The following is a 57,671-nucleotide window of genomic DNA, read 5'->3' on the forward strand; positions in this document are numbered from 1 at the left end:
GCCTTTTTCTAAGCTAACACAAGCCCATTGGATTTGTGAAGTTTTTTTTATAGACCCAATTGACATAAGTCGTGATTCAGGTTCTGGGTTCATTGTTGTAAACAATTCCATCTGACTGCTGAAAGATTGATTGTCCAAATGAGAGATGCAACAAGCCCCAAAAAAATAAATTCATTTTTTTTATGGGTTGGATTCAGTGAATTAATGGGACATGGTTTGATGGCTTAAATGACCATATATCATCTTTTCAAGCCTCTTTTCACGGGGTGGGACTTGTGACCGGCCTGTGCTGTAAGGGCCGATAACTTTTTAACATAAGGGTTGACATCCGATTTTATTTGCGGAAACATACGCCGAAACGGAGCCAAAGTTTTGGCCTATTATTTAACCAATTGAACACATAAACTGAACTGAAAAATCCAAATATGAACTTTATTGCCAACCTCATCAACAACGTCGTCGTGGTCATTCTAGTGATTATCGGCCCACGTGTGTGGTGAGTTCGGCAAACAATTGGTAACCCCAAAAAAAGCCCTTCTCACCAAGAAGGGCTTTTTTTTTACTTTAAATTTTACCACCAGGATAACTGCAAAAAAGAGCGAACCATGTACTACGATGACAACACAGTGATTTACCACAACGGCCAATGGTTACCAGCCACTGAAGCACGCACCGGCTTGTATCAGCAATCTTTTCACTACGGCAACGGCGTGTTCGAAGGCATTCGGGCATACGCCACCAGGCAAGGCAGTCAGATTCTGCGTGCCAGGGCCCATTATGAGCGGCTGCTGTACTCTGCCAAAACCATGTATCTGGAAGTCAGTCATACGGTGGATGAACTGATTGCCCTGAGTGAACAATTACTGGAAAAAAATCAATTGCGCAATGCTTACATCCGACCACTGATCTACAGTGATGAGAACATGGGACTGCAGCCCGAAAGTCGCTCCAATTTATTCATTTGTGCCTGGGACTGGGCACAGTACTTTGACACCGGACAATTGCGTGTCATGACTTCTCCATACCGACGACCGGATCCCCGTTCCTGTCATGTGGATGCCAAGGTCACCGGTCATTACGCGAATTCGATCCTGGCCATGAAGGACGCCAAAGTCAAAGGCTTTGACGATGCCTTGTTGCAGGATCAGCAAGGCTATGTGGCGGAAGCCACTGGTGCCAACTTTTTTGTGCAGCGTGATGGGGTGCTATACACCCCGCCCAAAGGAAATATCTTACCGGGCATCACCCGCACCATCGTCATGGAACTGGCAGCAGCCAATGGCATACGGGTGGAAGAAAAACACTTTACCCCAGAATGGATCTACGGTGCTCAGGGGGCTTTTCTGACCGGTACAGCAGTCGAAGTCAAGGCCATAGCCACCGTCGATGAACAGCCATTTTCGCTGCCCTGGAAAGACACCTTCGGGGCCTTGCTGCAACAGCAATTTCAACAAAAAGTACGGGCTGCCTGATGAATGAGTTGAACCCCTATTCGAAAGCAGTCACCCAGGATGACTCACAACCGGCGGCCAAAGCCATGCTGCATGCCATAGGTCTGACGGCTGATCAATTAAAACAACCTTTTGTGGGCATTGCCTCAACCGGCTACGATGGCAACCCCTGTAACATGCACCTCAATGACCTGGCCGGGCACATCAAACAAGCCGTTAATCAACGGCCCCTGAATGGTTTGATTTTCAACACCATTGGTATTTCTGATGGCATTTCCATGGGCACTTCAGGCATGCATTACTCATTGCCTTCACGTGATTTGATTGCCGATTCGATGGAGACGGTGGTGGCGGGTATGCACTACGATGCCTTGATCACGGTGGTCGGTTGCGACAAAAACATGCCGGGAGCGATGATGGCCATGTTGCGTTTGAACCGTCCATCGGTGCTGGTCTACGGTGGGACCATAGCTTCAGGCTGTCATGCCGGCAAAAAACTGGATGTGGTGTCTGCTTTTGAAGCCTGGGGTGAAAAAGTCAGTGGTCGCATCGGTGATGACGAATATCAGCAAGTGATCCAGAAGGCCTGTCCCGGGGCCGGAGCCTGCGGTGGTATGTACACTGCCAATACCATGGCATCGGCCATCGAGGCGATGGGGATGAGTTTACCGTATTCCTCCTCCAACCCGGCCATCAGTGAAGACAAAGCCGCAGAAATGCATGGTTTGGGAGCGGTCATTGAGGGACTGATTACACACAACATCAAACCCCGGGACATCGTCACCCGTGAAGCGTTGGAGAATGCCTTTAAGCTGATCACCGTGCTGGGTGGCTCAACCAATGCGGTGTTGCATTTGTTGGCCATAGCCGATGCCGCGCGGGTTGATTTCACGCTCGATGACATGCAGGCGATCAGTGACCAGACTCCATTTCTGGCTGACCTCAAACCCAGTGGCCAATACCTCATGGAAGACCTGCATCGGGTCGGCGGAGTGCCGGCGGTGATGAAATACATGTTGAAACTGGGTTGGCTGGCTGGCGACTGCCTGACGGTGACCGGCCGTACGCTGGCTGAAAACCTGGCTGAAGTTCAGTCGCTGGCAGCCGGACAAAGCGTGATCCGGCCGGTTGGTGAACCCATCAAAAAGACTGGTCACATCCAGATCCTCAAAGGCAATCTGGCCAGCGATGGTGCGGTGGCTAAGATCACCGGTAAAGAAGGTGAATATTTTCAAGGCCCGGCCCGGACATTTGACAGTGAACAGCAGTTGAATGATGGCCTGGCCAACGGTCAGGTGAAAGCTGGGGATGTGGTGGTGATTCGTTACGTTGGTCCCAAAGGTGGTCCGGGTATGCCGGAGATGCTCAAACCCACTTCAGCCATCATCGGTGCCGGACTGGGAGATCAGGTGGCATTGATCACCGATGGCCGCTTTTCCGGTGGTACCCATGGCTTTGTGGTTGGTCATGTAACACCTGAAGCACAGGTGGGTGGTGCCATTGCCCTGCTGGAAGACGGTGATGTGATCACCATTGATGCCCGCAGCAGACAATTGAATGTCTCCCTTTCACAAGCTGAATTGCTGGAAAGACAGGCCCGATGGCGGGCACCAGCCAGCCCATTTGACCGTGGTTATCTGGCCAAATACGCCCGTCAGGTGTCATCGGCATCAACCGGTTGTCTGACTGATTTACCGCTCAGCAACCAGCCTGATGGTAAAGAAAAACCAGCGGCCATCACCCTGAATCTGGTGTCAGCCGAAGTGATCAACAATGAACAGACTAACGGAGGTGTGTCATGAAAAATGCGTCCATCACCACCTGTAATCGAGTGGCTGAAATCAAGGATCACCAACCCTCTTCAGATCACATCCCCGGATCAGAAGCGATCATTCGTTGTTTGCTTGCCGAAGGTGTCAGGCATGTTTTTGGGTATCCGGGAGGAGCGATCATGCCAACCTACGATGCCCTCTTGGATCATGAACATGAAATGCAGCACATTCTGGTGCGTCACGAACAAGGTGCGGTCCACGCCGCACAAGGATATGCCCGGGCCAGTGGTGAGGTGGGGGTGTGCATTGCTACATCCGGGCCAGGAGCCACCAATCTCATCACAGGTATTGCTGATGCATACCTGGATTCCACGCCACTGGTGTGCATCACCGGACAGGTTTTTGCTCATTTGCTGGGCAGTGATGCATTTCAGGAAATCGATATTCTGGACATTTCGATGCCGGTGACCAAGTGGAATTTCAAAGTCACCAGGGCCAGCGAAATTCCGGCAGCTCTGGCCAAGGCATTTTACCTGGCACGCAGTGGCCGACCCGGCCCGGTTTTGGTTGACATCACCAAAAACGCCCAGGTGGATGATTTTGATTTCTGTTATCAGCCTTGCCGTGAAGTGGCCAGTTATGAACCCAGCCCAACGCCCAGTCAATGGTCCATGGCCCAGGCTGCCAACCTGATCAATACAGCAAAAAAACCACTGGTGGTTTTCGGTCAGGGGGTGGTGCTTGGAGGCGCTGAGGAGGCTTTTATCGAATTTGCCAGTCGTACCGGAGCGCCATTGGCTTCTACGGTATTGGGCTTATCGGCAATTCCGAGCGATCATCCTCAATATGTGGGCATGTTGGGTATGCATGGAAACTATGCGCCCAACAAGCTGACCAATGAGTGTGATGTGTTGATTGCCATCGGGATGCGCTTTGATGATCGTGTGACCAGCAATCTGGCGCATTACGCCAAACAGGCACAGGTGGTGCATTTTGAAATCGATCCCAGTGAAGTGAATAAAAATGTCACCGCCGATGTGGCGGTGATGGGGGATGTGAAAGAGACCCTGCCGCAGGTGCTTAAGTTGATTGAACAGCGAGCACATCCTCATTGGCTGAGTCGGTTCAGACAACTGCATGAGATTGAACATGAGCGCATCATCCGCCATGACCTCAATCCGGCAGGAGAAGACATCAACATGGCCGAAGTGCTGGCCGCCATCAATCACCGCAGTCAGTCAGCCATCCTGGTTACTGATGTAGGCCAGCATCAGATGGTCACTTGCCGGTATGCGCATTTTCAGCAAACCCGCAGTCTGATCACATCCGGTGGTCTTGGCACCATGGGCTTTTGTCTGCCAGCGGCCATTGGCGCTCAGCTGGCTTGTCCTGAACGTCAGGTGATCGGTATCGTTGGCGATGGTGGGGTGCAGATGACCATTCAGGAACTGGGCGTACTCATGCAACATCAGTTGCCAGTCAAGCTGGTGATTCTGAATAATCAATTTCTGGGCATGGTACGTCAATGGCAGGAATTGTATTTTGATAAACGCTATGCGTCGACTGAACTGAGCAACCCAGATTTTGGTTTACTGGCTGATGGCTATGGCATCGTCAATCAACGGGTCACGGACCGTGATCAACTTGATCAGGCGGTACAGGACATGCTCATTCATCCCGGCGCTTATGTGCTCGAGGTGCGGGTGGCCAAACAGGACAATGTGTTTCCCATCATTACTCCGGGTGCTGCTGTTGCGGATATGTGCCTGGGTGTGGCAACTGATAACGAACAACAAGCAGATCAAAACCAGGAGCAGAAGGGATGAAAAGAACCCATCATTTTGCCATTGATTCCAATGATCAGGCGGGCATTCTCAACCGCATCACCGCGGTGTTTTCACGGGTCAATCTGAACATTGAATCATTGTCGGTGTGTGAAACCGCTGAACGCGGTGTCTTTCGTCACAGTGTGCAGGTGTTTTGTGATCAGGCCATGGCCAAACGCCTGAGTAAACAGCTGGAACGTCAGATTGAAGTCATCCGGGCAGGGTTTTTACCTGCAGATGAATTGATTCAGCAGGAAGTGGCTTTATACAAGATAGCTTCCAGCTCGATGCTGGAGCAAACCCTGGCTGAGCAGATCATCCATCGCCACCATGCGCGGGTTTTGAGTATGAACAGTGAGTACACCGTGATTGAAAAAACCGGTAGCCGGGTTGAGAGTCAGGCTTTGCTGGATGACTTAGCACCCATTGGGGTACTCGAATTTGTGCGCTCAGGACCGGTCAGCATCAGTAAACCCATGACTGCAGGTACATCGGCGGCAGACATGTCTTTTTTTAAACAAAGTGCCACCTGCGACACCCATCAGGGTGACGGGGTGGAGCCCAACAATCATTGATAAAGAGGAATCAAATATGGCACAACTGAATTTTGGCGGTACCCTGGAAGAAGTGGTCACCCGTGAAGAATATCCATTAACCAAGGCCCAACAGTTTATGGCCGGTAAAACCATCGCCGTGCTGGGTTACGGGGTGCAGGGTCCTGGTCAGGCGCTGAACCTGAAGGACAATGGCTTTCAGGTCATTGTCGGACAACGCAAGGGCTCGGCATCCTGGGACAAAGCGCTGGCCGATGGCTGGCAGGAAGGCGAAGACCTGTTTGAGTTGGCTGAAGCTGCCAAACGGGCCGATGTGGTGATGAACCTGTTGTCAGACGCCGGCCAGATCGAAGCCTGGCCAACCATCAAAGCCAACCTGCAAGCCGGCGATACACTGTACTTTTCCCATGGTTTTGGAGTTACTTTCAATCAACAAACAGGTATTGTTCCACCAAAAGATGTGGATGTGGTGCTGGTGGCACCGAAAGGCTCCGGTCGGTCGCTGCGTACACTATTTCAACAGGGTAAAGGGCTGAATTCAAGTTATGCAATTTTTCAGGACGTCACCGGTCATGCCAAAGAAACCGCCACGGCATTGGGTATTGGGGTGGGTTCCGGTTACCTGTTTGAAACGGACTTTAAAAAGGAAGTATATTCTGATCTCACCGGTGAACGGGGCATTCTGATGGGTGCGATTGCCGGCTTGTTTGAAGCACAATACAATGTATTGAGAAAAAATGGTCATTCACCGTCCGAAGCGTTCAATGAAACCGTAGAAGAGCTGACTCAGAGTTTGATGCCCCTGGTGGCTGATAATGGCATGGACTGGATGTACGCCAATACTTCAACCACCGCTCAGCGGGGGGCACTGGATTGGCGACACCGTTTTCGCGAAGCCAATACGCCCCTGTTTGAAGAATTGTATGCCAGCGTTGCCAGTGGCGAGGAAGCACGGGTTGTGATTGCGGCCAATCAACAGGCGGATTATCGACAGAAGCTGAATCAGGAATTAGAAGCCCTGCGTAACTCAGAATTGTGGCAAACTGGTCAGCAGGTCAGAAAACTGCGTCCGGAAAACGGTTGAGCCTGATGACTTCAGTCGCCCGCAATTTTTCTCAATCAGTGCCCACAGTCGATGTTGCTGCAGCCAGCCGGCGGCTTGACGGTGTGGTGAACCAGACACCATTGATGGCCAATCAGACTTACAGTGAATTGTTGGGCGCTGAGGTTTTTTTAAAACGCGAGGATCTGCAAATGGTGCGGTCCTATAAAATCCGGGGTGCTTACAACAAAATTGCGGCCTTGCGCGAAGCCCAGCCTGATCTATCCCATGTGGTGTGTGCCAGTGCCGGTAACCACGCTCAGGGTGTGGCTCAGACCTGCCGTCTGCTGGGTGTCCAGGCAGCGGTCTATATGCCAGTCACCACACCTCAACAAAAAATTGAGCAGGTCAGGATGTTTGGCGGCGATCAGGTGGAGTTGGAATTGGTTGGCGACACTTTTGATGAAGCCCAGGACCAGGCGATGGCCTTCAGTGAGGCCAATCACCATCCGTTCATTCATCCATTTGATGACCCCGATATCATTGCCGGTCAGGCGACCATTGGTTGTGAGATTCTGCAACAGACTGACCAGGCCATTGATTATCTGTTTGTGCCCATTGGCGGAGGTGGGCTGGCATCCGGTTTGATAACGATTTTTAAACAACAGTCGCCACAAACCCGCATCATTGGTGTAGAGCCGGCGGGTGCCGCCTCAATGACAGCGGCTTTGCAGACTGGCGAAATCACCCGCCTGACCCACATTGACCGCTTTGTTGACGGTGCAGCGGTTCAGCAAGTGGGTCAACATACTTTTTCCGTTTGCCGGGAAGGGCTGGATGATGTGCTCAGTGTACCGGATGGGTTGATTTGTCAGACTTTGCTGAACTTATACAACAAAGACGCCATCGTGGTGGAACCGGCAGGGGCATTGTCACTGGCCGGGTTGTACAGTTTCCGGGAGCAGATTCGTGGCAAACGGGTGGTTTGTTTGTTATCGGGCAGCAACAATGACATCACCCGGATTGAAGAAATCCGTGAACGGGCCTTATTGTACGGCGGGCTGAAGCACTATTTTCTGGTGCGGTTTCCGCAGCGGGCAGGAGCCCTGAAAGAATTTGTCGCCGACATCCTTGGACCGACCGATGACATCACTTATTTTCAATACCAGAAAAAACACAGCCGTGAACATGGACCGGCAGTGGTGGGGATTGAGCTCAGATCACAGGCGGATTTTGAACCTTTGATGGCACGCATGAAAACCGGTGGGTTTTTCAATGATTACCTGAACAACCAGCCCGAGCTTTTTTCCATGTTGTTGTGAGGGGTAAACACCCGGTCTCTTACTTTCGTCATCCTCGGGCTTGACCCCGGGATCCATTGGTTGTCATTGATGATTAAGTTGCCTCAACGGGTTAGCCTTTTTTATGGAATTTGATTTTAAAAGGTTGACCCTCATATTTTTTTGCAATTTCCGAATAGCATTCTGCGATCGATTTGATTTGTTCAAATTCAAAAATAAAGGTTGCCAGAAAGCCGCTTATAAAACCATTGTTTTTACTGTGGACTTCAACCAGTTCAGCAGCCTGTTCCGGGTGGTATATATGCTGATAATAACTTCTTGCCTGTTTTTCATTGCTGAAAATGAATAACAGCTCTATCCCCACTTCCTTTTGGCAAGGAAAGGTTTGTTTGGCCAGTATGAAACTTTGAGTTAAATCATCCATCACAAAGTATAGTCATCAGATTGAGTTCTTCGGGAAAGATGCCACATCTCTTAGACTGCCACTGGTTATGTCATGGTAAATATCTGATGGGTCTTCAGGCAGTTTCTCATAATCAAATCTGTTGTATATATCCCGAAATCCAGGATGATGTTCTGTTAGGATTTTTTCAAACCATACAGCTTGAACAGGTTCATCGTCCATGTATCTGAGGGCATTAATAAGGGAAATGTAATCAGATTCAGATAAGCTTTCGGCAAAGTTAGGTTCGGGTAAGAGGTCAATACCGACGAATTCCTCTGCGCACATTTCGACGTCAAAATCTCCCAATGAGTGACAACTGGATGTGAGTGCGTTGTATTCGCTCAATACAGATTTTTTATCTGAGCAACATGTATGACCAATCAATTGGTCAGCTAACTCAACAGCCCGTTTGAATGTTTTTCGATCGGGGTTTGGTACATCGAACTTTTGAGGTATTGCAGCCATAAAACACATTATATGTAAATAAGTGTTTGAGAGAGGAGTTGATTGGGAATACCTGGGGCTTATGGTTTGATATTTTTCAAGTTATGGCTTTTAAACCCTCAATAAACTCAAGAACTCAAGGGAGTCAGAAATACATGACTGCTTCACACAAGGGTTTGTTTACCAACCGATAAAGAATGTACGATCACCATAACTTACAATGATCAATATAAAGCCAATAGATTCAGTCGACTTCAATATTCGCCGGTCATTTTGGCCAGGATGCGTCGGGCTTCCTTGAGTTGTTTCATCAACAATGGAATTTTCTGACGGTCGCCACCAAAAGATGCATTCGATAGCTCATTTTCCATGTCCAGAATGGTTTTTTGCAAAAATTGTACGTTGGGATCCTGGTTTTCTGACATGTCTTTGGCTGGCAGCATGGCTTTAATCAATGAATGAGTGCGCGGTATGGTAGCCGAAAGCCTGTTAAAAATCCCGTAGAATTTAAGAAAAATACCAGCAGATGTCAAAATTTGCGGCTCAGTCAACAGTTTTCAAGGTGTTTACCAACGGCATAAGTTGCTCTGCTATAGGGAGCTGTTCATCCATTCCCAGTATCACATGCTGATCACCAAGGTATTGCATGCCCAGATAATCGGCAGACAGTTTAAAGGGCAGGTCAAAACCAGGCGGCTGTCTGTCATTGCTGACACTGAGCGCAGCCAGGCGCATGCCCCGAAATTGCCGTCCCGTGTCTTTTTCAATCCTGAGGCAATCAGAGATCCGGTCAAAGAATCGTTTCATCAGTGCACTCATGGTGTACCAGTACACCGGTGTGGCCATCACCCATTGATCATATCCGCTGACCACCCGACGGATGGTGGGCAGAAAATCATCCTCCAGGTTACGTGACTGGTAGTCATAATCGCTGAATTCAAGTGTGGCCAGATCCAGTACATGAAAGCCGGTGAGTTTGACCAGGCTTCGGACAGCCGCAGCGGTGTCGCCATCGCTGCGTGATGAACCCATGATGATCAAACCTTTCATTGTGTCTTGGGTTTGCTGCGTTCGATGCGTTGCTGCATGGCCTCAGCCGGCAAATAACCGGTCATCGAGCCATCATTCAGCACAACCGCCGGAGTACCGACTTTGTGGATGCCGGCAGCCAGTCCCAGATTGAATTGTGACTCTATGGGGTTGGGACACATCAATGGTTTGAGTGCCACGCCATTTTTTGCATCGGTCATGGCTTTTTGCTGGTCGGTGGCACACCACACATTGACGGCCTTCTGGTGTGAGGCGGTGTTCAGGCCGGACCTGGGGAAAAACAGATAACTTACGCCAATTCCCAAATCATTGTATTGGCTGATTTCCTGATGCAATTTTCGGCAATAGCCACAGTCGATGTCGGTAAAAACAGTGATGTGATCGGTCATTTGCTGCGGTATGAAATCAATGGTTTTATGGGTTTTTTTGAATTCAGCCAACACCTCGAGTCGCAAAGAGTTTTCAGTCATTTCAGTGAGGTTCTCTCTTGATTTAAGGTTCATGAGCTGACCGCTGAATACATGTTCTCCATCTTCACTGAGGTAGACGATTTGTTGGTTTTGTTCACCCTGGATGATCACTTCCCGGATGCCTTTTACGGGGGTGTCATTGATGGCTTTTACCGTAACGGACTGGTTGCTTAGCTGTTCAATGGCCTGTTGTATTTTGGTGGCCTCAGACTGTTGTTCTGCCTGGACCGACCAGGTGGTAGCCAATAATAATGTAGTCGATATTTTCATGTTGTTTCCCTCTGTGTCATGTCATTAAAAGAAGTCAGTTTTCCGGTTGCCAGAAACCCAGGGTATGGTTGACAAATGTGACTGGCCAGGTAATCACCGACGATGTTGTTGTTGAAGATGTGACTGCTGACTAACAGATAGGTTCCCTGCATTTGACAGCGATTCGTAACAGTTGACAGCAAAAGCGGTTGAAAATCATTCGTACATCATCAACAATGTGGGCTGTTTTTATGAATTTCACAGGAGTTGACTTTGACCACTGACATCAATAACCCGCAGGAAAACCCGGAAAACAAAGGTTGGTTTGCGAAATTTCTGGCCACCGTTGAGTGGCTGGGTAATTTATTACCACACCCGATCACCTTGTTTGCCCTGTTCTGTTTATTCATTGTTTTATTCAGTGGCTTTGCCGAATGGATCGGCATGAGCGTACCTGATCCACGCCCGGAAGGATCATCCAAGCGGGAACTCGATGGCCTGATTCAGGTTAATTCGTTGATGTCAGCTGAAGGGTTGCGGTGGATCGTACAAAATCTGGTCACCAATTTCACTGGTTTTACTCCCTTGGGTACGGTGCTGGTGGCACTGCTTGGAGTCTCTGTGGCAGAACATTCAGGGATGTTGTCGGCTTTGATGCGATCTTTGGTCATTGGAGCTTCCAAACGGATGGTCACCGTCATGATTGTGTTTGCCGGCGTGGTGTCCAACACCGCTTCTGAATTAGGTTATGTGGTGTTGATTCCAATGGCAGCATTGATTTTTCATTCACTGGGGCGTCACCCGTTGGCAGGTTTGGCTGCTGCGTTTGCCGGTGTATCTGCTGGCTACAGCGCCAATTTGTTGATCGGTACGGTTGATCCATTGTTGTCAGGAATCACCCAGGAAGCTGCACAAATGTTGGATCCTGGCTACCTGGTGGGCGCTGAAGTCAACTGGTATTTCATGATGGCCAGTACGTTTTTGATCGTCATCATGGGTGCTTTTGTGACTGAAAAAATTGTCGAGCCCAGATTAGGGCCTTACAACAGCGACGAAGCCAGTATTGAATTGGGCCAGCAAACAGTGGACGCAGTCACTGCCGCGGAGAAAAAGGGCTTGCGGATGGCCGGACTGAGTTTTTTAATCATCTGTGCAGTACTGGCACTGACCGTGGTTCCCGAGTGGGGAGTCCTGCGTAACCCAGACACCGGTGGGGTGAAGAATTCGCCCTTCCTGAAAGGCATCGTGGTTTACATCTTTATCACCTTTGCCATTCCGGGTTTTGTTTATGGCAAGGTGGCCGGTACCATGAAAAGTGACCGGGACGTGATTGATGCCATGAGTAAGGGTATGAGCAGTATGGGAATGTATATAGTGCTGGTGTTCTTTGCTGCGCAGTTTGTGGCGTTCTTCAAATGGACCAATCTGGGTACCGTGATGGCGGTCAAAGGGGCTGCTATGTTGCAAATGCTGGGTCTGGATGGCCCCATGATTTTTGTGTTCTTCATCATGGTGTGTGGAATGGTCAACCTTTCTCTGGGCAGTGCTTCGGCTCAGTGGGCGGTGACGGCTCCAATTTTTGTGCCTATGCTGATGCTCATTGGTTATGCCCCGGAAACCATACAAGCGGCCTATCGTATTGGTGATTCGGTCACCAATGTCATCACCCCGATGATGAGTTATTTTGGCTTGATTCTGGCGGTTGCCACTCAGTATAAGAAGAATCTGGGTATAGGTACATTGATCGCAACCATGTTGCCTTACAGCATCATCTTTTTTGTTGGCTGGACACTGTTGTTCTACTTGTGGGTGTTTGTGCTTGGATTTCCTGTCGGACCAGGGGCTGCCACTTACTATAATCCCTGAAGTTCACAACCCGATTGATTCAACCACTTGCCTTGGGCAGGTGGTTGAGTGATCATTGTTTCCAGCGATTGATTTGAATGCCGACGGTTTCGGTGTTGGCCACGGCATTGGGTTTATAGAGGGTCAGTTCAATCTGTTCACAAGCAAATTCGTTGAGCACCACTTCGGTCACAGCTTCTGCCAGGGCCTCAATCAATTCATAGCGGGTTGACGCCACAAAGTGACTGACACGCTCGCAAACTTTGAAGTAGTCCAACGCATCCCTGATGTCATCGCTTTGTGCAGCTGGCAAGCAATCAAAGGATAAATCCATGTCCAGCCAAACGGGTTGTTTTTGCTGTTTTTCATAGTCATGTATGCCAATGATGGCATCTACCTGCAGCTTTCTGATGAGGATCTTATCCATCTGGCAGATTTTATTGGTGGTGAACCAAATCGGGTAAACCGGACATCAGCCACCAACGCTTGGCGTCATCGTCGTATTTCCAGACTTGTTGGTCGACCACCACCCGTTCTCGTTTGGTGTGGATGTTATAGAATTTGATCTGAACATTTTGCAAGATGGTGTCATCGGTTTCACCAGGCAAAATTGGTGAGGCAATATAGGAACTGATGTTGAATTGTCTGAGCCGGTCGATGTCCAGTCTGCTGGGTTGGTCGTCATCATCCATGTCCGGGCTGAAGTAAGACATGGCATTGTCATACTGTGCCCAGCGCATCACTTTCTCATATTGATAAAGGGTGTGGTCAAGCGATTGTTTTTTGCTCATCCGCCCGCCACATGCGCTGATCAGTGAACAAATAATGATGGTGATGATGATTTTTTTCATGTCGCTGACCTGCTGGTTTCAATGCGTCAAGTATGACACAACAGCCATTAAAAAAAAATTAAAAAGTGAAGCCTGCAACTGCCGGATTTTGCACTGACTGCGGACTAAGTGTTTTGTCCCAACACCACAAATCCACCCTGCATGCTTGAACATTTTTCATTGTGTTGGTTATGGACAACACAGTCAACACTGATTTTAACGGGCCTTCTGCTGGTTTTGAGCTGGGCTATGAGCTTGTCCCAGTCATGTTCATCACTGAGCGCAGCGGTGATGTTCAGGTCATCGGTTTGGGCTTTGTGCCATCGGGTCTTGGCCTGATGTATCACCACGTCATTGTGCAAACCATGGTGTTCCAACTGACTTTTGATCAAAGACCAACCACAAATGGTCATCAGCGCTGAGCTGCTACCGCCAAACACTGTTTGCTTGTCATTGATGTTCGGGCCAATCGGAGCCAGGGCTTGGATGGAATGGGTGTTGATTTCACACAACTTGAGTTGCATGTATTCAACCATGGGAATTTCAGCATACAAAAAGGCCTGAAAAGCCTCAACAGAAATGGTCATGAATGATGTTTTTTACTGACGAACAGGATTGCGTAGTTTAGCAGGAATCAGGATGTCAAACATGTTGCCGAGTCCAGATTCTTTTTTGGCTGTTTCAGCAGGTATTTCATCGTTTTCCGATTGGCTGCTTTCCGGCGGCTCTTCTTCGACTTCAGCCTGTAATCGCAAACGCGCTTCTGCCACGGTGATTTGCGCCGGTTTGCTGACTTCATCCTGCAGGGATGTGGCATTCATTTTGGGTTTCAGAACATCTACCTGACATGACACATCACCCGCGTGGCTGATGCCTGCCAATGTCAAACAAATGATGATGATAAATGCCTGTTTCATGTCCCGATGAAAAATAATATCTACTAAAGCTTTAGGATTTTTCTATAAAATAAGTGATAAATCAACAAAAACGATTAATTTTTGAACATTTTTACCCAATTCCAGTTAAATTGATGTGTATGAACCCAAAAACTGCCCAACATTTTGCATGGTTATCAGATTTTTCTCAACCTGAACGCATCTTCACAGTGATCGTGGTGGCAGAGATCATGGTGGTGATCTATTCACTTAGTTTTCTCAATTTAACTTTCAACTACCTCAATGAGTTAGCCATGCTCAGCTTGTTGGCTCAGTTGATCGCCATCAGCGTCATCATATTACTGGCCAAAGTGCAGCAGCCATTAAACCGCCTGCCGGTGATCCCGGGGTTGCTTATGGTGGTGTTGCTGACCGTCTTGTTGGCCGTTATTTATACCCGGTTGATGGTTTGGATGGATGACGTATTGCAATTTGGTTTGTTCAGCGATCCCACGTTAACCACGGTGCGCATAGCGCTGGCAACCACACTCACACTCCTGGCATTGTTGCGCTATTTTTATGTTCAGGATCAGTGGGCCAGCCAGCTACAAGCTTTGTCCAAGGCACAAATGCATGCTTTACAGGCCAGAATCAAGCCGCACTTTCTTTATAATTCTTTGAATTCGATTGCCTCATTGATCGCCTTTGACCCGCCAGCTGCTGAGCGGGCCGTATTGAATTTATCCGGACTGTTCCGCAAAGCCTTTGCCAACAAAAAAGGCAGCATGACCACCTTGGCAGAAGAGTTGGAGTGGGTTGAACAATACCTGGCAATAGAAAAGCTCAGGCTGATGGACCGGCTGTCCTGTCGATGGCAAGTCGATGAGTCACTGTTGAGCCAAAAAATACCCATGCTGACCATTCAGCCATTGGTAGAAAATGCCGTGATACATGGCATTCAGCACTTGTCTGGTGGCGGCGAAATCCATTTACAGGTACAATCGCTGAATGATGGTTTTTTCATTGAAGTCAGCAATCCAGTGAACCCCGGAAAACAACAAGCTGGCACCGGTACCGGACTGGATAACATCCAACAGCGGTTGCATCTGACTTATGCAGACCGCCTGCGTTTTTCAGTCAATCAGGGAGACCGGTTTGTGGTGCGCTGGGAGGTTCGTTGGTGAAGGTACTGATTGTTGATGACGAGCCATTGGCCAGAATGCGACTGAAGCACATGCTTAATCACCTGCAGATGGACGATATCCTGGAGGCCAGCCATGGCCAGGAAGCCATCTCCCTGGCAGCCAGTCAGTTGCCTGAATTGATTTTCATGGACATTGAGATGCCTGAACTCAATGGTGTGGAAGCAGCCAGAACGATTCGTGAAAAACACCCCAGCATACCCATTGTTTTTTCCACAGCCCATGATGACTTTGCTTTGCAGGCTTTTGATCTGGCGGCGGCCGATTATTTGTTGAAGCCCTTATCCATTGAACGGCTCAAACAGGCATTGGAACGGGTTGGGGTGGCAGATTGCGGAGAAAAGCTGACAGTAAAACGGGGCAATGATGTGATAAGGGTTGCAGTTGATGACATCATCTGTATGATTGCCGAGGATAAATATGTAACGGCTCACCTGAGTGACCAGACCCTGATCCTGGATCAGAGCCTGGCTGAACTGGAGGCCATGAGTAACCAGTATCTGCGCATCCATCGAGGTTGCCTGGTGAATGTGAATTACCTGCGGGGAATTCATCTTAATCAGGATCATAAACCGACTGCCTTGCTTGAGCAGTTGGATGTCAGGCCGGTGATTTCCAGAAGACAACTGCCTGCAGTAAAAAAACTGATAAAACAATTATGAAAGACACCATCACCATTGCCACCAGAGAATCCGCTCTGGCGATGTGGCAAAGCGAATTTGTGGCTGCTCAGATCGAAGCCCATACACCCTTCAAAACCCAACTGTTGCCGATGACCACCGAGGGTGATCAACGGCTGGAAGTGACCCTGAATAAGATTGGCGGCAAGGGATTGTTTCTCAAAGAGTTGGAGCAGGCCATGCTGGATGGCCGCGCTGATATTGCAGTCCATTCCATGAAAGATGTACCCGCCGATTTACCGGCCGATTTCCAGATCTGTGCGGTGTTCCCCAGGGCTGATGAAAGTGATGCCTTTGTTTCTAATCAATTCCAGCAACTGGCTGAATTACCTCAGGGTGCGGTGGTCGGCACGTCCAGTCTCCGCCGTCAGGCACAGTTACTGGCCGTCCGTCCGGATTTAACCGTCAAGCCTTTGCGCGGTAATGTCAACAGTCGCTTACAAAAGCTGGATGATGGTCTTTATGACGCCATTATTCTGGCCTCAGCCGGCCTGATAAGGCTGGGCTTTGATGCACGGATTAACAGCCGACTCACTGCACCTGATTGGTTGCCGGCGGTCTCACAAGGGGCGGTTGGCATTGAATGCCTGCACACAGATGCTGAGCTGGCGGCCGCGCTGCAGGTGCTGGCAGACGAGCACACCTGGCAATGTGTCAGGGCTGAGCGGGCGCTTAACCTCAAACTCAATGGTTCCTGTTCCGTGGCGATAGGTGCCCTGGCCAGTTATCAGCCAGATGACACCATTGCCTTGAAAGCCGGGGTGTTCTCACCTGACGGCAGCCGCACCATCACCGCTCGTCAGCAAGGCTATGACCCGGTAAAACTGGGTGGCTATGTGGCAGATGATTTACTCAACCAGGGAGCCGAAGAAATTCTGGCACTGGCTGACTGACGTCATGACCACAGTCATCCTTACCCGTCCTCAGAATCGTGTCAGGCAAACAGCTGCGGTTTACCAGGCGGCGGGGTTTCGGGTTCACCTGTCACCGGTGTTTGACCTCAGGCTCAACCCCATGGTGCGCCCTGAATGGCTGTTCATGGCAGCAAATACCTGGGTCATCCTCAGTGTCCATGCCCTGCGTTTCACTTTGCAAGTTGCTCCAAACTGGCACCCGGATTCAGACACCCGGGTCATTGCCGTGGGTCCTGCGGTACAACAAGCCTGGCAAAAACATTTTGATCACCCGATTGAATACCACCCACTGATGAACTCAGAAGGGGTGATTAAACTGTTGCAACAACAACCGGCAGGGTCCGTTAAAATCCTCACCAATCGTGATGGACGTGGCCTGATCAGAGCGCATTGCATGACAGAAGGCATCAGTTATCAGCAAATCAACATCTATGAGCGCATTTTGCTGCCACTTGATCTGGCGGCTCTGCAGGATTTGTATGCGCTTGAAACACCTGTGCTGACCGCCACCAGTGGCGGAATCTTACAGGCCTGGTTCAGTCAATTGAAAGATGAGTTAAAGTCTCAGGTATTGTCAGCCCCGCTGGTGGTGGGCGCCGGGCGCATTGCTGAGGTGGCCACAGACATGGGTTTTTCTCATCTGGTGGTGGCCAGGAACCCGACGGATGAAGCCATGTGTGCTGCGTTGTCAGACCTTACGGCAAATCATTGAAGTGTTCAGAGAAAGTCAGCCGGGCTGGCTCTGCGCCATTCGGTTTGGCTGACCAGATAGCTGTCACCGACTTTTTCAAAAGTGACCTCAAAACGCACCAGATCACCCCTCAGGGTTGGTAAGTCAGTCAGGCTGAAAGCGGTTCCAGCAACCGCCACCGCCACCGTCACAATGGCTTGTTCATCGCCATCGTTCAGCCAGTTGATGTCTTTGACTGACTGATGGACATGCACATTCTTATTCCGCAACAGACGGATGCGCAATAACCGCTCGGCGTCTTTTTTACCCCACCCCCTGCCGGGGCTGACAAAATCATCACTGACCTGGTCCATGAAATCATCGAGGCGTTTATCTTCAATGGCAGATTCCATGTATTGCAGGGTATTGAGTAAGCGGGTTTGTTTGTCTGCAGGCGGTTTGTCAGCGCACCCTGAGAGCGTCATCAGACCAAAGGCCAAGACACTGAAGGTGAAGGTAATTTTCATGCTTAATCCGGAAAAACAGATGAAATGGAGACAGCGCTCATTGTATCATGTTTGAAAGGGTTCGAAACAACGCTCAGAATTTTGTCAGAAAAGTTGTGTCGCAGGGGTCAGAGTCATTTAGTCAGGCTGTTATTCAGCCTGTATCAACCAAGAGGAGAGCAACCATGAAAACATCACTGATCACTGGCTTGTTGTGTTCGTCTGGCCTGTTATGGGCGCAGGCTGATACCGACCAGTCCAAAACCACTCCCCCACCTCAGGAAACCCTTGGGCAACTCACCCAACCGGTTGAGGATGCCACCAGCATCAAAGTCATTGTTGAAAAAAACCAAACCATTGAAGAGTACCGCCAGAAAGGTGAATTAATTCTGGTCAAAGTCATTCCCAATGATGGGACGCCCTATTTTATCGACCCGCTGGAGCGTGATAAACTGCAAGGTTCAGGTCGTGACCTGATCAACTCCGGGGTCAAACCTGTGCGCTGGGTCATCAAGGAGTTTTGATGTCATGACGGTCAGACAGCAATTTGTGGTGGCACTTGTGGTGGTGCCGGTTCTGGTTGTGCTTTGGGCACAGTACTGGCCGCCTGCATGGTGGGCGTTTGTGGTGATTGGTCCATTGGCGTTGCTGGGCTTGCACGACATGCTGCAAACCAGGAAAACCATCCTCAGGCTGTATCCTGTACTGGGCCATTTTCGCTATATCCTGGAGTCATTCCGCGTAGAGATCCAACAGTATTTCATTGAGTCAGACCTCAATGGTACACCGATACCCAGGGAATTCCGGGCATTGGTTTACCAACGTGCCAAAGGCCAGAAAGACACTCGCCCATTCGGAACCATTATGGATGTGAACCGGGATGGTTATGAATGGATTGATCATTCTGTGGCGCCAAGCCATGTTGATCAGGCGGATTTACTGGTACAGATAGGCGGACCTGATTGTCAGCAACCATATGCCGCCCAACCGATGAATATTTCTGCGATGAGTTTTGGTTCGCTCAGCCGAAATGCCATTGAAGCCCTTAACCTGGGCGCCAGGATCGGAGGCTTTGCACACAACACCGGTGAGGGCGGAATCAGTCCTTATCACACCAAACATGGCGGTGATCTGATTTTTCAGTTTGGTACCGGTTATTTTGGTTGTCGCAATCAGCAGGGTGATTTTGATGGAAAGTTGTTTCAGCAAAAAGCCACTTCAAAGCAGGTTAAAATGATTGAGATCAAGTTGTCTCAGGGTGCCAAACCCGGACATGGTGGTATCCTACCTGCGGTTAAACTGACAGCAGAAATTGCTGAAATCCGGCATGTGCCCATGGGGCAGGATGTGCTCTCACCACCGAACCACAGCGCATTCAATAACCCCAGAGAGTTGTTGTTATTTGTTCAGGAGCTCCGTCAGCTTTCTGGTGGGAAACCCATTGGCTTTAAGATGTGCTTGGGTAAACGCAGTGAATTTCTGGCGATTTGTAAAGCCATGCTGGAAACTGGCATTAAACCCGATTTCATCACCATAGATGGCAGTGAGGGCGGCACCGGGGCGGCACCCATCGAATTCACCAACTCAGTCGGAACGCCCCTCAAGGATGCCCTGATCACAGTGAATAATGCACTGATTGGCACCGGTTTGCGGCAGGACATCACAGTCATAGCTTCAGGTAAAATCCTGTCTGCCTTCCATTTGCTCAAAGCCCTGGCGCTGGGGGCCGATGCAGTGAACTCGGCGCGGGCAATGATGCTGGCCCTGGGGTGTATTCATTCGCGGGCTTGTAACACCGACCATTGTCCCACTGGTATTGCCACCCAGGATCCGGCCAGGGTCAAAGGTCTGGTGGTGAAAGACAAAAGTCAGCGGGTGGCCCGTTACCACCGACAAATGATGAAGAACCTCGCTGAATTATTGGGTGCAGCAGGCTTAAACTCACTGTCTGAATTAAAGCCGGCTCACATCAATCATCGCCTGCAGGGGACACTGGTAAAAAACTATGAAGAGATGTTTCCCACCCTGGAAACTGGCAGCTTATTGGATGCAGAGCAGCGACCACCTGCCTGGGAGGCTGACTGGCAAAGGGCCAGAGCTGATCGCTGGTGAGGGTGCATTGTGTGGCATAATCAGCTATCATAAGAACACTTTTTCCGACTGAACCCCTATGACATTAACCAAAAAAATCATCATCTTCATGGTGGCTGGCGCATTGCTTGGCCTGACCATCAATCTGTCCGGTCTGAATGAAAACCCATGGGTCAGTGAATACCTGATCAATGGTCTGTTTCATGTCATTGGGCAGTTATTTATCCTGTCATTGAAGATGTTGGTCGTGCCACTGGTGTTCGTTTCCCTGTTCTGCGGTACAACGGCTTTGCGGGACCCGGCCATGTTGGGTTCCATCGGTGGGCGAACCCTGGGCTTTTACCTGTTGACCACAGCCCTGGCACTGGGCATAGCCCTGACATTTGCCTTACTGATCGGGGTGGGTGTTGGAGCCGATATTTCAACCAACCCAGGCTACGTGGCCAAAGAAGGTAAAAGCTTCATTGATGTGATTCTCAGCATCATTGATAACCCAATCGCAGCGATGGCCGAAGGTAATTTACTGGCGGTGATTGTATTCTCGATCCTGTTGGGCCTTTCTGCCACCATGGCAGGCAAGGCAGGTGAGCAGGTGATCGATTTCTTCAAAGCCTTCAACGAAGTGATCATGAAACTGGTGATGCTGATCATGCATTTTGCCCCTTATGCGGTGTTTGCCATTCTGGCCAAGGTGCTTTCCGAACTGGGTCTGGATGCCATCCGGGCATTGGCCGGTTATTTTTTCACGGTGCTGGCGTTGTTGATTTTTCATGCCCTGGTGGTTTATCCGCTGCTGCTTAAATTATTGTCAGGACTGAATCCGCTGACATTTCTCAGGAAAATGGAAGCCGCGGTGACATTCGCCTTTGGTACATCCAGTTCCAATGCCACCATACCGGTGACCTTACGCACGGTCACTGAACGACTGGGTGTAAGTAAGTCTGTGGGGTCATTCACCATTCCTTTTGGTGCCACCATCAACATGGATGGCACAGCCATCATGCAGGGTGTGGCCACGGTATTCATTGCCAATGCTTATGGGGTGGATTTGAACTCCACCCAGATACTGATGGTGGTGCTGATGGCAACCCTGGCTTCAATTGGTTCAGCAGGGGTGCCCAGTGCCGGATTGGTGATGTTGCAGGGTGTGCTGTTACAGGCAGGATTACCGATCGAAGGCATTGGTATGATTCTGGGTATAGACCGGTTGCTGGACATGACCCGTACTGCGGTGAACATCACTGGTGATTCTGCAGTGACCTGTATTGTTGCCAAATCCCAGGGGCAACTTGATCAATCGGTATATGACGATCCGAATGCCGGGGTGATTAAAGAATAGAATGGTGTTGACAATCATTCTCATTAGCGTTTAAAATACAGCCATTGCATCAACAAATAATTTATATGTACGTTTGTATTTGTCACGGGGTGACCGATAAAGACATCAAAGCAGCTGCCGGGAAAGGCGCCAGAAGCATTCAGGAATTGCAACAGATGACAGGTTGTGCCACCGGATGCGGCGGTTGTCTGGAAAACGCTGAACAAGTTCTTCAGGCGCAATTAGCGGGTCATACCCCTGATTTTCTGCAGCTGTTTAATCCTGCTTCCAGGGTTGAAGAAGATTGGCAGTTACCTGCTTGAACAAATAAAAACATTGTGCTGACACATTAATTTATCAATCCATTATAATGTGTGCTTTTCAAGCTCATCTGACTATGAAAGGCGACCAAACAGTCATCAAATACCTCAATAAAGTGCTCTACAATGAGCTGACCGCCATCAATCAATATTTCATGCATTACAAAATCCTTGAAGACCAGGGTTTTGTCAAACTGGCTAAAAAGTCCCGTGAAGAGTCCATCGAAGAAATGAATCATGCCGATGAATTGATGTCACGTATTCTGTTTCTTGAAGGCTTGCCTAATTTACAAAGCCTGGGGCAGTTGCGCATCGGCGAATCTGTCAAAGAGATGCTGCAATGTGATCTGGCACTGGAGTATGATGCCGTTCCTGTCCTGCGTGAAGGAATTCAGTATTGTGAGGAAGTCAGGGACTACGTCAGCCGCGATTTACTGCAAAAGATCCTGGACGATGAAGAAGAACACATTGATTGGCTGGAAACACAATTGGGTTTGATCAAGCAAGTGGGCGAACAAAACTACCTGCAGGCACAACTGTAGTCAGCTTCTTTCGATTGGGCGTATCGGCTTTTCAAGTACCCTGAGGAGTGAATCAGGGTACTCTGCTTTGATTCCAGTTATTTTTTGTGTTCGATCACTACGTCGGTATAAATGCCGCCGCGGACATTGAATTTCATGGTGATTTTCATCCACTTCGGATCGACTGCAGCCACCAGGTCATCCAGAATTTCATTGGTCACTGCCTCATGGAATGCGCCTCTTTCACGGAAGGTCCACATATATAATTTCAATGCTTTGAGTTCGACACATTTCTCATCAGGCTGGTATTCCAGTTTGATGGTTGCAAAGTCCGGTTGGCCCGTTTTAGGGCATAAACAAGTGAATTCAGGAATGTCAATAATGATGGTATAATCCCTCTCCTGGTTGGGATTTACGAAGGTTTCCAGATCTTTAGATGGGTGCGTAGACATGTTGTTCTCGGTTAATTTTCAGGTCAATTTCAATCAAGTGCCGAACCATACCCAAAAATGGATGAATGATCAAGCAAAATACACATTAGATGAAACTTTCAAAGATTAAAATAGCGGGCTTTAAATCGTTTGTTGATGCCACAGAAGTGTTGATGCCCAGCAATCTGATTGGGGTGGTTGGCCCCAATGGATGCGGAAAATCCAACATCATTGACGCAGTTCGCTGGGTGATGGGAGAAACCTCTGCGAAGATGCTGCGCGGTGAATCCATGACCGATGTGATATTTTCCGGGTCGGCATCCCGCAAACCAGTGGGCATGGCCACGGTAGAGCTGATCTTTGATAACTCGGATGGTCAGATCACCGGCGAATATGCCAGTTACAATGAAATTTCAGTCAAACGACAAGTCAACCGTGATTCCCAGTCTTTCTATTTTTTGAATGGCAGTAAGTGCCGCAAAAAGGACATCGTTGACCTGTTTCTGGGCACGGGTCTTGGACCCCGCAGTTACTCGATCATTGAACAAGGCATGATTTCCAAAATCGTGGAATCCAAACCTGAGGACTTAAGGGGATACATAGAAGAAGCGGCCGGGGTATCCAAATACCGAGAACGTCGCCGGGAAACCGAGCGTCGCATTGCCCGAACCAAAGAAAATCTTGAGCGCCTGGATGATTTGCGTACCGAGGTGGGCAAGCACATCCAACACTTGCAACGGCAAGCGAAAAATGCCGAGCGCTACACCGACCTGAAAAAACAATTCAAACAAATCAAAGATCAGGTGCTGGCCCTTCGCTGGCAACAATGGCATCAGTTGGCAGAAGAAAAACAGGTGCTGGTACGGCAGTTAAAGACGGCGGTGGAGCAGGTGAAAGCCGCCAGTACCGATGGTGAAAAACAAATTGAAACCCACCGCATCAGCCATCAAACCCTGGTTGACGAAAGCGCTCAGGTACAAGAGCAGCTCTATCAGATCAATGGTGAAACCGGCAAAATTGAACAAGCCATTGCGCATTCAAAATCCTTATCTGAACGGCATCAAAAAGACCTGGCAAACACCGAACACAGTTTGCAACAGGCGGAACAACAGCGGACCACTGATCAACAGGAACTGCAACAACAACAAGCTGTATTAAAAGAATCTACACCTCAGTTGGAAACCTTGTCGTTACAATTGGAAGAAGCTCAGGAAATGAATCAGCACAGTGAGTCTTCACAAGAAGCCTGGCGATTGAAATGGGATGAAAACAACCACAAAGTAGCAGAACAAAACCGCATTGTGGAAGTGGAAAAAACCCGCATCAGTTCGCTTGAATCTCACATGTTGCGACAAAATGAACGCCTCAAATCAGTACAGCCTCATGACAATGAGACGCACATTGCTGCCCTGGAGGAAGAACTGGAAGCGTTGCAGGAACAGCTGGAAACCCAGACCCTTAAACACGAAACCCATGAAGAAAACCTGGTGATTTACAAAGAGCAGGTAGCTGTTCTGACCGATCGCCGTCAACAAGTGCGCAACGGCATCAATCAATTACAGGAATCGTTGCATCAGGCCAAAGGCCGGCGTGGTTCACTGTTGGCTCTTCAACAGGCAGCTCAGGCTGACGATAACCCCGAATTGAAAAAGTGGTTGAGCGATAATCAACACCTGCGCAGCCAACGGCTGGCCGAATTGATCGAAGTGGATGAAGGTTGGGAAGTGGCGGTGGAAACCGTGTTACAGGGCAAATTACAATCATTGGTCACAGCTCATGAAGACTTAATGGCTGTGATGGCAGGTTGGGATTTTGGTGAGGTTACCACAGTTCATGATCATCGTGGCGGGGTCAAAGCCAAAACCGGTACCTTGGCCGAATGTGTCAAAGGTCCGGATGCACTGACGGTCTGGTTTAACCAAATACGCATCAGTGATGATGCCAGTGCCGCACAATCGTTGGCTTCGTCTTTGGCTGCTGGTGAATCAATCATCACCAGAGAGGGTGATTGGTTTGGAACCCACTGGATGCAAGTCAACCGTGGACAACAACAGGAAAACTTTCTGTTGCGTAAAAAAGAACTGGCCAAACTGAACAAACAGATCACTCAACAAGAAACCGAGTTAAGTACTCACCAGGAACTCACTGAGCAGTTGAAGGATGAATTGGTCAGGCACAACCAGATGGTTGAACAGGCTCAGCTGGATGTCAATATGTCTCATCGTAAGCTGTCTGAGTTGAGCTCGCTGGTGATGAATAAACAACAATTGATAGAGCGGGAACAACAACAGAACCAGGAAAAAACCGCAGAATCAGTACAAATCCGACAACAACTTGAAGCCGATGAACAACAAATCAAAGGTTCCAGAGAGGTGTTGGAAAAGGCAATGAATGAGTTGGCTCAGGGCGAACGACTGAAACAAGAATTGTTGCAACAGCAACAACAGCAAAGTAATCAGTATCAGCAAACCAAAGCCCAGTTGAAAGACATATCAGACCGGTATTATCAGTTGAAATTGGGCCTGTCAGCGACCCAGAATAAAGTGGATGCACTGGTCCAAAGCATTGGTCGCAGTGAAGACAACATTCAGTTGCTGATCAGCCGCAAGGAAGATTTACTGAAACAAATGAGTGCAGAGTCTGATCCATTGAGTCATCACCAAAAGTCTCTGGATGAGTTGGTTGCGCGCCGCATTACCACCGAAAAACAACGCGATCAGTTGCGTCAGCAAGTGGCTGCATCACAACAGCAGCTTGATGAATTGGAACGCACCCGGCATCAACACCAAACCCGCATTGATGAAGCCCGGACTGCACTGGAATCAGCCAAGCTTGAATGGCAGTCACATGAATTGAAAGCCAACGCTTTCGCTGATCAGTTACGTGATCAGGGTCACGATGCCGCTGAAATCATGGCTGAACTGGAGTTGGCAGAACATCAGCCCATTGAGCCATTGGTGGCACAAAAAGAAGAACAAATTGAGCGCTTACAGCGCAGCATCGTCAGACTGGAGCCGGTAAACCTGGCAGCCATTGATGAGTTTGAGGAAGAGTCCAGACGGAAGCAATACCTGGATGAACAGAACGATGATCTGGTGCAGGCATTGCAGACCCTGGAAGATGCCATTGCCCGCATTGATAAAGATACCCGGACTCTGTTCAAAGAAACCTTTGAGGCAGTTAACAGCAACATCAAACAAATTTTCCCCCGCTTATTCGGTGGTGGTCATGCTTACCTGGAGCTCACCGGTAATGATTTGCTGACCACCGGGGTGGCCATCATGGCCAGTCCTCCGGGCAAACGGGTGTCCAGTATTCAGTTGTTGTCAGGTGGTGAAAAAGCGTTGACTGCGGTTTCTCTGGTGTTTGCTATCTTTAACCTCAACCCATCTCCATTTTGTATGCTTGATGAAGTGGATGCCCCGTTGGATGATGCCAATGTCGGACGCTTTTCTGCCATGGTCAAAGAAATGTCTGAGAAGGTTCAGTTCCTGTTCGTCTCACACAACAAAGTCACCATGGAAATAGCCCATCAACTGATGGGTGTTACCATGCGCGAGGCAGGAGTCTCACGACTGGTGAGTGTGGATCTGTCAGAGGCGGCTCAATTGGCATCAGAGTAATGCTGCCGGCCAGGAACTTTTGATGTTGCGTTGTGCATTGTGTGAAGCCTCTTCCCGGACAGTTTTGTGTACCGGATGCCGACAACTGATTGTTCCCATTGAGCAACCTTGTGAAGTTTGTGCCAAACCGATGAACGGTGCCGCCTCTGTGTGTGGTGCCTGTCAACAGCATCGACCACCATTCCAGCGCACCCTGTGTGCCACCATCTACCAGTCACCAGCCAGTTTATGGGTTCATGAATTGAAATTCGGTGGCCGCACTGACCGTGCGGCGGTGCTGGCCAGTGCCATGTTGCCCTTGCTGTCTGAAGTGCCGGGGGATGTGCCGATGATTGCCATGCCATTGCATACCAGGCGGCTGCGATCTCGTGGTTATAATCAAGCCCTGGAAGTGGTCCGCCTGATTGCCCGTTGGCAACAACGGCCTTATCTGAATGATGTGCTGATTCGCAGCACATATACCGCCATGCAGGCTGAGTTATCTGAAAAAGAAAGGCGGTCTAATGTACGCGGGGCTTTCACAGTGAGAAAGCCCATTGGTCATCGGCGGATCCTTTTGGTTGATGATGTGATGACCACCGGGCAAACCATGCAAGCCGCCAGTCAGTGTTTACGGGATGCAGGTGTTGAGCAGGTGGATGCATTGGTCTTTGCCCGCTCCGGGTGAGTCTTGTCAAAACTCCCAGTAAGCAGGAATCAGTAAGATGAACAAGGTGAACAATTCCAGGCGGCCAAAAATCATGGCAATGGCCAGAATTGATTTACCGCCATCAGAAACATTGGCATAGTGTGCCCCGGCATCTCCCAAGGCAGGACCCATGTTGGTCAGACTGGCCAGGGAGGCAGAAAACGCAGTGGTCAGATCTTCGCCAAATGCCGCCAGCAACAAGGTGAACACGCACATCAGAAACAAAAATTGCACAAAGAATGCGGAGACAGAATCAAGTACCCGGTAATTCACGGTTTTACCATTGATCTTGACCAGGTACTTCCCATGTGGGTGAATCAGCCGGTGTAATTCGCGCATACTCATTTTAAACAGCAGAATCATGCGAATCACTTTAAACCCGCCACCGGTCGATCCTGCACAGCCACCGATGGTGCTGAACAAGATCAACATCAGTGGTAATGCTCCTGGCCACAAATGAAACGATTCGGTGGTAAACCCGGTGGTGGTACCAATGGAAACAGCCTGAAAAGCACCTTGTCTGATCGATTCATACAATGAATCTGCGGTGTCTGTAACGTATAACTGGAATGAAGTGATGAATGCGGCAATGGCAAGAAAGCCGAGGAACACTTTGACCTCGGTATCCAATAAATAGGTCCGGATAGAAGCGGCTTTCCAGGCCAGGAAGTGAGATGCGAAGTTGATTCCGGCAATCACCATAAAGATCACTGCAATGATTTCAATCAGTGAATTATTAAAATGTCCGATTGAAGCATCATGGGTAGAAAAGCCACCAATGGAAATGGTCGAAAAAGCATGACAGATGGCATCAAACATATTCATGCCGGCCATGTAATAACACAGGGTACACATCACTGTGATACCCAGATAGATGTACCACAGGGCTTTGGCGGTTTCTGTGATCCGCGGAGTGAGTTTCTGGTCTTTCATTGGCCCCGGGGTTTCGGCCCTGAAAATCTGCATGCCCCCAATGCGCAACATCGGTAACACCGCCACTGCCAGTACGATGATGCCCATGCCGCCAAACCATTGCAGTTGTTGGCGGTAGTATTTAATGGAATGAGGCAGTTCATCAATGTTGGTGAGGATGGTGGCTCCGGTGGTGGTCAGTCCGGAGATGGATTCAAACACCGCATCTATCAATGACAGGTTCATGTTTTCTGACAGATACAGTGGCAGAGATCCTGCCAGACCAACGATCAGCCAGGAAGCACCAACCACCAAAAATCCGCTGCGGATTTTTAACTCAGCATCGATGTTTCGGTACATAAAAAAGGGCACAGCACCAATCAATGCCAGGGTGCCGAAGCCTTCCAGAAATGGCAGGATGTCGCCATCCTGGTATATGTAACCTACCAGTGCGGGCGGCAACATCATGAAACTGGAAACCAGCAACAACAGGCCGATGATTTTGGCGATCAGTCTTGGGTTCATGGCATCACAGGAATGAAGGATCTACCTCAAACAGCCGTTTGAGGTCATTGATGTTGCGTTTGTCAGTGACAAACATGATCAGGTGGTCTTTGTTTTCGATCACCACATTGCGATGGGCCATGATCACCTTGTCTTTGCGGATCAGGCCGCCGATGTTACAGCCTGGAGGTAAATTGATGTCCTGAATCATTCGTCCCACCACTTTGGATGAACTGCGGTCCCCGGTCACCTCAATTTCGATGGCTTCAGCAGCCCCCGAACGCAGTGAATGAACCCGTGCTGTGTAATCACCCCTGACATGAGCCAGGATCCCACCCATCGTGATGTGTTGTGGAGAGATGGCTATGTCGATGGTGTCTTTTTCGATCAGTTGGGCATAATTCTGCTTATTGATCAGGGTCAATACCTTCTTGGCCCCCATTTTCTTGGCCATCAGTGCCGACAGCAGATTGGCCTGGTCGTCATTGGTCAAGGCACAAAAAATGTCGGTGTGATTGATGTTTTCCTCATTGAGCAATTCTTCTGATGTGCAGTCGCCACGAATCACCAGGGCTTTGGTCAGTTCTTCAGCAATGAATCGTGATCGGGCCTTGTTGTATTCGATGATTTTGACTGAGTGCTGACGCTCCAGGGCCCGGGCCAGATTGAAACCAATGTTGCCGCCACCGGCGAGGATGATTTTATAGCTGCTTTTATCGGTTTTATGCCAGGACTCCATGATTTTGTGAATGTGTTTTCTGGCCGCCAGCAGAAACACCATGTCTCCGCTTTTCAGAACCGTATCGCCATCGGGAAACACCGATTTGTTGTTGCGGAAAATGGCGGCAACGCGGGCATCCACCCCTTCCGGCAACAGGTGGTTGAATTCCCTTAATTGCTGATCAACCAGGGGGCCTTTGGCCCTGACTTTGATGGTCACCAACTGGGCCAGTCCGCCGGCAAAATCCATGACCTGCAAAGCACCGGCATATTCGATCAATCCTTTGATGTGTCTGGTCACCAACTGTTCCGGTGAAATGTGAAAATCAATCGGTACGTGTTCGTGCTCGAACATCTCAGGGTGTGACGCATATTCTGCTTCCCTGATGCGGGCAATTTTTGTGGGGGTGTTGAATATGCTGTAAGCCACCTGGCAGGCCACCATGTTGACTTCATCTGAATTGGTCAATGCAATGACCATGTCAGCATCATTGGCGCCGGCCCGAATCATCACCGAAGGATGTGAAGCGTGGCCATGGACGGTTCTGATGTCCAGTTTATTCTGCATGTCGGTCAGCCGTTCCATGTCAGTGTCGACCACGGTGATGTCATTGTTCTCGTGTGACAGGTGTTCGGCAATCGACGAACCCACCTGGCCAGCCCCGAGGATGATGATTTTCATGATTTATCCATGTTCTTGGGGTTGATGTTCAATGACCTGAGTTTACGATAGAGATTGGTGCGTTCCATACCGGAAATTTTCGCCAGATCTCCGACTTTGCCTTCGACTGCTTTGAGGTGGTACAGCAGGTAGTCGCGTTCAAAAGCTTCTCTGGCTTCGCGGAGTTCCAGGTCATACCGGGTATTGTGGCCGGCCGGATTGTCGGCTTGTTCGGATTGTTCCAGCAGATCGATCACTTCATCCAGTTGGATCTCAGCATCACCGTCTTGTAACTGTAACTGGCGAACCAGGTTTTTCAGTTCTCTCAGATTTCCAGGCCAATCATAGTTGCGCAGGTGATTCTGAGCGGCAAATGACATTTTCCGATAGGGTGTTTGCTCTTTGTCCGGCAGGTAATTAACGTAAAAGTTAAGCAGTTCCGGCACGTCTTCTGATCGTTCAGACAGGTTACAAACCGGGACCGTGAATTCGGCAATGAAATCGAACAGTTCGCGATTGAACTCGTCGTTGCTGACCAAATACTTGATGTCCTGGTGTGATGTGCACAACAGTTGTACTGTGTTTTGCTGGTGTGGTTTTTGCCATTTCTTCAGGCAAATCAACAGTTGGGTTTGTTGCTCATCAGTCAGGCAATCAATGTTGGTCAGAATCAGTGACCCGCTGCCATGCTCGGTAATTTGTGTGGCGCTGTTTTCCAGAGTCAGTCCAAAATCATGATCTGACAGGCTCAGGCTGTTGATGATCACAGCGGCCTGTTCAGCCAGTTTTCGTTGATGGTGGAGCAGCAAGGCCAGTGTCAGCTTGCCGGTTCCTCCATCTCCGATGAACAAGGTGTTGGTGGTGGTTTTGCTGAGTTTGTTGATGGTACCCCGCAGCTCATTGGCTGCTGCTGAACTGCCAACGGGCTCCAGAACCTGCCATTCGACCGCAACCGGTGCCTGGCCACTTGATTCGTTTTGACTCAGGGTGACTTCAATGGTTTGCAGCAGCTTGGCCAGTGAAATGGGTTTTTCAACGAAATCTTTGGCACCCATTTTGGTTGCTTCTATGGCGGTTTCTATGGTGCCATGCCCCGACATCATGACCACTGCAAAAGGCATGTTTTGTTGTAGATTCCATTCTTTGAGCAAACTGATGCCGTCGATGTCTGGCATCCAGATGTCCAGCAATACCAGGTCAGGACTGATCTCCTTGAGCTGGTCTTTGGCATCATTGCCTCCTTCGGCCACCGAGACCTGATAGCCTTCGTCAGTGAGGATTTCAGAAATCAGGTTGCGGATGTCCGGCTCATCATCAATGATCAGGATGTGGGGTTGGCTCATGACTGGGGTCCTGGTTGTTTACGCATGGGAGTGATGACATTGTCTGTTTTCAATGCACTGATTTTACATGATTTCTTCTGGCTGACCTGTTCTACTTTGATGATCTGCTGAATGGGTACATGTAAGACCTCAACATCTTTGAACTCAGATTTCAGTTGTTCTTCAACAGGATCGATCACCAGGGCATCGCGGTGATCAAACTGAATGTCGGTGATGCTCATGAAACCCAGCAGCTGATCGGTGCTGATCTGTCTCGCGTAGATCTCATACACCTGCTGTTGATTGATGTAGTTTATCCTGAATAGCTTTGGTTGTTTGCTCATGGAGCCTGAAGATAGATGACTGATGGACTTATTTTACAAACCAGGCCAGTAAAAAACCAGTGGCGAAACCAGTGATGTGACTGATCCAGGCGATGTCATAAGATGGTTGTGGTTGAAACTGCAAGATGATTTGTACCACCAGCCACAGTACAATCACCACTGCCAGGGGCATCGATGTTTTTTGCATGTAAAGTCCGATGGGCAGAATGAAGTTGATTTTTTTTTGTGGAAACATCACCAGCCACATGCCAATCAGTCCCGACACCCCACCACTGGCGCCGATTAATAAGTTGTCCTGACCCTGTAAAAACCAGCTGGCCATGAGGTTGCCCATCATGCCTGCAGTGATGAATACAAAAGTAAATTTTTGCCAGCCAATCACCCGTTCAATGGAAAATGCCAGTAACAGAAAGATGGAGCTGTTGATGATCCAGTGCAGCCAGTTGCCATGTAAGAACAAAGCAGTGATCAGGCGCAACAATTCAAAGGGTTGTAGTTGAATCAAGGGCCAGTATGTTTTGGTATGAATGGCATACAAACCCATCAGCCGATCCTGATAGAGGGTGAACTCGGTGATGATCACAAACACCAGAAATGCCAGTGTCAGCACCACTGATGCGTAAGGAAAATAAATCGGTTTGCGGTTGGAGAAGTTGATCACTTAGGCAGCAGAAAGCGGATGTTTTCAAAGGCCAGTACCACCCCTTCTGGAACAATGTCATGCACTGTTAAGATGCCTTCGATGTTATCGCCTATGGCAAACTTCTCTCCACCAATCATCAACATTCTGTTGTCCGGTTCAGGGTCATAAATGTGGATACTGATTTTGACATTCGGGATGTTTTTGCGGATCGAAAAATCAAGCTGGTGGATGTAAAGGTAATCCTGTTTTTGCTGAGGCTGTAAATTGTCAGGATGGTCCATCCCCTCTTTCTCTGATGGTGTTTTGGGGGGCTGTTCAGCTGTGGTGTCTTTGTCTGGCTGGGCTGCTGGTGATCCAGAGTTGTTGCGGTTTTCAATCACCGTCAGGGTGTTATTTTCAGCTGGCTTCGGGGTGTCCTGAGCGGCTGAAAGAGTGTCTGATTCCTGGCTGGTTGCTACGGGTTTTTGTGTTCCGGCCTGGTTGGCCAGTTCGCGCGTTTTTTGTTTGATTTCCTGTTGTTTGGGCGGTGTCAGACGTGGACTTTCGGTCATGTTCCGGGCGGGTTCTGCAGCCCCGGATGCGGTGCTTGGCGTGACACTTTCCCGGGATTGACCGGTGGTACTGGTGATCAGGTTTTTGATTGTATGGTGCCAGCCTTGTTGCCAACCGAACACAGCCAACGCCACCAATAGCAGCACCAGCACCAGCAGCCAGAACCCACGTCGGCTTTTGTGTGCAGGCTGATCACTGAAACTGATGTTGTCCAGGCTGTTGGACTGATCTGTGTTTCTGGATTGGTCAGATTTTTTCAATGCATCGATTATGGAAGACATGATTCTCTCAATGTAATTTGGGTCCCTGATAAGCTTTCAGTGCCAGTGCCATCTGGGTTTCTTTGCCAATGATGCCATCGGCCAGTAATCCGTTGTTTTGCTGAAAACCAATGATCCATTCAGTCAGGTCTGCAGCGTTTAATGACGGGTTGTCATCAATCACTTTGGCCACGTTCAGGGCCCAGGACTCTACCGCCTCGTTTATTGTACCATCAATCAATTCAGTGGCCATTGGCCAAAGCACAAAATAATGACCATACCAGTTCTGGTTGATGCCTGCTGCGGATATGTGTTGCAGGCCAGCTGTGCTCAGATAGGTTATTTGCTGGTCACGGATTTCTGAAATCAAAGCCAGGCGGCCATCATTCATCAGCAACAACACCGGGGTGTTGAGGTTCTTGATTTGAGTGAGGTTGCCTTGTCTGCGCAGGCATCCCATACCAATCACAGCAAGTTCAGGACAGCGGGTTTCGTGCCACAACAGACCGTCATCAGCCCCCCAGAGAGCGAGGTATTTCTGCCAGCTGACCGAGGTGATGGGCAAGGCGTTCATTTCATTGCTCATGACTGTCTGGCTGACCACTTCAGTTGTGGCTTTGCCGGGATTGTCCGGTTGGAACTGCCACCAGAAAAATCCCACCAGGCTGAGGACCACAGCAGCCGTCAGTAAATACCAGCTGGGATTAACTGCATGGCCCTGATCAGGGTATACCTCGGCAATGGCTTGTCTGACGTGTTTGCTGCTCACTTGTTTGTCTTCGGCTGCAAAGGCCACCAGCAATGCCCGGTCGCTGAGCACATTGATTAATCTGGGAATGCCCTGGGTTTGCCGGTAAATCAGCTGACTTGCCCGGTTGCTGAATAGCTGGGGATTTCCGCCACTGACCTGAATGCGGTGTTTGATGTAAGCCAGGGTTTCCGCTTGTGACAATGGTTGTAAATGAAATCTGGAGGTGATTCTTTGGGCCAGTTGACGCAAGTCTTTGCGTTGCATCAATTGTTTCAGTTCTGGTTGTCCAATCAGGATGATTTGTAAGAGCTTTTGCTGGTCAGTTTCCAGGTTGGTCAGTAAGCGCAATTGCTCCAGGGTATCGCGGGGGATGTTTTGTGCTTCATCAATGATCACCAGGGTGTTTTTGCCAGCGGCCCACCATTCAAGCAGTGCCTGATTGAGTTTGTCAACCATGGCATTGAGTTTGCCTTTGATACCGCGGGTAGATAGTTTGAGTTCTTTGAACAGGGTTTCCAGTAACTCCAGCGGGGTGACATTGGGGTTGAGGATCAGTGCAGCTTGTGTGTCCTCAGGTAATTTTTGCAGAAACAATCTGGAAACAGTGGTTTTACCGGTGCCAACTTCACCGGTCAATTGTACAAAACCTGCACCGCCACCGCGGGTCACGCCATATATCAGGTGCGCCAGTGATTCCTGATGTTTTTCACTCAGGTAGACAAACTCCGGATCTGGGGTGATCGAAAAGGGCGCTTGTTGCAGTTCAAAGTACGATAAATACATGGCTTATCTGGCAGGCATGGACACAAAAGGTTCAATTGTAATCGGCTTTGCCTGGTGACGCAAAAGCTAACATGGAGCCAGGCTGGTATATCGAATTGATCTTGGGGCACCGGTCCTGTCTCAGCGATCATATCAAGTGATCATGCGCGAACGACGTCATTCACGCACGCTTTCTTTCGCGTTGTGAAAACCAGCATGCCCTCATTGATCGTTTTCGATCCTCTGACTCACGGATGACGGTATTCACTCTGGCTTTCTTTTGCGATGCAAAAACCAGCAATCGTTCATGGCCTATCCGATCGCTTGCCTGCATGGATGCAGGTATGTCTTGTTCGCAGGACAGAAGTTGCTCCAGGCAATTTTCTGCATTTAACCCATCCTGGGGATTATGCGGAGAGGCCGGGGCCAATCGATCACTGCACCAAGGTTGCTTAGCTGCGTTTAACCGCCTTGTTTCGATGAACGAGCGACGGCACTCACAGAAGTCTTCCTGGCCTGCAGCCAAACCGACATTTGTTCATTACCTGATCTGCTGACCATGCCGGCGGGGCGAGCTGATCATCAGCGGTCCAGGGTTTAACAATGTCTTACATAAGAGTCGTTGCCAGCATCGGCGGAATGTGTGATGATAAGCATTTTTTAACCATTTGATATGATGAAAACGAGTGTTTTATTGTCAGCTTTGCTGATTTCTCTGGGTGCCGTTGCACAGGATTCCGCCGATGTCGTCAAAGTTACCGTCGATGAATCTAAAAGCCGTTTCACCCTGATTTGCCAGCCACTTTTGCCAGTTGGTGAATTACCGGAAAATTGGGTTACTTTGTGTAACGAACAGGCCCATAAATTACTGCAACATGAAAGCAGTTATGGAAATCCGGTGCAAGTCATCAAAGAGCCATTTGGTATGGCTGGCAGTTTGGCTGCTCAGTCTTTTGCCTCTTTGCCTGAAGGTGTGACTCCTGAGCGAATCACCTCAACTGATTTAACCCTCGAGTTGCAGTAAATCTGCAGTTACCCATCACGACCAGCCAGTTTGGCTACTGGCTGGTCGGTTGTTGATCAGGATTTTTTCATTCGTTCTATCATGATTTTGACGCTGGCTTTGAGCCGGTCTATGGATTTAGCCAGTTCGCCAATTTCATCGTTGCGACTGATTTCATTGATTGGTTGAGCCAGGTTTTTGCCATGACTGATTTCATTGGCCACAGCGGTGAGGTTACGGATGGGTTTGGCCATCCGGTCAGAAAATACAAAAGATGCAATCACGGCCAGCACAATGAAAATTGAGGAAACCAGTAGATTGTTGATCATCAGGTCTTGGATTTGCTGATTGATTTCTTCCTGTTTATCCGCCACAGCGGCATCAATGTTGTCAATATAGGCTCCGGAACCAATGATCCAGCCAGTAGGCTCATGCAACCTGACAAATGACATTTTTTCGGTACGCTCAGTCAGCCCGTTGGGTGTGGGTTTGGGCCACAGGTAATCGACAAAGCCTTCACTTTGTTCCTCAGTCACTTCATTAAAAGCAACAAACAGGTTTTTGTCCACGCCTTGGGCGTTGTTGAATTTGGGGTCATCAAGGACCTCGCCATCAAGCTCAGGTACAGTAGGGTGCATCACCATTCTGGGAAAGGGTTTGCTGTTGTCGTTGATCCAGAAGTAACCGGTGCCATCTGCATAGCGCATGGCTTTGACTGAGTCTTTGATCAATTGACGTATGTCTTCTTCAGCATCATCGATGTAAATGCCGGTTCCTAAAATCCAGTCCCAGTCTTCATAACGGCGTACATAGGACAGTTTGGGCACATCTTCAGTCAGGCCTTTGTCTGTGGGTTTGGGCCACAGATAATCGACATAACCATCCCGGCCACCTTCGGTGACTTCAACAAAAGCCACAAACAGGTTTTTATTGATCCCCTGGGCATTGTTGAATCTTGGGTCCTTAAGTTCCTGACCATCCAGGTCAGGCACTGTGGGGTGCATCACCATGGTGGGGTAGGGTTTGGCGGTGTCATTGATCCAGATGTAACCGGTACCACCATCAAAGCGTAAATCTTTGATTTCATTCCTGGCCAGGGTTTTGGCTTGTGTCAGAGAAATCTGTCCCTGACTGTGTAGCCGCTGATACTTGTCGATGATGGATTCACCCGCATTCAGAATGTTATCCAGTTTTTCCCGGTAATATCCGCTCAGATACTCGAGGTCTGAGAGGTTCCGGTGGTTCTGGTCAATCGTTTCATAGGCCACATCCACCAGGTCTTTGAGGTGTGATTTGACCTTTTCAAGTTCTTCAGCGCGGAAATTTTTAATTCTCTGGTCACCTTGCTTTCTGATGTTGCTGACACTGAACAGGGTAATGACAAGTACCACCAGGACCAGAAAAAATGAAGTGAACAGGGTGTTTTTGGTTCTTATTCTCATACCGCAGGCTCCGATTTATATATAAGATTAATCTAAGTACAGTTTCAGCACTTCGATTTCACGAACAGCCGAGATGAATTTAGCCCGGTCCTGTTTGTTCTCAATGTGCTCACTGAGCAATTCAGCAAAATACGGTATGTCTTTGATACCTGCTTTACGGTTTTCTTTACGGAGGTTGCCGACCCATATTTTAATGGTGTCTTCACACAGGAAAGGCGCCACAGGGCCCACTTCTTCAGCCAACAGTTCCTCGATATGACCGAACAACATTTTAGACAGTTTTGAGTGTTGAATACTCATAAAACACACGCGATAAATTGCACACACAATCATCCTAAACCGGCTGGATTCAGGTAAGCAATTGAAATCGACTGGTCTGCGACTAAGGTCTCATTCAATTCTGTCGTTTTGGATGGATGGCCATCCGTATATGGTTGAATGACTGATTTTTTTGCAACTAATTGATACTTGCATACTCTGAAATACCAATGATGGTGATGGGAAAATGATGAAAATCACAGTCTGGATTCTGGTGTTATTGATGATCACGGGCATTTTTTACCCATGTGGCAGGGTCTGGTGGCATCCGCAGTACCTCAAAGTGTTGGGTCAACGCACGGTCAGTGACGTTATTGAGCAGTTTGGTCCACAGGCTGAACAACGGCTGAAACCTCACTTTGCCGCTGCCGGCGTGGCTTACCCGCCGGAACGGGTGAGCTTGCTGGCATTTAAAGACCGTGATTTGCTGGAAGTCTGGGCTCATCAGGGTTCGCAGTCTACGTTGGTACGCAGTTATCGGATACAGGCGGCCAGTGGGGTGCCGGGCCCCAAACTCAGAGAAGGTGATTTTCAGGTGCCGGAGGGCATTTATCAGATCATCGCTTTCAACCCCAACAGCGCATACCATTTATCAATGAAGCTGAACTACCCCAATGCCTTTGATTGGCAACAGGCCAGGGCTGAGGGCAGGGAGCAGCCGGGCAGTGATATTTTTATTCATGGGAAAGCGGTTTCAGTGGGGTGTCTGGCCATGGGTGATTCGGTCATAGAAGAGCTGTTCAGCCTGGTATATGCTGTTGGCCGGATGCATGTTGAGGTGGTGATTGCCCCCCATGATCCGGTGATCCGCGCCTTGAGTGTGCCTGCAGGTTCACCGCCCTGGGTGAGTGATTTATACAGCCAGATCACATCAGCCATTGAGCACATCAGGCAACCCCCAATGCAGATTGATCAGGTGGAGTAAAATAAAAACACAAGCCACCCAAGGAGATGTGATCATGACCACAGTCAAAGCTGTGCTGGATGAATTGGAACAGCACGAATCTGGAGCCTTTGTCCAATTGCTTTCATTTAACCAAACCCATGTGGGTGCCAGTTCGATTTCTGGAGTCAATCCGGTTTGGGAAATGCATCCGGATACCGAAGAACTGTTTTATGTGCTGGAAGGTAAATTGCAACTGACCCAGATATGCCCCCAAGGTACTGAAACCTTTGATGTCTGGCTGGATCTGTTTGTATGATACCCCCGCGCGGTGTCTGGCATAAACCTGCTGCCAGATCAGCTGTTAAGTTTATTTTTCTGACCCCTGGGCAAACATTGCATGCTCAAAAGTCCGGACCTGGTGACTGGCTGTCAGTTGATGCAGCCTCATGATGTGAGGTGATCCATCAGAAATCAGCGATGGTGTTGATCACGGTCAAGATTTTACCGGTAACTATCTGCTAGAATAGCCACTTGTTTTTTTATTGGAGTTAGTATGAAAGTCATCTGTGTACCCGTGGTCAACCGTCCTGAATGTGCGGTGGCCCTGGAAACTGCGTTTAAACTTGCGAAACCCTTATCTGCAGCCATCATGGGATATCATTTAAGGGCACACAGTGACTCTGAGATAAGCCTTCCTGAGGCGGTGTCTTCGCTGGTGAATGGAGAACAGGACGATGTTCATGAGCCCACCGGTGACCAACAAAGTGCCAGTGACCTGTTTGCTCAGGTGGCTGAGTCATTTGGTTATGCCTTCAGCAAAAAAGCCGCACCAGCTCCGGTTGCCTGGTGGCAGGCCCGCACTGGTTCACCTGATAAATTGTTTTCCATCGTCGGTCCGGTCACCGACATGATTGTGGTTTCCAGACCCGGTCAATCAGGTGGTAAAACGGCTCGTCAGTTCATGTTGTCGGCGTTATTGAATTCCGGCAAACCTACCCTGGTATTGCCTCAGCAACCACAGTCTTCGGTTGGGAAAAAAATCTGTATTGCTTGGAACCAGAGCCCGGAAGCGGCGCGTGCTGTGACTGCCGCCATGCCTATGCTGCAGCAAGCTGAACAAGTGACCATCATCACCAATGGCCAGCAAGACAGGGTGGGCCCGAAAGCCCGTCATTTGCAGCACTACCTGACGCTCAATGGGGTGGATTCTACTCATCTGGCCTGCCGGGAAAGTCAGGACATACAGGCGCTGCTGTCAGCCTATGAGCAATCACAGTCGGATTTGATGGTGATGGGAGCGTACAGCCGTTCACGATTGCGCCAGGTTATCTTTGGTGGTGTGACTGAGCACATGTTGTTCAAAGCCGATGTGCCGGTATTGATGATGCACAGCTGAAGACAGCTTGTCAGATCATCAGCAAGCCTTAAATGCCAAACGAGTCAGCATGAATCAGGTCATGGTCAGTTGCTGACTCGATGGCTCCCAGGTCACAGGATGCCTGGCCATCACCATCACCATCGACATCGCGGCTTGCGCCCTGTTGGTCTTCATCCAGATCAATTCCCGGTGGTGTCCAGCAGATCGCGTCGTCTTCGAAATCCAGACCTGCAGAATCGGCAGTGAGTAAAAAACCGGGCAAAACCTGTGGCAGATCTGGATTGATGTTTTCGAATTCAATCAGCCCGCTGAGTTTGGGGTCTGTCACCAGATTGCCATCCTGAGCTGCAAATCCACAACTGCCATCATCATCGATGTTGTCGGTGTGTGCGCCAATGTGACCTGAACAGTTGGATTGATGACTGGCGTATGCCAGAATGCTTTTGTTGAAGCTGATTCCTCCGCCATTGAACTGATGAGCCTGAGCGCCTGCAGTCAATGCGCCATTATGCGCCAGGGTGGTGCTGTATACCTGAATGTTGCCGCCATTGGAAGTAATGGCTCCCCCCTGATCAGCAGTGTTGAATGCCAGGGTGCTGTTGGTGACATTGATTATGAGTTGGCCACCACCACGACCATACAAGGCACCGCCATACTGAGCTGATGCATTGTGCATGAACACATTGCGGGTGACATCATAGGTTTGACCTGTGGCCAGTTCGGTGAGGTACATGGCACCGCCGGAGCTGGCTGCCTGATTGTTATAAAAACGATTTTGGCTGATTGTGATGGTGTCGCCGCCTTCGGATAAATAGACCGCTCCGCCCAGGTCTGCTGAGTTGTTCAGAAATAAATTTTGTTGGATGAGCAAATCGCCGTTGGTGATGTTGTGGCCAAAAAGTGCACCACCTGCACTGTTGGCGCTCGTCTCTATGGCATGATTGCTGATGAATTGATTGCGCATAATTTTCAGGTCATTTACCACCGAGCCTTCGGCATATATGGCTGCACCGTCTTCGGCCTGATTGTTTTCAAAAACATTATCGGCAATTTCAACCTGTTCAGCCGATTCGATCCAAACAGAGCCGCCATCACCAGCGACCTGGCCGTTTTTCAGGTGCATCGAAACGAGTGCAAACTGCCGGTCACCGGGATCCGTCAGGTTCACATGAAAGTGTCGGCTGCCAGGGGCTGCCAGAATTTCAATATTGGGACCGGCGCCAAACCGGCCAATTAAAACTGAGCCGATGACATCAATTTCACTTTGTAATTGTATGGCTGCATCGACATCAATCAGTATGATGTCCAAGGTGTCGTCGTCACCAGCTGCGCAATCTTCCAGGGCGAAGTTCAGATTGGCGGAATTCACCGCTTCACGTAAATCGCAGCCGCCATCGCCACCAGTGACCAGATCGTCAGCACGATTAACGGTGATCACTGCTGCATTGGCAGCGACGCTGCACAGCAGTGTTGCTATCAGAAATGTGGTTTTTTTCATGGGTCCCCTCAGTTGTTGAAATCAGCTTCATCGGATCAATACCGATACATTCCTAACAACTGAGGGGCTGTGATACTGACAATTTTATTCAATCATCAATCGGCATCGTCGGACAGCTCCAGCAAATCGGCATTGCCGCCCACAGCGGAAATGTTGTTGGTGATGGTTTTCTCAGTCATGAACTGGCGCAGGTAGCCTGGTCCACCGGCTTTGGGACCGGTGCCTGATAAGCCCATGCCGCCGAAGGGTTGCACTCCGACCACCGCACCAATCATGTTGCGGTTGATGTAACAGTTGCCAGCCTGAATTCTGGAAATCACATATTCGATGGTGTCATCAATTCGGGAATGAATCCCGGTGGTCAAACCGTAACCGGTGTCATTGATGGCATCGATCACTTGATCCAGTTCATTGGCGCGGAAACGAACCACATGCAAAAAAGGCCCGAATATTTCTTGTTCAAGGATTTCTAAACCTTTGATTTCATAGGCACGTGGTGCAAAAAAGTGGCCATTCATGTCAGGTTCGGCAAGGGTTTTGATGGCTTGAGCTTCAGCCGACATGCGTTGATCGTGGCGTTGCAGAATATTCAGAGCTTTGGCATCAATCACAGGTCCCAGGTCGGTGCTGAACAGGCGGGGATCGCCGATGTTCAATTCATCCATGGCTCCTTTGAGCATGTCGATGACTTTGTCAGCGACATCCTGTTGTATGAACAACACCCGCAGCGCCGAACAGCGTTGACCAGCACTGAGAAATGCTGAATTGATGACGTCCTTGACCAATTGTTCGGGCAGGCAGGACGAATCAGCAATCAAACAGTTCTGGCCGCCGGTTTCGGCAATCAGTGTGGCAATCGCAGCGTTCTTTCGATTGGCCAGGTTGAGGTTGATGATTTGTGCGGTTTGTGTGGAGCCGGTGAAAACCACTCCTGTGATGCGTTGGCTTTGACACAATTGATTTCCTGTCTGGCTACCAGGCCCCAGAACCAGCTGAAACACCGCTTCAGGAATGCCGGCCTGATGGATCAGTTGTGCTGTGTAGTGGCCAATCAGGCTGGTTTGTTCAGCAGGCTTCGCGATCACACAGTTACCAGTCACCAGTGCCGCCACTATTTGCCCGGTATAGATGGCCAGGGGAAAATTCCATGGACTGATGCATACAAATACCCCTTTGCCCTGGTGGTACAGATAATTGCTCTCACCGGTGGGACCGGGCATTTTTTCGCCATGCCCGCACAAACCCCGTGCCTGGTCAGCATAGTACCGGCAGAAGTCAACGGCTTCGCGCAATTCTGCGATGCAATCAGCCAGGGTTTTGCCGGCTTCGTTTTGAAGTAGGTAAATCAGGTTGTCGCGGTGTTGTTCGAGCAAATCTGCCAATTTCAACAAGCAGTCGGCCCGCAGATCGACCCGTGTGTCGCGCCAGCCGGCAAAGGCCTGGTGGGCATTCTCAATGGCCAGGTCTGTGTCTTCACTGCGGGTCAGGTTGTAGCTACCAATACACCGCGTTAAATCCGCTGGTGAGAACACTTGCTGTAATTCACCGGGTGTTCCGGCGCCAGGAATCAAACTGGTGGCATGGTAGGTGGCTTGTTCTTGCGCTGCGATGTTGGTGGTCAACTGATTAACCGTATGAATGTCACCCAGATTGACACCGTTGGAGTTCAGCCTGTTGGCGCCAAAAATATCACGCGGTAATGGCAACATGGGGTGCATGTGGGTTTTGTGTTTGCGCACTTTTTCAATGGGGTCCTGGGTGATGTCATCCAGGTCCAGTGTCAGGTCAGTCAGGCGATTGACAAATGAAGTGTTGGCGCCGTTTTCCAGCAGTCTTCTGACCAGGTATGGCAGCAGGTCCTCGTGCGAACCCACCGGTGCATAGATGCGACATGGGCGTTTGAGCCCTTGATCACTGATGGTTTGAGCATGCAGTGTTTGGCCCATGCCGTGTAAACGCTGAAACTCATAGCCACCGGTTTCACCGGCCATGATTTTGACCGCAGCCACGGTGTTGGCGTTGTGGGTGGCGAACTGCGGATAGAAGCGTTTGCGGTTATCCAGCAGGAAGCGGGAGCAGGCCAGGTAGGAAACATCGGTATTGACCTTGCGGGTAAACACCGGATAATGGCTCAGGCCTTGTTCCTGAGCACGTTTGACTTCTGTGTCCCAGTAAGCCCCTTTGACCAGTCTGATGGGAATCAGTCTTTGGTGCTGATCATACAGGTCGGCCAGCCACTCCAATACTTTGAGGGCTCGTTTCTGGTAAGCCTGAACCACCAAACCAAAGCCCTGGTAATCGGTCAGTTGTTCATACACCCTGGCGAAAATCTTCAGTGATAATTCAAGACGATCGGCTTCTTCGGCATCAATGGTGACGGCGACATTAACGGCTTTGGCCTGGTTGGCTATGGCCAGCACTTTGGGCGCCAATTCAGCCAGTACGCGATCAGCCTGGGCCACTTCGTAACGGGGGTGCAGGGCCGACAATTTGATGGAAATGCTTGAGGCATCATTGATGTGTCGTTTTTTGTTGGCCTCTGCAATGCTGTTGATTGATGACAGATACGCCTCATAATAGCGATCGGCATCCGCCTGAGTGAGTGCTGCTTCGCCAAGCATGTCATAAGAGTAACGGTAATCCCGGAAGCCTTTTTTTCGTGATCGTTTGATCGCCTCATTGATGTTGCGGCCCATGACAAACTGTTTGCCCATCATCTGCATGGCCCTGTGTATGCCTTTTCTGATCACCGGTTCACCGGTTTTGTTGATGAATTTATCCAGGGCCCGTTTCATGCCGCCCTTGCTTTCATCAATGTCAATGATTTTGCCGGTTAACATCAGGCCCCAGGTGGATGCATTGACAAACAATGATTCTGATTTACCCAGGTGGGATTTCCAGTCAGCTTCCAGAATCTTGTCTTTGATCAATTTGTCAGCAGTGTCTTTGTCAGGAATACGCAACAGGGCTTCGGCCAGACACATCAAAAGTATGCCTTCCTTTGAAGACAGATCGTACTCTTTCATGAAGGCATCAATGCCGTCCATGTCATCAATCTTATGGCGTACATTTTGTACCAGATCGGTGGCCAGTTTTTTGATTTGTTGACGTTTATTGGCACCTGGGTTGGCATAATCAAGCAAATGATTGACCCAGACTTCTTCGTCCATCAGATAGTGTTCTGAAAAAGGCAGCGCGCTTTGAGACATGGTGGTTTCCGGTGAAATTTCAAATAACAGCCGGATTATAATGAAACCGGTTGGGTTTAGCCAAGTATTGTTCACACTAAGGCATGATTCCGGCCTCTGGTCCTGACGATGACAGGGCTGGGGGAATTGTCTGTGGTATGCACATGGGGCCTGTGGTTCCGGGTCATCTGCTGAACAGCTTTCTTTTTACCGATTCGGCCAGCTTCAAATGGGGTGTTGTTGGCTAAACCGGCATCGACCTTCGGCTGGCAGGATGGTGGTAGACTTTCGGCTGTTTTTTAACAAAAAAATAATATAGATTGCGGATATTTTGCCTGACAAGTGGTAGAATTGCCGCGTTTGACCTGTGCGACATTTGGTCGCGGTGATTGAAGCTGACCTGGTTCAGTGTGATTTCGCACAAGAGTTGTGTTTATGATTGGTCGATGTCATTGAATTGACAAGTTTTTGTTGGGCGATGTGTGTGTGGCATATCCCTGACAACTCAAATCATCGCCACACGTTCGTTGACAGGTCGTAAGTTTTCAAAAATTCATTAGGGTATTAATTTATGAAAAAAGCGCAAATGAAATTCATGATGCTGATCTCCGGGTTGCTGGCAGCAACCATGGCTTCGGCAGAATATGGATTGAATTTAAGGAAGGGTGTTACTGAATACAGTGAGGCTGCTTATGGGATGCATACATTCACTTTGTGGATCTGTATCGTCATTGGGGTGATCGTGTTTGGCGCGATGATCGTGTCCATTTTTGCCCACCGGAAATCCAAAGGTGTCAAAGCTGAACAGTTTTCACACAGCCTCAAAGCAGAGGTGGTGTGGACCATCATTCCCATCCTGATTCTGGTGGTGATTGCCATTCCGGCCACCAAGGCCCTGATCAAGATGGAAAACCCCACAACTGATGACGGCAAGCCCATGAAAATGGACATGACGATCAAAGTCACCGGCTATCAGTGGAAGTGGCGTTATGATTACCTGGATGAAGGCTTCGGGTTTTTGAGTACCCTGGCCAAAGAAAGTAATCTGGCCAGGCAAAAAGGTTCAGGCATTGATCCTTCAACCGTTGAAAACTATCTGCTGGACGTTGATAAACCATTGGTGTTACCAGCGAATACCAACATCCGTTTTCTGTTGACTGCAGACGATGTGATTCATGCCTGGTGGGTTCCGGATTTTGGCTGGAAGCGTGATGCCATTCCTGGCTATGTGAACGAAGCCTGGACCAACATCAAAACACCGGGAACTTACCGTGGCCAATGTGCTGAATTGTGTGGTAAAGACCATGGATTCATGCCCATCGTGGTCGAGGTGTTGAGTAAAGAAGATTACGCCACCTGGGTTGCTGAGCAAAAAGGTGAGCAGGCGGAAGAAGCCGTATTGGTTGAAACTGAATGGAACAAAGAAAACCTGATGGCCCGTGGAGAAGAAGTCTACAACGCACAATGTGCGGTGTGTCACCAGGCCACTGGTGCAGGCATGCCTCCGGCATTTCCCGCTTTGGCTGGCAGTGAGCTGGTTAACGGCCCGGCAGCAGACCAGATCAACCTGATCCTGAATGGTAAACCAGGCACTGCCATGCAGGCGTTTGGTAACCTGCTGTCTGAAACCGACATCGCAGCTGCCATCACTTACACCCGCAACTCTTTTGGCAACACCGCCGGCGATATTGTTCAGCCAGCTGAAGTCAAAAGCATGAAACAATAATTAAGAGGTTATATTATGAGTCACGATATCACACATGATGGAGTTGCCGATCACCACGACCATGATCATAAGCCCAAAGGATTTGTGAAACGCTGGTTGATGACCACCAACCACAAAGACATTGGTACTTTGTATCTGATTTTTGCTTTTGCCATGTTTATCCTGGGTGGCGCCATGGCGATGATCATTCGTCTGGAGTTGTTTCAGCCAGGTCTGCAATTTGTAGAACCAGATTTCTTTAACCAAATGACCACCATGCACGCCCTGATCATGGTGTTCGGTGCAGTGATGCCGGCCTTCGTGGGTCTGGCCAACTGGATGATACCGATGATGATCGGTGCGCCTGATATGGCCCTGCCAAGAATGAACAACTGGTCATTCTGGATTCTGCCTTTTGCCTTTGCCCTGTTATCCTCTACCTTGTTTATGGAAGGTGGGGCACCTGCCGGTGGCTGGACCATGTATCCTCCGCTGGTGTTACAAGGTGGTCATAACGTGGCATACCTGGTATTTGCGGTTCATTTGATGGGTATTTCGTCCATCATGGGTGCGATCAACGTGATCGCTACCATCATGAATATGCGGGCTCCAAATGTAGGTTACCTGAACATGCCATTGTTTGTCTGGACCTGGCTGATTACCGCTTTCCTGCTGATTGCGGTGATGCCTGTTTTGGCAGGTGCAGTGACCATGTTGCTGACTGACCGTTACTTTGACACCAGTTTCTTCAATGCCGCTGGTGGTGGGGATCCGGTGTTGTTCCAGCATATTTTCTGGTTCTTCGGACATCCTGAAGTGTACATCATGATTTTACCGGCTTTTGGTGTGGTCTCTGAAATCATTCCTACTTTCGCGCGTAAGCCATTGTTTGGTTATGTGTCGATGGTATATGCCACCGCTGCCATTGCATTCCTGTCATTTATTGTATGGGCGCATCACATGTTCTCGGTGGGTATGCCGTTGGGAGCAGAGTTGTACTTCATGTATGCCACCATGATGATTGCCGTACCGACCGGAGTGAAAATCTTCAACTGGGTAGCCACCATGTGGAAAGGCTCGATGACCTTTGAGACACCGATGTTGTTCTCTTTGGCATTCGTGATTCTGTTCACCATTGGCGGTTTCTCTGGCGTGATGATGGCTCTGGCTCCGGTTGATTTACAGTACCATGACACTTATTTCATCGTGGCGCATTTCCACTATGTACTGGTTACTGGTGCCGTCTTTGCGATCATCGCTGGTGTTTATTACTGGATACCAAAATGGTCTGGACACATGTACAACGAGCGTTTGGGCAAGATCCACTTCTGGTGGTCAACCATTTCGGTCAATGTGTTGTTCTTCCCTCAGCATTTCCTTGGTCTGGCAGGAATGCCACGAAGAATCCCGGACTATTCAACACAGTTCGCTGAATTCAATATGTGGTCCTCGATTGGTGGGTTTGCCTTTGGTCTGGCTCAGGTGTTCTTCATCTACATTGTGTGGAAGACCGTCAGAGGCGGCGAAAAAGCCACTGGTCAGGTTTGGGAAGGAGCCAAAGGTTTGGAATGGACTGTTCCTTCACCAGCTCCGCACCATACTTTTGAAGACTTTGGTCCGGTTGATCTGGATAAAATGGCCCACGGTAAAACCCATTGATCTGAATCAAGCCAATGAATCAAGAAGAAAAACGCATTCAGGAACAACGCAAAGCCGCCAGAAAAACAGCTGTGATACTGGCGGTGATTGCAGTGGGCTTTTTTTCCTGGGCGGTTTACATTGTGGTGAAACATGCAACGTGAACAGGAAAACAGGAAAGTACTGAAGATCGGCCTGACCGTTGCTGTGCTGATGGTGGGTTTTGGTTTCGCCCTGGTGCCCCTGTATGACATCATTTGTGACATCACTGGATTGAATGGCAAAACCGGTGTGTTGGCTGCGCAGGATGTCAGGGAAACGGCCGTCGATCACACCGTGGTGGTGCAGTTTGATGGCACGGTCAACAGTGACCTGCCCTGGTCCTTCAGGCCCAAACAGTTTTCCATGGAAGTGGTGCCTGGTAAGTTGTATCACACGGAATACATTGCCAAAAACATTTCCACTGATGATGTCACCGGACAAGCTGTACCGAGTGTGGCTCCCAACGAGGCCTCGATTTATTTCAGTAAAACAGAATGTTTTTGTTTCACTGAACAATTGCTGGCATCAGGCGAGGAAAAAAACATGCCTGTGACATTCATTGTCAGTGCAGACATTCCCAAAGACATCGATGTGTTGACTTTGTCATACACGTTTTTTAATAAAAATCGCATGACCACTGCTGAAAAGCAACAAGCGGGTAATGCCAATCATGAAAAAATTTAAAAATATATAGAGGCAAGAACAATGTCAGAAGCGAGTAAAGATCAATATTACGTACCTCACCTAGCCAAGTGGCCTATTGTTGGATCCGTCGGTCTAACGGTGACTGTATTGGGCGCCATTAATTTATTGAACAGTGAAAATCCAGGTACACCCTGGATGCTTTATCTGGGCTTTGCCATCATCCTGTTGATGATGTTTGGTTGGTTTGGTGAAGTCATCAAAGAGAGTGAAGACAACCTCTACAATACCCAGGTGGACACGTCATTCCGAATGGGTATGATCTGGTTTATTTTCTCAGAAGTGATGTTCTTTGGAGCCTTCTTTGGTGCTTTGTTTTATGCCAGAACTTTCTCCGTGCCCTGGTTGGGTGGAGAAGGCACAGGCCTGTCAACCAATGAAGTGTTGTGGAATGGTTATGAAGGTGTCTGGCCGACCAATGGTCCAGGGGATCTGGGCGGTCGCTTTGAACTGATTGATCCTTATCACCTGCCTTTGATCAACACCTTGTTGTTATTGGCCAGTTCGGTCACCATCACCATTGCTCACCATGCATTAAGAGCCAACAACCGTTCACAAACCATCATCTGGCTGATCGCCACGGTGATTCTGGGTGCAGTGTTCCTGTTTTATCAGGCAGAAGAATACATTGAAGCTTACCGTGATTTGAATCTGACATTGTCTTCAGGCATTTATGGCTCAACATTTTTCATGTTGACCGGGTTCCATGGCATGCATGTGACGTTGGGAGCAATCATGATCACCATCATTACCATCCGGGTAATTCGCGGTCATTTCAGACCGGAGAGTCATTTTGGTTTTGAAGCTGTGGCCTGGTACTGGCACTTTGTAGACGTGGTCTGGCTGGGATTATTTATCTTTGTGTATATCCTCTGATAGACACCTGCCAATCTGTACTTCGAAAACCCATCGCTTTGATGGGTTTTCTACATCAAATCCAGTAAAATACCCGTTCATTTGACACGTCTGCCGTTATGAAAATTGTCATCATTCTTATGTTGTTGTTTATCCTCTTCAGTCTGGGTTCTGCCATGTTCTATCTGGTGAAAGGTCAGGGTAAGAGTCAGAACACTGTACGCTTTCTGACGGTTCGTGTTGTGCTGAGTGTGTTGTTGTTTTTATTCATCATTCTGGCCGCTCACATGGGCTGGATCGAAACCCAGCAACCCGCGTTTCTCAGACCCTGAATTCTGATGAAGCGATTTCCCTGGTTATTCACCCTGCTGTGGTTGTTGATTCTTGTGGTGATGTTGTCTGCCGGCTTTTGGCAACTGAACCGGGCAGAGGAAAAACGCCTGATGGCAAAGCGAATGTCAGCTGGACAAACTGCGGTTCCCACGAGTGCCAAAGACTGGGCACAATTACAGGCATTTGATCAAGTGATGATCACCGGGCACTTTCAGCCACAACAGTTTTTACTCAGTAACCAGATCGTAGATGGGCAAGTAGGCTTTTTTGTCTTCACAGCCTTTACCACAGTCAATCAATTACATTTATTGGTTAACCGGGGCTGGGTGGCAACTGCTGACGCTGAGATACAGGTCACTGATCATGAAGTTCAACTGACGGGTCTGGTGGCAGATTGGCCACGACCAGGTATCCAGTTGGGTGAACAAATACTGACCGAACAGCAACAACAGGTGGTGACTTATTTGCCACCGGACTTGACCCGGCAATGGTTACAAGACCAATTGTGTCAACCAGCCGCATGTGAGGTGTTGTCACAGGTCATGAAATTATCCCCGGAAGCGCCATTGGGATTCGTCAGAAAATGGCAGGCGCCGGTGATGACACCAGCCAAACATCAGGCTTATGCGGTTCAATGGTTCAGCATGTCAGCGGTGTTGTTACTGGTGTGGTTGATATTTATCAGGAAGCATTATGCAGGCAAAGACTAAAAACAGGCTCACCATCTTGTTCACAGTGGTGTTGTTTACCGCACCAGTGGTGGTGGCATACTTATTGAGTTCCGGGTTGATTGAATACAAACCGGATGGCACCAAAAACAATGGGCGGTTCATCTCACCATTGGTTAAAATCGCTGATCATGCCAATGGTCCTTGGGTTGATCAACTGAACGATCACTGGACCTTGATCAGGCGTGTTCCCGGATCTTGTGAACCTGGTTGTGAACAATTGCAGGATGAGTTGCTCAGGTACCGCCTCAGTTTGGGGCATCGGGCTGAAAAGCTGGAATTGATGTTGATGACTGATCAGTCACTGAGCGCCGGTGAAGACCTGTTCCCGCTGGTAAAAAAAGTCAGTTTGGCCGGTAACCAGGCATTGCAAGGCGTTATGGACCAGTTGTCTGTTGAGTCGTTGGGCAACGGTGATGGTTTGTATGTGGTGGCTCCGGAAGGTTTTTTGATGATGGCATTCACTGCACAAAACAGTTCCAGTGAAATCATCAAAGATTTATCATTATTGGTTAAAAGAAAAGGCGATTGATATGAAATACAGACACTTGGCCTGGTTTGCTGTTGGACTGACATTGTGTGTGGTGGTGTTGGGTGCTTATGTGAGGTTGTCAGATGCCGGCCTGGGATGTCCGGACTGGCCGGGTTGTTATGGTCACCTTGCCTGGCCCAATGAGGCCCATGAAATTGAAAAGGCCAACGCCACGTTCACTGAACGAGCGGTTGAAATCGATAAGGCCTGGAAAGAAATGGCTCACCGTTATCTGGCTGGCATCCTGGGATTGGTGGTGTTGGCATTGTTCGTCTGGGCGTTCAGGCGACGTCATCTGGACAGTTATGCCTTGCCTCTGGTCATTGGTGCAGTGATTGTTTTTCAGGCTGCGCTGGGAATGTGGACGGTCACCCTTAAACTTCATCCCAGTATTGTGATGAGCCATTTGCTGGGAGGCTTAACGACTTTGTCGTTGCTGACCTGGTTGGCGTGTTCCAGGACACCTGCGATGACACCTTACCGCTATGCAGGGCATGTCAAGCAATGGATGGTGGTGGTTGGTTTGGTATTATTACTGGTGCAAATTGCATTGGGTGGGTGGACCAGCGCCAATTATGCGGCGCTCGCATGTGTGGGCTTTCCGCAGTGTAATGGTGTGTGGATACCGGAAATGGATTTTGTTCAGGGCTTTGATCTGTTTAAGCAATATGGGCCTAATTATGAGTTCGGTGTGAAGGACGGACCAGCCAGAATTGCCATACAAATGACTCATCGATTTGGTTTTCTGGTGGTGACAGCTTACTTTGCCTGGTTAATTTTTAAACTCACCCGTAATCGTGAATTGATGCCACTGGGGTTGAGCCTGTTGACTTTACTGGTGATACAGATAGCCCTGGGAATCATCAATGTGACATATTCATTGCCATTGGTTGTGGCGACCATGCATAATGGCGTGGCTGCTTTGTTGCTGGTCAACATGGTGGTGCTGTTGTATAAAACCCGAAAAACACCCTGACATCAAACATGAGCCAATTTAAACAATACCTGGAACTGACCAAGCCCAAAGTGGTGTTGCTCATACTGTTCACCGCTTTGGTGGGAATGTTATTGTCCATGCGCAACTTCCCTGAATCCGAATGGTGGTTGATTCTGTGGGGTATGATTGGTATTGGCTTGTCTTCTGGAGCGGCCGCTGCAATCAATCACTGGGCTGATCAGAAAGCCGACGCGATCATGCTCAGAACCCAGCACCGGCCGTTGCCTAGTGGAGAACTCAGTGCCGGTAAGGTGTTGTTGTTTGCAGGAATTTTAACTTTGGTCGGGATGTCTGTTCTGGTGTACTTTGTCAATGTGTTGACCGCCGTTCTGACGTTTCTGTCGCTCATTGGTTATGCATTTGTTTACACCTTTTACCTGAAACGCGCCACGCCACAGAACATTGTTATTGGTGGTGCTGCAGGTGCCACTCCACCGGTTTTGGGTTGGTCGACCATGACCGGCCATGTCACCGCTGATTCACTGATTCTGTTTGGTATCATTTTTGCCTGGACACCTCCGCATTTTTGGGCACTGGCCATTTACCGCAAGGAAGATTATGCCAAAGCCGATATTCCAATGTTGCCCGTGACTCATGGTGTTGAGTTCACCCAGCTGCACATCATGCTGTATACGGTCATTCTGATTCTGGTAACCATTTTTCCTTTCTTGACAGGAATGAGTGGTTTGATCTACCTCACCGGTGCCCTGTTGCTGGGTGGTAAATTCCTGTGGATGACGATTCAATTGAAACGTACCCAGTCGCCATTACTGGCCTGGCAAACATTCAAGTATTCCATCTGGTATCTGATGTTGTTGTTCGCCTTTCTGTTGGTTGATCATTATGTGCACCTTGGTGATGTCATGCCTCGCCTGTTTCAGGAACCCATTTTTTGACCCGTCTGATTGATTCACACATTCACCTGGATGATGACCGCTATGCCAGTGATCGGGCAGAGCTGATTAAGATGGCGCAAATGGCAGGGGTCAGTCAGTTTATTGTGCCAGCGGTCAGCCGGAAAAGATTTGCCACGGTACAACAGTTGGCAATGAAACATGAATCGGTGTTCCACACCCTGGGTCTGCATCCTTATTATATTGACCAACACAGTGCTGAGGATCTGGAAGCCCTGGCGACAGCCCTGTCTCAGCCCGGCGTGATCGGTGTGGGTGAATGTGGCCTGGACCATTTCCTCAAAAACCTTGATCGCAACAAACAACAGCTGGTGTTTGAAGCCCAGGTGGTGCTGGCCAAACACTTTAAACTGCCTTTGATTTTACATGTCAGGGGTGCTGTGGATGATGTTTTTAATGTGCTGAAAAAACACGATTATTATCATGCCGTCATGCACAGTTTCAATGGATCGGCAGAACAAGCACGACAGATCACCGCTGCCGGGGTCTATTTGGGTTTCGGGCCGGCAGTCTGTAATCCCCAGGCACGCAAACTACAAACCATGGTTCAATCCGTACCGCTTGATCGCATCATGCTGGAAACTGATGGGCCGGACCAGCCATTTTATGACCGTTACGGTAAACGCAATTTGCCGATTGATTTACTCAGGGTCAATCAAGAGCTGGCAACCATTTTGAACGTCGACGCCATGACATTGGCTGAGCAGACAGCGGCAAACGCCAGGGCATTGTTTCGCATATGAAGGAGCGGTTTGGTGGCATAGAACGGCTGTTTGGCACGGATGGCGCAAAGCAATTGGCCCAGGCCCATGTGGCCATTATTGGTATGGGTGGTGTTGGGTGTTGGGCTGCTGAAATGCTGGCCCGTTGTGGTGTGGGTCAGCTCACCCTGATCGATGCCGATGAATTATGCGTGACCAACATCAATCGCCAGATTCATGCCCTGGACAGCACCGTGGGGCAACCCAAAGTTGGGGCGATGGCAGCCCGTATCAAAGACATCAATGGCGATTGTCAGGTCAGCACACACGAAACATTTTATCTGGGCAAGAACGCCGATGAATTGCTTGATGGGGGGTTCGATTACCTGATCGATGCCATTGATTCGGTGAAACACAAAGTGGATTTATTGGCCCAATGCCTGCAACGTAAGATCCCGGTGCTGACTTGTGGGGGAGCTGGTGGCAAAACCGATCCATCGAGGATTCAGACTGCCGACCTGGCCAAAACCAATGGTGATCGCTTGTTGAAAAAAATTCGCTATGAACTGCGCAAACATCATGGTCTGGGCAAAGGCAAAAAATTCAACATCAGGGCGGTGTTTTCCGATCAGCCAATGATCCTGCCTTTTTGTGAAACCGACACTCAACAATCATTCAAGCTCGATTGCGATTCAGGATATGGCACCAGCCCGATGGTGATCAGTTCATTCGGCATCCGGGCTGCGGATGAAGTCATTCAGGCGCTGTTCAAAAAAAAGGCCACCTGATGGTTAAACCACCAGGCAGCCGTTTCACACCCTGATATAACCGTAATTTATTCAGGTATTCTCAGAACCTGGCCCGGATAGATTTTGTCCGGATCAGACAACATGGGTTTATTGGCTTCGAAGATTTTTGGATATTCCATGGCATTGCCATAAAACTCTTTGGCGATCTTGCCCAGGGTGTCACCTGATTTAACGGTGTAAGTTCTTGATTCCCAGGCTTCCTCACCGGCTTTGTCAGCTTCAGCGGCTTCGGCTTCGGCTACGGCTTTTTCGGCTTCAGCGGCATCGGCTGGCGGTGCACCCAGAATCAGGTTGTCCTGAACCCGTGATACCCCGGCGATGTTGCCGGCTGTCAGCACCGCTTTTTCTTTTTGTTCCTGGTTAGGTACGTAACCAGACAATGTGACCAGACCGGCTGAAAAACCGGTTTTCATGTGGCTCACATCCACGCCACTGTTTTCGATGTGCTTGATCACCGGCATGGTGACTTCAGGTTCTTTTTCGTCGTCCTTAAAGATTCGTGAACCGGCATCGGCAATAAAATCAAAAAATCCCATAATGTCCTCTTTTGTGTGTTTGAATACAATCAGCATATCAATCATTTAACAACAAATCAATCGGCATTCGGTTGATTTAACAATCTGTGACAAGCCTGCCATCAGACGAACTTTGTCAGTCTGTTCTGCTGGGTTGTTTTTTGGCTCACTGGCGATAAAAAACTCCGCATCTGTGGTGCTAAAAATTGACATCAAAGGGTGTTATTGATCATAATGAATGATTTACTGTTCTTTGGGGAAATTCATGAGAAAACTGATGGCGCTGTCTTTGGGCTTATCAATGGGTGTGCAAGCGGGTGGTCCGGTGTGTTTGCCAGATGCATCCACCACATTTACTGACGTAGTGAACAAAGCCTATACCGTTACCCATGACAGTTTGGGGAACAATGCCTTGTATTCTCAATGTACCAATATGTCGGACCAGCAATTCATCAGTGATCTTGATTTGTGCGGCATACTGGCCAATCCAATCAATGGCCTGGGTATGAGCCCGGTTGATCAGTTTTTGTATGGTTTGATGCCCACCGATGACCTCGGTATTGGCACCCATCTTGAATTGACCATTCCTTTTCCATCCCCCGGCAAACCTGGTGACATGATGAAAGCCGACCCAGTTGATATTTACCGGATCGGTAACGACGGTGGATATGAGCGCATCGGTGAAGTTTTACCGCCGACTGAGGATAGCCCCCTGCCACCCGATACCGATCAGGTGATTCCACTGGTTCATTCGGCGGCGTCATTCAATGAATTGGGTGATTTGTTTGTGTTGGGTTATAAGACCAATTACACCTCAAGTGCTGACGTGATGGCTGGTACAGGCCAGGTAATCTATCAAACCCCCAGAATCATGATTGGACAGATCATGAGTGCTTCATTAACGGCCGCTGCCGGTGGAACCATTCCGGCGGTTTGGTTTGAAGCAGACACCTCCACAGACCCCGTGTGTTCGGATGTGATGAATGCATTCCGTGATCGTACCAATGTGTTTTCTGATTGTGTGGTGGCGGATTTCATCACCAATGGCGACCCTGATGCGGCGTTGCAAAGCTGTCTGAACAGCACCAATGTGTTGGGCTACGGCATCCATGATTTCGCTGTCAGTCCATTGAATGGTAATTATTATGCTTTGGATTCTCAGACCTATGACGACAGAGACGTGTTGATTGAAGTTGATTCAGCCACCATGATTGCCAGTTGTACCGAATATGCCGATGCAGGAAATGCCACCGGCCTGCTGACCAGTCTGATGTTCAGTCAGCAAAATAAATTGGTGGCGGTGTTTGCCAATGAAAACACCGGTCGCTGGATTGACGTCAATACCGGCGTGATTACCACCTTGGCAGACACCATTGTGGCCTCACCATTCGGTGATGGCAGCAGCATGCCATTTGTGGTGCCACGGGTGATGAGATTTTTAGGTATCGTCGGTGAAATCATTTTTAAAAACGGATTCGAGCCAGATTTAATTTTCTACAATGGATTTGAGGGCACGCCACCAACATGTCCGGTGTTCTGATCACCACCAATACCTGATGAAAAAGCCAGTGTCAAACATTGGCTTTTTTTTTGGCCTGCCATAAATTCGCCATAATTGATCACATCTGATCATTTGGATGACGTCACTTGGTCTGTATTGAACGCTTTAATGGTACCCATGTTTAATCACAGAGGTACACATGAAAAGCACAGGCAAAAAGTCAATCCGCCAGGAACTGGAACAGCTGGCTCAAAAGCAAACACCCCAGGCAGCCCCCAAGACCAGCAGTCCCAAAGCGCACGAAAAACTTGGGCTGAATTGGAAGGACGTGGTGATTTTTTCCATGGTGATGTTTTACACGGCACTGTACAACATCAACGTTCAGGCCCAAAGCATGACTGAGTCTGCAGTCAGTTTTGATGACATCACCAGTGGCATGATGATGTCATTCAACAAAAACACCGGTGAATACCACAGCTTGCAACTGGTGGAGACAGCTTACGATGTTGAGGTGTACGGCTTGTTGGCTACCATCAGTTTAAAGCAGTCTTTTTACAACGCCAAAGACGATTGGATTACCGAAGGGGTGTATGCCTTTCCGATGGCCGACAAATCAGCGGTATATCGCCTGAAGATGACGGTTGGTGACCGGGAGATCGAAGGTGAAATTCATGAAAAAAAACAAGCTGAGCAGATTTATCAGCAGGCCAAAGCAGCAGGGCTGACAGCCACCATGGTCAAACAACACCGGCCTAATATCTTTACTTCGGATATTGCCAACATTGGTCCTGGGGAAGTGGTGAGTGTGGAAATCACCTATCAACTGGCACTGCGCTACGATCAGTTGTTTTATGAGTTGCGCTTGCCAATGGCCATCAAGCCCCGGTACATTCCTGCTGGCTTTGATGCTGATCTGCCGTTGACAGGTGGGGTGATTGATCACAATCAGCGCACCATAGAAGTCAGCCTGGATGCGGGATTTGACTTGCAGGAACTTAAATCCATGCATCACAATGTGAACATTGAACAGCAATTTGACCTGCACCAGATTGAGTTGGCTGATTCACAGTTGTACGATACCAATGACTTTGTATTGCGTTGGTATCCCAGGCGCGAACAAACACCCAAAGCGGCTTATTTTTCAGAAATCAAAGATGGTTTTGAATATTCATTGTTGATGGTGCTACCACCTGCCAGCTCAGAAAAGTCAGCCAAACCACGCAACATGACCTTTGTGATGGACACCTCGGGATCGATGCATGGCATGGCACTGGAGCAGTCAAAAGATGCCTTGTTGTTTGCTTTGTCGGAACTGGATGAGACCACTTGGTTTAATGTCATCGATTTTGATTCCAATGCCAAGGTATTGTTCCCTGCTTCCCAACAAGCCACTCCAGATAACATTTCCAAAGCATTGGATTTTGTTGACGGCTTCAG

The 57,671-nt window shown here is 49.1% G+C and carries 59 protein-coding genes (1 of these 59 cut by a window edge); 36 read left to right on the forward strand and 23 right to left on the reverse strand.

Features of this window, described 5'->3' with window-relative positions; translation table 11 throughout:
• Positions 1–605 precede the first annotated feature (605 nt).
• Genes ilvE through ilvA form a run of 6 tightly spaced genes read left to right on the forward strand, consistent with a single transcriptional unit; the run spans position 606 to position 7,967 of the window.
• Positions 606–1,472, forward strand: coding sequence for a branched-chain-amino-acid transaminase (ilvE, locus tag B0475_RS01115; protein ID WP_077409569.1), 867 nt, complete (start codon positions 606–608; stop codon positions 1,470–1,472).
• On the forward strand, positions 1,472–3,253 hold the full coding sequence (gene ilvD / locus B0475_RS01120) for a dihydroxy-acid dehydratase (RefSeq protein ID WP_077409570.1): 1,782 nt from the start codon (positions 1,472–1,474) through the stop codon (positions 3,251–3,253). Before ilvE ends, ilvD begins: the two co-directional genes overlap by 1 nt.
• Positions 3,250–5,049, forward strand: a complete 1,800-nt coding sequence (ilvB, locus tag B0475_RS01125) for a biosynthetic-type acetolactate synthase large subunit (RefSeq protein WP_077409571.1) — start codon at positions 3,250–3,252, stop codon at positions 5,047–5,049. The genes ilvD and ilvB overlap by 4 nt, the downstream gene beginning before the upstream one ends.
• Positions 5,046–5,624 carry an acetolactate synthase small subunit gene (gene ilvN / locus B0475_RS01130; protein ID WP_077409572.1) on the forward strand — a complete coding sequence of 193 codons (579 nt, stop codon included), beginning with the start codon at positions 5,046–5,048 and terminating at the stop codon, positions 5,622–5,624. Before ilvB ends, ilvN begins: the two co-directional genes overlap by 4 nt.
• A 16-nt stretch (positions 5,625–5,640) precedes the next feature.
• Positions 5,641–6,687 (forward strand): ketol-acid reductoisomerase, encoded by a 1,047-nt coding sequence (gene ilvC, locus B0475_RS01135; protein WP_077409573.1) that lies wholly within the window; start codon positions 5,641–5,643, stop codon positions 6,685–6,687.
• Between the two features lie 5 nt (positions 6,688–6,692).
• A complete protein-coding gene (gene ilvA, locus B0475_RS01140) occupies positions 6,693–7,967 on the forward strand; it encodes a threonine ammonia-lyase IlvA (RefSeq protein ID WP_077409858.1) in 1,275 nt (424 codons plus the stop codon).
• 91 nt (positions 7,968–8,058) lie between these two features.
• On the opposite strand, the gene B0475_RS17770 is transcribed toward ilvA, so the two are convergent.
• The 5 genes from B0475_RS17770 to B0475_RS01165 all read right to left on the reverse strand — a co-directional run bounded on the left by B0475_RS17770 (position 8,059) and on the right by B0475_RS01165 (position 10,625).
• Complete coding sequence (locus B0475_RS17770; RefSeq protein WP_077409574.1) at positions 8,059–8,370, reverse strand: hypothetical protein; 312 nt, start codon at positions 8,368–8,370, stop codon at positions 8,059–8,061.
• A 15-nt stretch (positions 8,371–8,385) separates the two neighbouring features.
• Positions 8,386–8,856: a hypothetical protein gene (locus tag B0475_RS01150; protein ID WP_077409575.1), complete on the reverse strand. Its 471-nt coding sequence runs from the start codon at positions 8,854–8,856 to the stop codon at positions 8,386–8,388.
• Between the two features lie 233 nt (positions 8,857–9,089).
• The gene (locus B0475_RS01155; RefSeq protein ID WP_198538061.1) at positions 9,090–9,290 is read right to left on the reverse strand and encodes a hypothetical protein; all 201 of its coding nucleotides are present in this window, start codon (positions 9,288–9,290) and stop codon (positions 9,090–9,092) included.
• Positions 9,291–9,378: 88 nt separating this feature from the next.
• Complete coding sequence (locus B0475_RS01160; protein ID WP_077409577.1) at positions 9,379–9,885, reverse strand: flavodoxin family protein; 507 nt, start codon at positions 9,883–9,885, stop codon at positions 9,379–9,381.
• On the reverse strand, positions 9,882–10,625 hold the full coding sequence (locus B0475_RS01165) for a thioredoxin fold domain-containing protein (protein WP_077409578.1): 744 nt from the start codon (positions 10,623–10,625) through the stop codon (positions 9,882–9,884). Before B0475_RS01165 ends, B0475_RS01160 begins: the two co-directional genes overlap by 4 nt.
• 252 nt (positions 10,626–10,877) lie before the next feature.
• Here B0475_RS01165 and B0475_RS01170 point away from each other — a divergent pair, with 252 nt between their 5' ends.
• Complete coding sequence (locus tag B0475_RS01170) at positions 10,878–12,470, forward strand: AbgT family transporter (RefSeq protein WP_077409859.1); 1,593 nt, start codon at positions 10,878–10,880, stop codon at positions 12,468–12,470.
• A 52-nt stretch (positions 12,471–12,522) separates the two neighbouring features.
• On the opposite strand, the gene folB is transcribed toward B0475_RS01170, so the two are convergent.
• The 4 genes from folB to B0475_RS01190 form a co-directional block, all read right to left on the reverse strand.
• Positions 12,523–12,876 (reverse strand): dihydroneopterin aldolase, encoded by a 354-nt coding sequence (gene folB, locus B0475_RS01175; RefSeq protein ID WP_077409579.1) that lies wholly within the window; start codon positions 12,874–12,876, stop codon positions 12,523–12,525.
• Positions 12,877–12,886: 10 nt separating this feature from the next.
• Positions 12,887–13,300: a hypothetical protein gene (locus tag B0475_RS01180; protein ID WP_077409580.1), complete on the reverse strand. Its 414-nt coding sequence runs from the start codon at positions 13,298–13,300 to the stop codon at positions 12,887–12,889.
• Between the two features lie 104 nt (positions 13,301–13,404).
• Entirely contained in the window at positions 13,405–13,866 is a 462-nt protein-coding gene (locus tag B0475_RS01185) for a YiiD C-terminal domain-containing protein (protein ID WP_077409581.1), read from the reverse strand.
• 12 nt (positions 13,867–13,878) lie between these two features.
• On the reverse strand, positions 13,879–14,196 hold the full coding sequence (locus B0475_RS01190; protein ID WP_077409582.1) for a hypothetical protein: 318 nt from the start codon (positions 14,194–14,196) through the stop codon (positions 13,879–13,881).
• A 119-nt stretch (positions 14,197–14,315) separates the two neighbouring features.
• Between B0475_RS01190 and B0475_RS01195 the strand changes: the two genes are divergently transcribed.
• From B0475_RS01195 to B0475_RS01210, 4 genes are read left to right on the forward strand one after another with little or no spacing between them, the layout of a single operon-like run.
• A complete protein-coding gene (locus tag B0475_RS01195; protein WP_157892589.1) occupies positions 14,316–15,338 on the forward strand; it encodes a sensor histidine kinase in 1,023 nt (340 codons plus the stop codon).
• Positions 15,335–16,018: a LytR/AlgR family response regulator transcription factor gene (locus B0475_RS01200; protein WP_157892591.1), complete on the forward strand. Its 684-nt coding sequence runs from the start codon at positions 15,335–15,337 to the stop codon at positions 16,016–16,018. Before B0475_RS01195 ends, B0475_RS01200 begins: the two co-directional genes overlap by 4 nt.
• On the forward strand, positions 16,015–16,929 hold the full coding sequence (hemC, locus tag B0475_RS01205; protein WP_077409585.1) for a hydroxymethylbilane synthase: 915 nt from the start codon (positions 16,015–16,017) through the stop codon (positions 16,927–16,929). Before B0475_RS01200 ends, hemC begins: the two co-directional genes overlap by 4 nt.
• A 4-nt stretch (positions 16,930–16,933) precedes the next feature.
• Positions 16,934–17,662 carry a uroporphyrinogen-III synthase gene (locus tag B0475_RS01210; RefSeq protein ID WP_157892593.1) on the forward strand — a complete coding sequence of 243 codons (729 nt, stop codon included), beginning with the start codon at positions 16,934–16,936 and terminating at the stop codon, positions 17,660–17,662.
• A 5-nt stretch (positions 17,663–17,667) separates the two neighbouring features.
• Here B0475_RS01210 and B0475_RS01215 read toward each other — a convergent pair whose 3' ends face one another.
• Entirely contained in the window at positions 17,668–18,147 is a 480-nt protein-coding gene (locus B0475_RS01215) for a hypothetical protein (protein WP_077409587.1), read from the reverse strand.
• 164 nt (positions 18,148–18,311) lie between these two features.
• Between B0475_RS01215 and B0475_RS01220 the strand changes: the two genes are divergently transcribed.
• From B0475_RS01220 to bfr, 5 genes are all read left to right on the forward strand, one after another.
• Positions 18,312–18,650: a DUF2782 domain-containing protein gene (locus tag B0475_RS01220; protein WP_157892595.1), complete on the forward strand. Its 339-nt coding sequence runs from the start codon at positions 18,312–18,314 to the stop codon at positions 18,648–18,650.
• Positions 18,651–18,654: 4 nt separating this feature from the next.
• Positions 18,655–20,238 (forward strand): FMN-binding glutamate synthase family protein, encoded by a 1,584-nt coding sequence (locus B0475_RS01225; RefSeq protein WP_077409589.1) that lies wholly within the window; start codon positions 18,655–18,657, stop codon positions 20,236–20,238.
• 58 nt (positions 20,239–20,296) lie between these two features.
• Complete coding sequence (locus B0475_RS01230; protein ID WP_077409590.1) at positions 20,297–21,556, forward strand: dicarboxylate/amino acid:cation symporter; 1,260 nt, start codon at positions 20,297–20,299, stop codon at positions 21,554–21,556.
• Between the two features lie 65 nt (positions 21,557–21,621).
• On the forward strand, positions 21,622–21,858 hold the full coding sequence (locus tag B0475_RS01235) for a (2Fe-2S)-binding protein (protein WP_077409591.1): 237 nt from the start codon (positions 21,622–21,624) through the stop codon (positions 21,856–21,858).
• A 74-nt stretch (positions 21,859–21,932) separates the two neighbouring features.
• A complete protein-coding gene (gene bfr / locus B0475_RS01240; RefSeq protein WP_077409860.1) occupies positions 21,933–22,397 on the forward strand; it encodes a bacterioferritin in 465 nt (154 codons plus the stop codon).
• Between the two features lie 77 nt (positions 22,398–22,474).
• On the opposite strand, the gene queF is transcribed toward bfr, so the two are convergent.
• Positions 22,475–22,828 carry a preQ(1) synthase gene (gene queF / locus B0475_RS01245; RefSeq protein WP_077409592.1) on the reverse strand — a complete coding sequence of 118 codons (354 nt, stop codon included), beginning with the start codon at positions 22,826–22,828 and terminating at the stop codon, positions 22,475–22,477.
• 89 nt (positions 22,829–22,917) lie between these two features.
• Here queF and smc point away from each other — a divergent pair, with 89 nt between their 5' ends.
• Positions 22,918–26,430, forward strand: coding sequence for a chromosome segregation protein SMC (gene smc, locus B0475_RS01250; protein ID WP_077409593.1), 3,513 nt, complete (start codon positions 22,918–22,920; stop codon positions 26,428–26,430).
• Positions 26,431–26,452: 22 nt separating this feature from the next.
• Entirely contained in the window at positions 26,453–27,097 is a 645-nt protein-coding gene (locus B0475_RS01255) for a ComF family protein (RefSeq protein ID WP_077409594.1), read from the forward strand.
• Between the two features lie 6 nt (positions 27,098–27,103).
• Here the strand turns inward: B0475_RS01255 and B0475_RS01260 are convergent, their stop codons facing one another.
• From B0475_RS01260 to B0475_RS01290, 7 genes are read right to left on the reverse strand one after another with little or no spacing between them, the layout of a single operon-like run.
• Positions 27,104–28,555: a TrkH family potassium uptake protein gene (locus B0475_RS01260; protein ID WP_077409595.1), complete on the reverse strand. Its 1,452-nt coding sequence runs from the start codon at positions 28,553–28,555 to the stop codon at positions 27,104–27,106.
• 4 nt (positions 28,556–28,559) lie between these two features.
• Positions 28,560–29,936 (reverse strand): Trk system potassium transporter TrkA, encoded by a 1,377-nt coding sequence (gene trkA, locus B0475_RS01265; RefSeq protein WP_077409596.1) that lies wholly within the window; start codon positions 29,934–29,936, stop codon positions 28,560–28,562.
• Positions 29,933–31,258, reverse strand: a complete 1,326-nt coding sequence (locus B0475_RS01270) for a sigma-54-dependent transcriptional regulator (RefSeq protein WP_077409597.1) — start codon at positions 31,256–31,258, stop codon at positions 29,933–29,935. Before B0475_RS01270 ends, trkA begins: the two co-directional genes overlap by 4 nt.
• Positions 31,255–31,581 (reverse strand): DUF1820 family protein, encoded by a 327-nt coding sequence (locus B0475_RS01275; RefSeq protein ID WP_077409598.1) that lies wholly within the window; start codon positions 31,579–31,581, stop codon positions 31,255–31,257. Before B0475_RS01275 ends, B0475_RS01270 begins: the two co-directional genes overlap by 4 nt.
• 28 nt (positions 31,582–31,609) lie before the next feature.
• The gene (locus B0475_RS01280; RefSeq protein ID WP_077409599.1) at positions 31,610–32,242 is read right to left on the reverse strand and encodes a rhomboid family intramembrane serine protease; all 633 of its coding nucleotides are present in this window, start codon (positions 32,240–32,242) and stop codon (positions 31,610–31,612) included.
• Complete coding sequence (locus tag B0475_RS01285; RefSeq protein ID WP_077409600.1) at positions 32,239–33,057, reverse strand: general secretion pathway protein GspB; 819 nt, start codon at positions 33,055–33,057, stop codon at positions 32,239–32,241. The genes B0475_RS01280 and B0475_RS01285 overlap by 4 nt, the downstream gene beginning before the upstream one ends.
• A gap of 7 nt (positions 33,058–33,064) precedes the next feature.
• Entirely contained in the window at positions 33,065–34,570 is a 1,506-nt protein-coding gene (locus B0475_RS01290; protein ID WP_077409601.1) for an AAA family ATPase, read from the reverse strand.
• Between the two features lie 652 nt (positions 34,571–35,222).
• On the opposite strand from B0475_RS01290, the gene B0475_RS01295 reads away from it, so the two are divergent.
• Positions 35,223–35,573 (forward strand): hypothetical protein, encoded by a 351-nt coding sequence (locus tag B0475_RS01295; RefSeq protein WP_157892597.1) that lies wholly within the window; start codon positions 35,223–35,225, stop codon positions 35,571–35,573.
• A 56-nt stretch (positions 35,574–35,629) separates the two neighbouring features.
• On the opposite strand, the gene B0475_RS01300 is transcribed toward B0475_RS01295, so the two are convergent.
• Complete coding sequence (locus tag B0475_RS01300) at positions 35,630–36,994, reverse strand: cache domain-containing protein (RefSeq protein ID WP_077409603.1); 1,365 nt, start codon at positions 36,992–36,994, stop codon at positions 35,630–35,632.
• Between the two features lie 27 nt (positions 36,995–37,021).
• Positions 37,022–37,294 (reverse strand): hypothetical protein, encoded by a 273-nt coding sequence (locus B0475_RS01305; RefSeq protein ID WP_077409604.1) that lies wholly within the window; start codon positions 37,292–37,294, stop codon positions 37,022–37,024.
• 205 nt (positions 37,295–37,499) lie between these two features.
• Here B0475_RS01305 and B0475_RS01310 point away from each other — a divergent pair, with 205 nt between their 5' ends.
• The 3 genes from B0475_RS01310 (at position 37,500) to B0475_RS01320 (ending at position 39,594) form a co-directional block, all read left to right on the forward strand.
• The gene (locus B0475_RS01310) at positions 37,500–38,237 is read left to right on the forward strand and encodes a L,D-transpeptidase family protein (RefSeq protein ID WP_232781821.1); all 738 of its coding nucleotides are present in this window, start codon (positions 37,500–37,502) and stop codon (positions 38,235–38,237) included.
• Between the two features lie 34 nt (positions 38,238–38,271).
• Positions 38,272–38,514, forward strand: coding sequence for a cupin domain-containing protein (locus B0475_RS01315; RefSeq protein ID WP_157892599.1), 243 nt, complete (start codon positions 38,272–38,274; stop codon positions 38,512–38,514).
• A 237-nt stretch (positions 38,515–38,751) separates the two neighbouring features.
• The gene (locus B0475_RS01320; protein ID WP_077409607.1) at positions 38,752–39,594 is read left to right on the forward strand and encodes a universal stress protein; all 843 of its coding nucleotides are present in this window, start codon (positions 38,752–38,754) and stop codon (positions 39,592–39,594) included.
• A gap of 28 nt (positions 39,595–39,622) precedes the next feature.
• On the opposite strand, the gene B0475_RS01325 is transcribed toward B0475_RS01320, so the two are convergent.
• The gene (locus B0475_RS01325; RefSeq protein ID WP_077409608.1) at positions 39,623–41,074 is read right to left on the reverse strand and encodes a hypothetical protein; all 1,452 of its coding nucleotides are present in this window, start codon (positions 41,072–41,074) and stop codon (positions 39,623–39,625) included.
• 95 nt (positions 41,075–41,169) lie between these two features.
• A complete protein-coding gene (gene putA / locus B0475_RS01330; RefSeq protein WP_077409861.1) occupies positions 41,170–44,283 on the reverse strand; it encodes a bifunctional proline dehydrogenase/L-glutamate gamma-semialdehyde dehydrogenase PutA in 3,114 nt (1,037 codons plus the stop codon).
• Between the two features lie 550 nt (positions 44,284–44,833).
• On the opposite strand from putA, the gene coxB reads away from it, so the two are divergent.
• The 12 genes from coxB (at position 44,834) to B0475_RS01385 (ending at position 54,197) form a co-directional block, all read left to right on the forward strand.
• Positions 44,834–45,988, forward strand: a complete 1,155-nt coding sequence (gene coxB, locus B0475_RS17945; RefSeq protein ID WP_077409609.1) for a cytochrome c oxidase subunit II — start codon at positions 44,834–44,836, stop codon at positions 45,986–45,988.
• A 15-nt stretch (positions 45,989–46,003) separates the two neighbouring features.
• On the forward strand, positions 46,004–47,626 hold the full coding sequence (ctaD, locus tag B0475_RS01340; RefSeq protein ID WP_077409610.1) for a cytochrome c oxidase subunit I: 1,623 nt from the start codon (positions 46,004–46,006) through the stop codon (positions 47,624–47,626).
• 14 nt (positions 47,627–47,640) lie between these two features.
• On the forward strand, positions 47,641–47,769 hold the full coding sequence (locus B0475_RS17950) for a hypothetical protein (protein ID WP_269799113.1): 129 nt from the start codon (positions 47,641–47,643) through the stop codon (positions 47,767–47,769).
• Entirely contained in the window at positions 47,759–48,331 is a 573-nt protein-coding gene (locus tag B0475_RS01345; protein WP_077409611.1) for a cytochrome c oxidase assembly protein, read from the forward strand. The genes B0475_RS17950 and B0475_RS01345 overlap by 11 nt, the downstream gene beginning before the upstream one ends.
• Positions 48,332–48,352: 21 nt before the next feature.
• Positions 48,353–49,225: a cytochrome c oxidase subunit 3 gene (locus tag B0475_RS01350; RefSeq protein ID WP_077409612.1), complete on the forward strand. Its 873-nt coding sequence runs from the start codon at positions 48,353–48,355 to the stop codon at positions 49,223–49,225.
• Positions 49,226–49,323: 98 nt separating this feature from the next.
• Positions 49,324–49,536 (forward strand): twin transmembrane helix small protein, encoded by a 213-nt coding sequence (locus B0475_RS01355; RefSeq protein WP_077409613.1) that lies wholly within the window; start codon positions 49,324–49,326, stop codon positions 49,534–49,536.
• 6 nt (positions 49,537–49,542) lie between these two features.
• Entirely contained in the window at positions 49,543–50,247 is a 705-nt protein-coding gene (locus tag B0475_RS01360; RefSeq protein ID WP_077409614.1) for an SURF1 family protein, read from the forward strand.
• Positions 50,231–50,797, forward strand: coding sequence for a hypothetical protein (locus B0475_RS01365; protein WP_077409615.1), 567 nt, complete (start codon positions 50,231–50,233; stop codon positions 50,795–50,797). Before B0475_RS01360 ends, B0475_RS01365 begins: the two co-directional genes overlap by 17 nt.
• A 1-nt stretch (position 50,798) precedes the next feature.
• Complete coding sequence (locus tag B0475_RS01370) at positions 50,799–51,773, forward strand: COX15/CtaA family protein (RefSeq protein ID WP_077409616.1); 975 nt, start codon at positions 50,799–50,801, stop codon at positions 51,771–51,773.
• An 8-nt stretch (positions 51,774–51,781) separates the two neighbouring features.
• Positions 51,782–52,690, forward strand: a complete 909-nt coding sequence (cyoE, locus tag B0475_RS01375) for a heme o synthase (protein WP_077409617.1) — start codon at positions 51,782–51,784, stop codon at positions 52,688–52,690.
• Positions 52,687–53,451 (forward strand): TatD family hydrolase, encoded by a 765-nt coding sequence (locus tag B0475_RS01380; protein WP_077409618.1) that lies wholly within the window; start codon positions 52,687–52,689, stop codon positions 53,449–53,451. Before cyoE ends, B0475_RS01380 begins: the two co-directional genes overlap by 4 nt.
• Positions 53,448–54,197 carry a tRNA threonylcarbamoyladenosine dehydratase gene (locus B0475_RS01385; protein ID WP_077409619.1) on the forward strand — a complete coding sequence of 250 codons (750 nt, stop codon included), beginning with the start codon at positions 53,448–53,450 and terminating at the stop codon, positions 54,195–54,197. Before B0475_RS01380 ends, B0475_RS01385 begins: the two co-directional genes overlap by 4 nt.
• Before the next feature lie 47 nt (positions 54,198–54,244).
• On the opposite strand, the gene lysM is transcribed toward B0475_RS01385, so the two are convergent.
• On the reverse strand, positions 54,245–54,754 hold the full coding sequence (gene lysM, locus B0475_RS01390; RefSeq protein WP_077409862.1) for a peptidoglycan-binding protein LysM: 510 nt from the start codon (positions 54,752–54,754) through the stop codon (positions 54,245–54,247).
• Between the two features lie 244 nt (positions 54,755–54,998).
• Here lysM and B0475_RS01395 point away from each other — a divergent pair, with 244 nt between their 5' ends.
• Together B0475_RS01395 and B0475_RS01400 are read left to right on the forward strand one after the other, a co-directional pair.
• On the forward strand, positions 54,999–56,273 hold the full coding sequence (locus B0475_RS01395; RefSeq protein ID WP_077409620.1) for a hypothetical protein: 1,275 nt from the start codon (positions 54,999–55,001) through the stop codon (positions 56,271–56,273).
• Positions 56,274–56,433: 160 nt separating this feature from the next.
• On the forward strand, positions 56,434–57,671 hold the 5' portion of the coding sequence (locus B0475_RS01400) for a VIT domain-containing protein (RefSeq protein ID WP_077409621.1). Its footprint extends 826 nt past the window's final position; the window shows 1,238 of its 2,064 coding nt (coding positions 1–1,238); it begins with the start codon at positions 56,434–56,436; its stop codon lies off the right edge, out of view.

This window comes from Marinicella sediminis (assembly GCF_002000055.1).
GTDB classification, from domain to species: Bacteria; Pseudomonadota; Gammaproteobacteria; order Xanthomonadales; family Marinicellaceae; genus Marinicella; species Marinicella sediminis.

Bases quoted from the DNA above. Each gene is read 5' to 3' on its own strand.
- ilvE (WP_077409569.1), top strand. From the start codon at position 606: ATGTACTACGATGACAACACAGTGATTTACCACAACGGCCAATGGTTA.
- ilvD (WP_077409570.1), top strand. From the start codon at position 1,472: ATGAATGAGTTGAACCCCTATTCGAAAGCAGTCACCCAGGATGACTCA.
- ilvB (WP_077409571.1), top strand. From the start codon at position 3,250: ATGAAAAATGCGTCCATCACCACCTGTAATCGAGTGGCTGAAATCAAG.
- ilvN (WP_077409572.1), top strand. From the start codon at position 5,046: ATGAAAAGAACCCATCATTTTGCCATTGATTCCAATGATCAGGCGGGC.
- ilvC (WP_077409573.1), top strand. From the start codon at position 5,641: ATGGCACAACTGAATTTTGGCGGTACCCTGGAAGAAGTGGTCACCCGT.
- ilvA (WP_077409858.1), top strand. From the start codon at position 6,693: ATGACTTCAGTCGCCCGCAATTTTTCTCAATCAGTGCCCACAGTCGAT.
- B0475_RS17770 (WP_077409574.1), bottom strand. From the start codon at position 8,370: ATGGATGATTTAACTCAAAGTTTCATACTGGCCAAACAAACCTTTCCT.
- B0475_RS01150 (WP_077409575.1), bottom strand. From the start codon at position 8,856: ATGGCTGCAATACCTCAAAAGTTCGATGTACCAAACCCCGATCGAAAA.
- B0475_RS01160 (WP_077409577.1), bottom strand. From the start codon at position 9,885: ATGAAAGGTTTGATCATCATGGGTTCATCACGCAGCGATGGCGACACC.
- B0475_RS01165 (WP_077409578.1), bottom strand. From the start codon at position 10,625: ATGAAAATATCGACTACATTATTATTGGCTACCACCTGGTCGGTCCAG.
- folB (WP_077409579.1), bottom strand. From the start codon at position 12,876: ATGGATAAGATCCTCATCAGAAAGCTGCAGGTAGATGCCATCATTGGC.
- B0475_RS01180 (WP_077409580.1), bottom strand. From the start codon at position 13,300: ATGAAAAAAATCATCATCACCATCATTATTTGTTCACTGATCAGCGCA.
- B0475_RS01185 (WP_077409581.1), bottom strand. From the start codon at position 13,866: ATGACCATTTCTGTTGAGGCTTTTCAGGCCTTTTTGTATGCTGAAATT.
- B0475_RS01190 (WP_077409582.1), bottom strand. From the start codon at position 14,196: ATGAAACAGGCATTTATCATCATCATTTGTTTGACATTGGCAGGCATC.
- B0475_RS01195 (WP_157892589.1), top strand. From the start codon at position 14,316: ATGAACCCAAAAACTGCCCAACATTTTGCATGGTTATCAGATTTTTCT.
- hemC (WP_077409585.1), top strand. From the start codon at position 16,015: ATGAAAGACACCATCACCATTGCCACCAGAGAATCCGCTCTGGCGATG.
- B0475_RS01210 (WP_157892593.1), top strand. From the start codon at position 16,934: ATGACCACAGTCATCCTTACCCGTCCTCAGAATCGTGTCAGGCAAACA.
- B0475_RS01215 (WP_077409587.1), bottom strand. From the start codon at position 18,147: ATGAAAATTACCTTCACCTTCAGTGTCTTGGCCTTTGGTCTGATGACG.
- B0475_RS01220 (WP_157892595.1), top strand. From the start codon at position 18,312: ATGAAAACATCACTGATCACTGGCTTGTTGTGTTCGTCTGGCCTGTTA.
- B0475_RS01225 (WP_077409589.1), top strand. From the start codon at position 18,655: ATGACGGTCAGACAGCAATTTGTGGTGGCACTTGTGGTGGTGCCGGTT.
- B0475_RS01230 (WP_077409590.1), top strand. From the start codon at position 20,297: ATGACATTAACCAAAAAAATCATCATCTTCATGGTGGCTGGCGCATTG.
- B0475_RS01235 (WP_077409591.1), top strand. From the start codon at position 21,622: ATGTACGTTTGTATTTGTCACGGGGTGACCGATAAAGACATCAAAGCA.
- bfr (WP_077409860.1), top strand. From the start codon at position 21,933: ATGAAAGGCGACCAAACAGTCATCAAATACCTCAATAAAGTGCTCTAC.
- queF (WP_077409592.1), bottom strand. From the start codon at position 22,828: ATGTCTACGCACCCATCTAAAGATCTGGAAACCTTCGTAAATCCCAAC.
- smc (WP_077409593.1), top strand. From the start codon at position 22,918: ATGAAACTTTCAAAGATTAAAATAGCGGGCTTTAAATCGTTTGTTGAT.
- B0475_RS01255 (WP_077409594.1), top strand. From the start codon at position 26,453: ATGTTGCGTTGTGCATTGTGTGAAGCCTCTTCCCGGACAGTTTTGTGT.
- B0475_RS01260 (WP_077409595.1), bottom strand. From the start codon at position 28,555: ATGAACCCAAGACTGATCGCCAAAATCATCGGCCTGTTGTTGCTGGTT.
- trkA (WP_077409596.1), bottom strand. From the start codon at position 29,936: ATGAAAATCATCATCCTCGGGGCTGGCCAGGTGGGTTCGTCGATTGCC.
- B0475_RS01270 (WP_077409597.1), bottom strand. From the start codon at position 31,258: ATGAGCCAACCCCACATCCTGATCATTGATGATGAGCCGGACATCCGC.
- B0475_RS01275 (WP_077409598.1), bottom strand. From the start codon at position 31,581: ATGAGCAAACAACCAAAGCTATTCAGGATAAACTACATCAATCAACAG.
- B0475_RS01285 (WP_077409600.1), bottom strand. From the start codon at position 33,057: ATGTCTTCCATAATCGATGCATTGAAAAAATCTGACCAATCCAGAAAC.
- B0475_RS01290 (WP_077409601.1), bottom strand. From the start codon at position 34,570: ATGTATTTATCGTACTTTGAACTGCAACAAGCGCCCTTTTCGATCACC.
- B0475_RS01295 (WP_157892597.1), top strand. From the start codon at position 35,223: ATGATGAAAACGAGTGTTTTATTGTCAGCTTTGCTGATTTCTCTGGGT.
- B0475_RS01300 (WP_077409603.1), bottom strand. From the start codon at position 36,994: ATGAGAATAAGAACCAAAAACACCCTGTTCACTTCATTTTTTCTGGTC.
- B0475_RS01305 (WP_077409604.1), bottom strand. From the start codon at position 37,294: ATGAGTATTCAACACTCAAAACTGTCTAAAATGTTGTTCGGTCATATC.
- B0475_RS01310 (WP_232781821.1), top strand. From the start codon at position 37,500: ATGATGAAAATCACAGTCTGGATTCTGGTGTTATTGATGATCACGGGC.
- B0475_RS01315 (WP_157892599.1), top strand. From the start codon at position 38,272: ATGACCACAGTCAAAGCTGTGCTGGATGAATTGGAACAGCACGAATCT.
- B0475_RS01320 (WP_077409607.1), top strand. From the start codon at position 38,752: ATGAAAGTCATCTGTGTACCCGTGGTCAACCGTCCTGAATGTGCGGTG.
- B0475_RS01325 (WP_077409608.1), bottom strand. From the start codon at position 41,074: ATGAAAAAAACCACATTTCTGATAGCAACACTGCTGTGCAGCGTCGCT.
- putA (WP_077409861.1), bottom strand. From the start codon at position 44,283: ATGTCTCAAAGCGCGCTGCCTTTTTCAGAACACTATCTGATGGACGAA.
- coxB (WP_077409609.1), top strand. From the start codon at position 44,834: ATGAAAAAAGCGCAAATGAAATTCATGATGCTGATCTCCGGGTTGCTG.
- ctaD (WP_077409610.1), top strand. From the start codon at position 46,004: ATGAGTCACGATATCACACATGATGGAGTTGCCGATCACCACGACCAT.
- B0475_RS17950 (WP_269799113.1), top strand. From the start codon at position 47,641: ATGAATCAAGAAGAAAAACGCATTCAGGAACAACGCAAAGCCGCCAGA.
- B0475_RS01345 (WP_077409611.1), top strand. From the start codon at position 47,759: ATGCAACGTGAACAGGAAAACAGGAAAGTACTGAAGATCGGCCTGACC.
- B0475_RS01350 (WP_077409612.1), top strand. From the start codon at position 48,353: ATGTCAGAAGCGAGTAAAGATCAATATTACGTACCTCACCTAGCCAAG.
- B0475_RS01355 (WP_077409613.1), top strand. From the start codon at position 49,324: ATGAAAATTGTCATCATTCTTATGTTGTTGTTTATCCTCTTCAGTCTG.
- B0475_RS01360 (WP_077409614.1), top strand. From the start codon at position 49,543: ATGAAGCGATTTCCCTGGTTATTCACCCTGCTGTGGTTGTTGATTCTT.
- B0475_RS01365 (WP_077409615.1), top strand. From the start codon at position 50,231: ATGCAGGCAAAGACTAAAAACAGGCTCACCATCTTGTTCACAGTGGTG.
- B0475_RS01370 (WP_077409616.1), top strand. From the start codon at position 50,799: ATGAAATACAGACACTTGGCCTGGTTTGCTGTTGGACTGACATTGTGT.
- cyoE (WP_077409617.1), top strand. From the start codon at position 51,782: ATGAGCCAATTTAAACAATACCTGGAACTGACCAAGCCCAAAGTGGTG.
- B0475_RS01385 (WP_077409619.1), top strand. From the start codon at position 53,448: ATGAAGGAGCGGTTTGGTGGCATAGAACGGCTGTTTGGCACGGATGGC.
- lysM (WP_077409862.1), bottom strand. From the start codon at position 54,754: ATGGGATTTTTTGATTTTATTGCCGATGCCGGTTCACGAATCTTTAAG.
- B0475_RS01395 (WP_077409620.1), top strand. From the start codon at position 54,999: ATGAGAAAACTGATGGCGCTGTCTTTGGGCTTATCAATGGGTGTGCAA.